The sequence below is a fragment of the Amycolatopsis sp. DSM 110486 genome (assembly GCF_019468465.1).
Taxonomy (GTDB): Bacteria; Actinomycetota; Actinomycetes; order Mycobacteriales; family Pseudonocardiaceae; genus Amycolatopsis.
Window position 1 is genome coordinate 4509370 of sequence record NZ_CP080519.1, and the last position, 57143, is coordinate 4566512.

Sequence of the window (57143 nt, forward strand, 5' to 3'; positions counted from 1 at the left end):
GTCATCCCGGTCATCTTCGCGTCGTCGCTGCTGTACCTGCCGCAGCTGCTCAGCCAGCTCATCGGCGACCCGAACAGCAACTCCGGCTGGCAGTCCTTCATCCAGAACTACCTGGTCAACCAGAGCAGCTGGGTGCACATCCTCGCGTACTTCGCGTTGATCATCTTCTTCACTTACTTCTACATCACGATCACGTTCAACGTCGACGAGCGTGCGGACGAGATGAAGAAGTTCGGTGGGTTCATCCCGGGTATCCGCCCGGGCCGCCCCACTGCCGAATACCTGAGCTACGTCCTCGGCCGCATCACGCTGCCGGGCTCGCTGTACCTGGGCATCATCGCGATCCTCCCGAACTTCTTCCTGTCCCTCACCGGCAGCGGGAACAACCAGAACTTCCCGTTCGGTGGCACGGCTGTGCTGATCATGGTGGGTGTCGGTCTCGACACCGTGAAGCAGATCGAAAGCCAGCTGATGCAGCGCAACTACGAAGGGTTCTTGAAGTGACGCGTGTGGTTCTCGTCGGCCCGCCCGGCGCGGGTAAAGGTACGCAGGCGGTGGCCCTGTCGGAGCAGCTGCGGGTTCCGCACATCTCGACGGGTGACCTGTTCCGCGCACACGTCGGTCAGGAGACGCCGCTCGGCCAGGAGGCCAAGCGCTACCTCGACTCGGGTGAGCTCGTCCCCGACTCGGTGACCAACGAGATGGTCCGCGAGCGGCTCGCCGAGCCCGACGCGAAGGCCGGCTTCCTGCTCGACGGTTTCCCCCGCAACACGAAGCAGGCCGAGGTCCTCGGCGAGATGCTGAAGGAATCCGACTGCGCGCTCGAGTCCGTGATCCAGCTGCAGGTGCCTGAAGACGTCGTCGTGTCCCGGCTGATGGCCCGCGGCCGCGCCGACGACACCGAAGAGGTCATCCGCCGCCGTCAGCAGATCTACTGGTCAGAGACCGCTCCGCTGCTGGAGTACTACGCCGACATCCTGGTGGCTGTCGACGGCGTGGGCGACGTGCAGGAGATCTCGGACCGCGTGCTGAAAGCGCTGCGCGACCGCACGTGAATCTCGGAGGGTTGCGTGTTCTGCAAGTGCTCCGCCGTGGGCGCATGATCGAGGTCAAGACGCCGGGCGAGCTGCAGGCGATGCGGGCGGCCGGGCTGGTCGTCGCGAGGACGCTGTCCGCCGTGCGCGAGCGTGCGCAGGTCGGTGTCAGCACTGCCGAGCTCGACGAGCTGGCCGAGCAGACGATCCGCGACGCGGGGGCCGTGCCGTCCTTCAAGGGTTACCACGGTTTCCCCGCGTCGATCTGCGCGTCGGTGAACGAGCAGATCGTCCACGGCATCCCGTCGAGCCGGCAGGTGCTGGGCGACGGTGACCTGATCTCGGTCGACTGCGGCGCCATCCTCGACGGCTGGCACGGCGACTCCGCCGTGACGCTCGCGATCGGCGCCGTCAGCGAGAAGGACCTCGCGCTGTCCGCCGCCACGGAGAAGTCCATGTGGGCCGGCATCGAGGCCGTGCGCGCGGGCGGGCGGCTCACCGACATCTCGTTCGCCGTGCAGACCGCGGCCGAGAAGGCCGGCCGCGACAACGGCGTCGAGTACGGGATGATCCTCGAGTACGGCGGCCACGGCATTGGCCGCCAGATGCACATGGACCCGTTCCTGCCCAACGTCGGCAAGCCCGGCAAGGGCCCGCGGCTCAAGGTCGGCATGGCGCTCGCGATCGAGCCCATGCTCACCGGGGGCGGCGGCGAGACCGTGGAGCTCGAGGACGGCTGGACCGTGGTCACGGCCGACGGCTCCCGCGCGTCGCACTGGGAGCACACCGTCGCCATCACCGAGGACGGTCCCTGGGTGCTCACCGCGCCCGAAGAGGACTGACGAGGGCTGGCACTGCCGCTCACCCGGCTGGAAAAGTTCACCTGACCAGGCGATTCTCGCAGGTCGGCTCGTTTTCAGGCATACTGGAACCCTGGCGCCCGACCGCCGGCTTGTAGCACAGTTACCCCCCGTTTGGGGGTCGCGACACGAGTCGCGTACTCTGTCAAGTCGGCGTACTCATCGCGCCGGTTCCTGCGCGCTCGTGAACTCTCGCGAACACTCGGAGTCGGGGTGGAGTGTGCCGGAGCAGCACCCCAGTAAGCAAGGGACTCGAGCTCAAACCGATCACGCTGTGTGCATCAAGCGTGCATTCAGGGATTGCGGAGGACATGGCTAAGAAAGACGGGGCCATCGAGGTCGAAGGCCGCGTGGTCGAGCCGCTCCCCAACGCGATGTTCCGCGTCGAGTTGGAGAACGGCCACAAAGTTCTTGCCCACATCAGCGGCAAGATGCGGCAGCACTACATCCGCATCCTGCCCGAGGACAGGGTCGTCGTGGAGCTTTCGCCCTACGACTTGTCTCGTGGTCGCATCGTCTACCGCTACAAGTGATCACGAAGAGCTGAGAAGAAGCAGGAGAGTCGGAGACGTGAAGGTCCAGCCGAGCGTCAAGAAGATCTGCGACAAGTGCAAGGTGATCCGCCGCCACGGACGGATCATGGTGATCTGCGAGAACCTGCGTCACAAGCAGCGTCAGGGCTGAGCACTGCACTTCAGCAGAGCGGATTGACGGCTACACACCCTCCCCGCACCTGCCGGGCCGCGTGAGCGGTCCGGTTCACCCCCGGACTTCAGGCCGGGGCCGGGACACCCGCAGCGCAAGCGGCGGGCACGACAGGCGAGTCGGTTCCGGAACCGGACGGGGAGAAGACCTGAAGACGAAATCGAAGAAGGAGCTATAGCGCCCATGGCACGACTCGCTGGCGTAGACCTCCCCCGCGAAAAGCGGTTGGAGATCGCGCTGACCTACATCTACGGCATCGGCCGTACACGCTCGAAGCAGATGATCGCCGCCGCCGAGCTGAACGCGGACACCCGCGTGAAGGACCTCAGCGACGACGACCTCATCAAGCTGCGCGAGTACATCGACGAGAACTTCAAGGTCGAGGGTGACCTTCGCCGTGAGGTGAACGCCGACATCCGTCGCAAGATCGAGATCGGCACCTACCAGGGCCTGCGCTGGCGTCGTGGTCTGCCCGTCCGCGGTCAGCGGACCAAGACCAACGCCCGCACCCGCAAGGGTCCGAAGAAGACGGTCGCCGGCAAGAAGAAGGCTGGCAAGAAGTGAGCGTCAAGGGCAAGAAGGTCGTGCAGATGGGCGGCGGGAACCGTCGCGGCACGGCTTGTGTCTCGCCCAAGGCGCTCTACGCCCGCCCGATGGCGCTGCGCAACCTGTACACCGACGCCGGGTCGATCATCCGGCGCGGACAGGCCGAAGCGGCCGCCGCTCACCAAGAGAACGCGCGCTAACAGGAGAACCCTCAGAACATGCCACCGAAGTCTCGTACTGCGGCGGGGGCCAAGAAGGTCCGCCGCAAGGAAAAGAAGAACGTTGCGCACGGTCACGCGCACATCAAGAGCACGTTCAACAACACCATCGTCTCGATCACGGACCCCACGGGCGCTGTGATCGCGTGGGCGTCGAGTGGTCACGTGGGCTTCAAGGGCTCGCGCAAGTCCACCCCGTTCGCCGCGCAGATGGCCGCCGAGAACGCCGCCCGCAAGGCTGCCGAGCACGGCATGAAGAAGGTCGACGTCTTCGTGAAGGGCCCGGGTTCGGGCCGCGAGACGGCGATCCGCTCGCTGCAGGCCGCCGGTCTCGAGGTCGGCACCATCCAGGACGTGACCCCGCAGCCTCACAACGGCTGCCGCCCGCCCAAGCGGCGCCGGGTCTGAGGAACGGGGAGGAGTAAGAAGAAATGGCTCGTTACACCGGCCCCGCGACGCGTATTTCGCGTCGCCTCAAGGTTGACCTCATCGGCGGCGACCAGGCTTTCGAGCGTCGCCCCTACCCGCCGGGCCAGCACGGCCGCGGGCGCATCAAGGAGTCCGAGTACCTCCTGCAGTCGCAGGAGAAGCAGAAGGCTCGCTACACCTACGGCGTTCTCGAGCGCCAGTTCGTCCGGTACTACAAGGAAGCCGTCCGGCGTCCCGGTAAGACCGGTGAGAACCTGCTGCAGATCCTCGAGTCCCGGCTGGACAACGTGATCTACCGCGCCGGCATCGCCCGCACGCGCCGCCAGGCGCGCCAGCTGGTGAGCCACGGCCACTTCCTGGTCAACGGCGTGAAGGTCAACGTCCCGTCCTTCCAGGTCTCCAAGTGGGACATCATCGACGTGCGGCCGAAGTCGTTCACGATGCTGCCCCTCGTGGTGGCGAAGGAGTCCTTCGGCGAGCGCCCCATTCCGGCGTGGCTGCAGGTCGTCCAGTCCAACCTCCGCGTGCTGGTCCACCAGCTGCCGGAGCGTGCGCAGATCGACGTTCCGGTTCAGGAACAGCTGATCGTCGAGCTCTACTCCAAGTAACCCGGCTTCCGGGCCGAGTTACGGGCGGCGGCGCCCGAAGTGCGCCGCCGCCGCGCCATCCCTTCGACGTCATATGGCGGGCGTCGTCTGGAAAGGAATTAGGAAAAATGCTGATTTCCCAGCGGCCGGCTCTCGGCGAAGAGACGGTCAACGAGACCCGCTCCCGGTTCACCATCGAACCGCTGGAGCCCGGCTTCGGCTACACGCTCGGCAACTCGCTGCGGCGCACGCTGCTGTCGTCCATTCCGGGCGCGGCCGTGACGAGCATCCGCATCGACGGCGTGCTGCACGAATTCACCACCGTTCCCGGGGTGAAGGAAGACGTCACCGACATCATCCTGAACCTCAAGGAGCTCGTGGTGTCCTCGGAAGAGGACGAGCCGGTCACCATGTACCTGCGCAAGCAGGGCCCCGGTGAGGTCACGGCTGCCGACATCGTGCCCCCGGCCGGCGTCACCGTGCACAACCCGGACCTTCACATCGCGGCGCTGAACGGCAAGGGCAAGCTCGAGATCGAGCTCGTCGTCGAGCGCGGCCGCGGTTACGTTCCGGCCCTGCAGAACAAGCAGGCCGGCGCCGAGATCGGCCGTATCCCGGTCGACTCGATCTACTCGCCGGTGCTGAAGGTGACGTACAAGGTCGAGGCCACTCGTGTCGAGCAGCGCACCGACTTCGACAAGCTGATCCTGGACGTCGAGACCAAGCCGTCGATCACGCCGCGCGACGCGGTCGCGTCGGCGGGCAAGACGCTGGTGGAGCTGTTCGGTCTCGCTCGCGAGCTGAACGTCGACGCCGAAGGCATCGAGATCGGCCCGTCGCCGCAGGAAGCGGACACCATCGCCGCCTACGCGATGCCGATCGAGGACCTGGACCTCACCGTCCGGTCGTACAACTGCCTCAAGCGCGAAGGCATCCACACGGTGGGCGAGCTCGTCTCGCGCAGCGAGGCGGACCTGCTCGACATCCGCAACTTCGGTGCGAAGTCGATCGACGAGGTCAAGCTGAAGCTGGTCGGTCTCGGCCTGGCGCTCAAGGACAGCCCGCCCGGGTTCGACCCGACCGCGGCTGCCGCCAGCTACGACGGTGAGGGCTGGTCGGGAAGCGTCGCCGGCATCGGCGGCGGGATTTCGGACGAGGGCCACGACGATGGCCAGGACTACGCAGAGACGGAGCAGCTGTAAGGCCGCGTAGGCCTGGAGCTGTGCAGCTGAACTAGGAGAACCAATGCCCACCCCTACCAAGGGAGCCCGGCTCGGCGGCTCGTCCGCGCACGAGCGGCTGATCCTGGCCAACCTGGCCTCGCAGCTGTTCGAGCACGGCAAGATCACCACGACCGAGGCGAAGGCCCGCCGGGTGCGCCCGCTGGCCGAGAAGCTGATCACCAAGGCGAAGCGGGGCGACCTGCACAACCGTCGCCAGGTGCAGAAGGTCGTGCGTGACAAGGACGTCGTGCACAAGCTCTTCGCCGAGATCGGTCCGCACTTCGCGGAGCGCGCCGGCGGTTACACCCGCATCACCAAGACGATGCCGCGCAAGGGCGACAACGCCGCCATGGCCGTCATCGAACTGGTCGCGGAGAAGACCGTGACGTCGGAAGCCGAGCGGGCTCGCAACACGAAGTTCGCGAAGGACGAGAAGCCGGCCGAGGCTGCCGTGGTCGAAGAGACCACGTCGGAAGAAGCCGTCGCCGAGGCTCCGGCCGAGGAGACCACCGAGGCCGCGGCTTCGGAAGAGGCTTCGGCCGAGTCGGACTCGGACGAGGCCGCTGACGACGCGGACGCCAAGAAGGACTGAAGTCCTGACGGCACAGTCGACACCGGACGAGCCCGCCACTCCCTCCGGGGAGGGCGGGCTCGTTCGTCTGCGCTTGGACGTGTCCTACGACGGCACGGACTTTTCCGGCTGGGCCCGCCAGCCCGGCCGGCGCACCGTGCAGGCCGAGTTGGAAGCGGCCCTGCAGCGCCAGCCTCCGGGCGCGTCCGTGCCCAAGTCCGTGGTCGTCGCGGGCCGCACGGACGCCGGGGTGCACGCGACGGGTCAGGTCGTGCACGTGGACGTCGTCCCGCTGGAGCCCGGTGCTCCCGGCCGCGTGCCGGTTGACGCGCACGGCATCCCGGACCTCACGCGCATGACGGGCCGCTGGAACAAGCTGATGCCCGCAGACGTGCGCGTGCTCCGCGCCCGCGTCGCCCCTGCGGGCTTCGACGCCCGCTTCTCGGCCATCCGCCGCCACTACCGCTATCGCGTCTCAGACGCGCCGTGGGGCGTCGATCCGCTGCGTCGCAACGATACCCTCGCCTGGGGCCGTCCACTGTCGACGGACGCGATGAACGAGGCCGCCGCGGACCTGCTCGGCCTGCAGGACTTCGCCGCCTACTGCAAGCAGCGCGAGGGCGGCACCACGATCCGTGAGCTGCAGCAGCTGGAGTGGACCCGGCTCGACGAGCACCTGCTGGAAGTCCGCGTCTCCGCCGACGCCTTCTGTCACTCGATGGTCCGCAGCCTCGTCGGTGTGCTGCTGATGGTCGGCGACGGCCGCCGCGCCCGCTCCTGGCCCGCCGAGGTCCTCTCCAGCGGCAAGCGGGACAGCGCCGTCGCGCCGGCCCACGGCCTCACGCTCACCGCCGTGGACTACCCGCCGGACGCAGAACTCGCCGCGCGCGCCGAGCAGACGCGCAACGTCCGCTCCGCCGACGACCTGTAGCTTCTCTCCGCATGGGGGAGCACCAGGACGAGACCAGGGCGGCCTACGACGGCGTCGTCGAGCTGTACGCGTCGCTCTTCGCCGACCGGCAGCTGGAGACGATGCCGTTCACGCGGACCATGGTCCGCACCTTCGCCGAGCTGGTCGCCGCGACGGGCAACTCGCGCGTGGCCGACATCGGCTGCGGTCCTGGGCACATCACCGCGTTTCTGGCCGACCAGGGGCTGGCCGCCCGGGGCCTCGACCTGTCTCCTGGCATGGTCGAGCACGCCCGGAAGTCGTTCCCGGTGCTGCGCTTCGACGAGGCCCGGACGGAAGCCCTGCCGCTCGAGGACGGCTCCCTCGGCGGCGTGGTGGCCCACTACTCGCTGATCCACACCCCGCCGGCGGAAGTGCCCGCGCTGCTCGCCGAGCTGACGCGCGTCCTGGCCCCGGGCGGTCTGTCGCTGGTCTCGTTCTTCGCGACCGACGCACCGGAGCCGGTCCGCTTCGACCACAAGGTCGCACCCGCCTACAGCTGGCCGGTCGACCGCTTCGCCGAGCTGCTCGCAGACGCCGGCCTCGCCGAGTCCGCCCGCCTCGTCCACGACCCGCGGTCCGAGCGGGGTTTCCTCGACGCGCACCTGCTGGCCCGCCGCTAGCGGACCCGTGGCGGCGTACGGGCATCAAGGGGCGGCCTATCGGTGGTGCGCCACGCCCTGGGGGTGATGACCTGGGGTGGTCCTCCCTCGCGAGCCAAGAAGGAGATTTGCCATGGCGACGTTCGTCCTCGTGCCCGGTGCGTGGCACGGTTCCTGGACGTTCGAGTCGGTCACCCCGCTGCTGGAGCGTGCCGGTCACACCGTCCACGCGCTGACCCTGACGGGATTGCGGCCCGACGATGACGACACGACGGTCGCGAGCGCCAACCTCGACACCCACGCCGACGACGTCGTGAGCCTCCTGGATCGCGCCCGGATCACCGACGCGACCCTGGTCGGGCACAGCTACGGCGGGATGGTGATCTCCGCCGCTGCCGACCGCGCGGGTGGCCGGGTCTCGCGTCTGGTTCACCTCGACGCCTACGTTCCGCGTGACGGCGAGTCGTGCTGGTCGTTGACCACCGAGGCCTACCGGCAGTCCTTCGTGGCCGGTGCGGCCGACACGGGCCACACCGTCCGCCCGCCCTTCCGCGCCCCGCACGGCGGCGATCCCCGCCGCCGGCCCCACCCGCTGGCCTCCCTCGTGCAAACGATCCGGCTCACCGGCGTCGTCGATCGCGTGCCCCGGCGCGACTTCGTCTACTGCTCCGGCTGGGAAGACGGCACCCCCTTCGCCGGACTCCGCGCCCGGCTCCAAGCCGATCCGGGCTGGCGCGTCCGTGACCTCCCGACCGCCCACAACGCGATGCGGGAGGCCCCGGGTGTCGTCGCCGAACTGCTGATCTGAACACAGCGAAGGCCTCCTCGAACGTGTCGAGGAGGCCTTCACCACAAGCGAAACCGGCTCAGTCGCCCCGGCGCACCGGGCCGAGCAGCTGCTGTTCCTTCTGCGTCGTCACCAGGCGCAGCGGACGCCACAGGTTGCGGCCCAGCGCCACGACCTGGTCGTCCTTCAGCGTGGTCAGCTGGCGCATCATCTGCGGCGGCAGGCGCCAGATGCGGGCCGCCAGCTCGGCCTGGCCGGCGGGCAGGCGCTGCATCAGCACGAGGTCCGCAGCATTGGCCGTCGCGCCGGCCTGCGGGTGCAGGTACGGCAGGACGTAGACGGTCGTCTGCCACGGCGAACGCGGCGGGAAGAGGTCCTGCGGGGTCGGGCCGCCGTCGGTGACCACGAGCAGCGGCGCGTCCTCCGACGGGCGCGGCAGCTCGACCGGCGACAGGCGCCGGATCTGCACCAGGGGCGAGGGCCGGCCGTCGCGGTTGCCGGCGGCCTGGGAGAGCACCTGCCAGGCCGCGGGACGCCCGGTGGCCACAACCACCCACGCACCGACCGCCATCGCGCGCAGCGCCACCTGACGGGCCAGGTACAGCCCGCCCACGAGCACGATGCGCGTCGGCGTGGAGCGCAGGGCGGAGATGGTGAGCGGTTCGCCCTTCAGGCCCGAGCCTAGGACGATGCCGCCGCGGTCGCCCGAGGGGCTGATCGCGTCGAGCATCGCGGGGTCGACGGTGAACTCCGGGGCCACGCCAGGGTTCTGCCCGGCGTCGCGAAGGCGGGTGCTCATGCCGTACCTCCGATCGGCAGGGTCGCGGCGAACGCGGAGATCTGCAGGCCCCGCAACGGCGTCAGGTCGACGTCGAGCCGCTCCGAAATGGACTTGAGCCGCTGGTCGGCGGCCTCGAGCTCACGCGGGTTGCGGGCGCTCACGCGCACCACGCCGCGCAGGCCGATACGGCCCTCGTCCGCGGCAGGGGAAATCGACATGGCGACCGTGGCCGACAGCGCGCGCACACTCGTGAGCGCGTCGAGGCTGCCGGTGATCTTGCCCTTCGGCCAGCTCGTGATCGCGTAGCTGGAGTGCCCGATGCCGGCCGCCGTGACGCCCGTCCAGCTCTCCTGCAGCGTGACCTTCGTCGACGAACCCGCCACGGCCGTGAGCTCCGCGGCGGAGATGCTGGCACGCAGCAGCTCGTCCGGGTCCAGGGGCCGCGTCGGCACGCCCTGCGACTCCAGCGCGTTGCGCACGCGCGACAGCGCACCGATCAGCGCGCGGTGGGCGCCGACAACGCCGCCACCGCGTTCCCGGATCGCCTCCGCGCAGCGGCGCGGGTCGAGGCGGATCGCGATCCACGTGGTGCGCCGGGCCGCCGCGGGCAGCGGGCCGAGCACCTCCATGTACGAACTGAGCGCCGGCGAGTCCGACGGCAGCGCCGCGGAACCCGGGTAGCTGTGCCAGATCATCTGGATCGAGTCGAGCACCACACCGCGGTCCTCGAGGCACGGCGCCAGCGCCGACAGCGGCAGGCTCGGCGCACCGCCGGCCTGGGTGATCAGCGCGGGCGTCGGCTCCACGAGGAGCACCGCCGTCCACGTGCCGTCGTTCCAGGCGAGGCCGACCTGCTGGCGCTCGTGGTCGACGCCGTGCGCCACCACGAGGTCCGGCACGGCCAGGCGCAGCAGGTTCACGCGCGCGTCGTCCGGGCCCGTCACCGTGGTGTTCTCCGCGGCCAGCTCTTCGAGGCTGCTGGGCGGCGGCGGGGTCGCGACGCGGTCGTGCGAACGGAAGCGGTAGCGCAGCGTGAGACCGAGCCACTGGGTGAACCAGCGCCCGCCCCAGCGCAGGAACGCGAAGATGAGGAAAACGGCGGCGACGCCGATGGCGATGAACTTCAGCTGCTCCATGTTGATCGCGAGCAGCACGAGTCCGATCGCGACACCCACCTCGAGGAGCACGAGGTTCGCCACAGGCAGCGGGCCTAGGTTGATGCCGCCGGACCGCTGACGCGAAGGCGGGGCCATGCGGGTCGCGGTCGCAGTGCCACCACCCTGCGGCGAGCCACCGGAACCGGGGCCGTCAGGACCGGGTCCGCCGGAACCGCCGCCAGGCCCGCCAGGTCCCCCCGGACCTCCAGGGCCACCGGGTCCGCCAGGTCCTCCTGGACCACCCGGGCCGCCGCCGCGGGGGCCGGGCCCGCCGGGTCCTCCGGGACCACCGGGACCACCGGGACCACCGGGACCGCCCGGGCCACCGGGTCCACGCGGGACTCCGCCGGGGCCGCCAGGACCGCCCGGCACGCCACCGGGTCCGCCCGGTCCGCCTGCTCTGCCCGGCCGCTGCGGCGGGCCCGGAGGACGTCCTCCGGGTGGCGGTGGCCCGGGGGGCCCTGGCGGACGTGGAGGCGTGGTGACGGACATCCGCGCGTTCTCTTCCCCTCGTGAGTGCTACGTTCCCGGAAAGCCGGTCCCGAGGTGTCCGACCCTAGCTTGAGTTGGTAGAAACCCCACACCAGACGGTCCCCGTACGGCTATCCTGCGGAACCGTACCGCGACGGGGAGGACTGTAGGTCGAGAATGCCATCAACACCCACGACTAAGAGTCAGGTTCAGGCCTACAAGTTCGTCATGCGCCGGATGCAGTCGGCGCTCGTCCGCCGCGACGCGGTGATGCTCCACGACCCGATGCGCACGCACTCGCGGGCGACCGTCGTCGGGGTGATCCTCGGTGTGCTCGGCGCGGTCGTTTTCGTGTTGATCGCCCTGCTCAGCCCGGCTCCCGCCGTGCCGGCGTCGGGCGGCATCGTGATCGGTGAGCAGTCCGGCACCGTCTACGTGGTCACGGGCAATCCGCAAAAGCTGATTCCGACGTTCAACCTCGCTTCCGCGCGCCTGATCTTGCTCGCGCAGTCGCAGCAGCAGACGCAAGGCGCACAAGGCGGAGCGCAGCCCGCGTCGAATGCCGCGCCGGCCGCGGCGGTGAATCCGACCGTCGTCTCCGATGAACAGCTCAAGAATATTCCGCGCGAGAAGCTGACCGGCATTCCCGATGGGCCACAACTTCTGCCCGGTGAGACCCAGCGCATTTCCCCCAACTGGGCGGTCTGTGACCAAGTGGCGCTCGACACGCGGCTGCCGCAACCCGACAGCGTGAACCGCACCGACACCACCGTGATCGGCGGCGTCGCGAACGTCGGCACCGAACTCGCGAAGGGCCAGGCGCTGCTCGCCCGCGCGGACGACGGCAAGACCTACCTGATCTACCGCCTGCAGGCCACGCAGGCGCGGCCCGACGCCAACACCGTGCGTGCCGAGGTCGACCTCGGCGACAACGACCCGGTGCGCGCGGCGCTACAGCTGCCGGCCAAGGCGCGCAAGGCTTCCCAGGCGTTCCTCAACGCGATCCCCGACGTCGGCAAGCTGGTGCCGCCGGTCGTCGATGGCGCCGGTGAAGCGCCGCAGCAGGACTTCGACGGCCTCACCGTCGGCGACGTGTTCTCCACGACCCCGTCGGGCGCGCAGCCGGACTTCTGGCTGATCACCCGCAACGGCATCCAGAAGGTGTCGTCCGCGGTCGCCGACATCGTCCGCACGGCGAAGAACGGCGGCGGGACCAAGATCACCGACCTCGGCCTGGAGAAGATCAACAACGTCCCACGGCTGCAGCCCACCGACGGCGGGTTCGTGAAGGTCGACAACTACCCCGAGCAGACCCCGACCGTGCTCGACGCCACGCAGGGCTCGCCGGTGGCGTGCCTCGGCTGGTCGCTCGACGCCAACAAGAAGACGGCCCACACCTCGGTGTACGTGAGCAAGGGCCTGCCGGCCGAGACGACGAACGCCGACGGCTCGAGCAAGGTCCAGAGCATCAGCAACACCGGGCCGAACGGCCTGCCGATCACCGGCTTCTACATGCCGCCGGGCTTCGGCGCCGTGGTGCAGTCGGCCACCGAGTCGCCCGCGACGTTCTTCAAGGGCCCGATCCAGCTGATCAGCGACCGCGGCCTCCGGTACGGCGTGCCGGACCAGGCGACGGCCGCCGCGCTCGGCCTGACCGAAGCGCAGCCCGCGCCGGAGTCGATCATCGGTCTGCTGCCCACGGGTTCGTCGCTGAACACGCAGGACGTGATGAAGCAGTTCGACTCGGTGCCGATCGACCCGAACGCGGGTTCGTTCCAGACGCCGGCCAACCAGCAAGCCGGTCAGCCGGCCGGGAACTGAAGCGGGTTCGCGTCCGTCACACTCGAAGACAGTCGGGTGAGCGGAGGGATGTCGTGGCAGCGGGGAACAACGCGCTGAACATCGACGGCGAAATCGTCGGCGGCTACGCGGCCAAGGTCGCGGTGGCCGCCGACGAGCTGGACACGGCCGCGGCCGGCGTCGGTGCGGGAGCGATCACGGTCGAGGCATACGGCGAGCTCGGTGGCCGGCTCGGTCTGGACCAGTCGTACGCGCGGGCGTCCGGGGCGTTGCGGCAGCAGCTGCAGGCAGGCGCGGCCGCGCTGCGTTCGGCCGCGGAAGCGCTGGACCAGCTCACCGCCGGCCACGCGCAGCGTGACGCCGACGCGGCCGAGCAGATCAAGCGCGCCGGGGGGCTGTCGTGACCGAGCCGTCGCTGACGTTCGTGTCGGAGCTCGCGGGTGAGCTCGGCGTGACCGACCCCGTCGAGACGTACTACCGGCCGCTGGTCGGCCGCTGGGCCGAGCTCGACGAAGAAGCGCAGCGCCTGCGCACCGCGGCGAAGACGGCGGGCGGCGTTTCCGCCGACCTGGCCGACGAGCTGGGCCGGCTCGACGCGTCGTGGTCCGGGGAGGACGCCGACGCGTTTGTCACCTACCTGGGTGAAATCCGGTCCGCGAGCGAAGGCGTCGAAGACGCGCTGGACGAGCTGGCGGGCGCGCTGGAGGAACTGGCCGGATCGCTGCGCAAGATCGTCGGCGACGCCGCCGACGTGCTCGTGGACTCGGCCGACCTGCTGTCGGAGTCGGCGATGCTGCCGGTCGGTGGCGTCAGCCGCTCGCGCACGCAGCTGCGTGAGACCGGGCAGTCGGTGAAGTCGCTCTACGACGCGGCGGAGGACGTGCTGCAGCACTTCGCGCAGCTGTGCAACGGCGTGGACGCACCGGCGGGGGAGCAGTCGAGCATCGCCGTGCGGCAGCACTACCCGCAGGAGCAGTTCCGGCTGCACGAAGGCGATTCCGCGCCGGCGCAGCAGCCCTCAGCGGTCACCGCGGGGCCGTCCACATCGGAGCAGCCGACGCACGACGGCGCGGCTCAGCAGGCCGCAACTCACCCCGGCACGGTCCACGCGGAAGCCGCGACCGCAGCGACCCATACCGACGCCACGACACCGTCGGCCGACGACTCCGTTTCGGCGTCCGCGGCCGAGGAACTCCACCAGGGCAAGGAAACCGGCGCCGACCCTCGCCTCACCCAGGGCCAGGCGGGCGTGCCGCCGATCGGGCCCGAAGGGCTCGCCCCGGCGCCCGCGCCGGTCGCCCAGAACGAGTCCGGCGGCATGTCGATGATGCCCATGATGCCGATGGGCGGCATGGGCGGCGGCGGAATGGGCGGTGGCGGTGGCGGCACGCGCCAGGCCAAGAACCGCACGCCCGCCAAGCCTTCCGAGCTCCTCGGTGATCCCGCGCCGGTCACGCCACCCGTGATCGGCGAGGACCCTCAGAAGCCCGCCACGGCCAAGAAACCCCAGAACTGACCGAAGGGGCCGTCCACCGCATTTTCGCGGTGTACGGCCCCTTCAGCGTCTTCGGTCGGGTACTGCTCAGCTCGGCGGGCCGGTCGGGCGGTTGCGCCGGATCGTGTGCATCACGAACAGCGTGATCAGCAGCGCCACGATGCCACCGCCGGTGCCGGCCAGCGCCACGATCATCGGCGTCGAGCTCATCGAGTCGGCCGGCGGCAGCACCGCCGTCTGCACCACGGGTTTCGGCTTCGCGAGCTCGCCGACGTCGTTCGGCAGGTTCGCGGTGAGCGCGGCCACGGGGTCGATCACGCCGTAGCCCACGAAGTCGTCTCGCCCGCCCGGTGCGGCCGGGTGCTGCGCGGTGGCCTCGATGCGCTGGATCACCTGGCGCGCTTTGAGCTGCGGGTACATCTGGCGCACGAGCGCGGCCACCCCGGCCACGTACGGCGAGGCGAAGCTCGTGCCCTGGATCGGCGACTGCTGGGTGCCATCGATGGTCAGGTTGGCCAGACCCGTCGAGCCCTCGGCCGGGTCGAGCGACACGATGTCGGTGCCCGGCGCGGCCACGCCGACCCACGGCCCGTGCACGCTGAACGACGCGACGCCGCCGGTTTCGTCGATCGCGCCGACCGACAGCACGTCGTCGGCGAACCACGGCGGCGTGACGATCGAGCGCGGCTTGTTCGGGTCGGCCTGGTCGTTCTGCGGGCAGTCGTCGGAGACGTTGCCCGCGGCGGCCACGACCACGACGTCGTGGTCGGCCGCGTACTTCACCGCGGCCTGTACCTCCTGCTCGCCCTTCTGGATGCTGTCGGGGCCAGTGGCCGCACGGCAGTGGTCCACCGACATGTTGACGACCTTGATGTCACCCCGGTCGGCGATGCCTCGGAGGATCTGGGCCAGCGTGTCCAGCGTGCCCGCGGTGCCTTCCTTCTGCAGCTGACGGGTGTCACCGTCGCTCTTCTGCTGGGGGCTCGTACCGGCGCCGCTGCCGCTGACCTGGCCGCCACCGCCGCCGTTGCCGGGCAGCTGGTTGCCGTTCTGGCCACCGTTCTGACTGCCGTTCTGCCCGCCGGGCGGGGTGCCGGTTCCACCACCGGGCTGGCCGGTGTCGCCGCCGGTGTTGTTCGTGTCCTCGGCGTAGTTCGAGCTCAGCTGCCGGTAGGACACGATCGTGGCGTCGGGGGCGACGCCGATGAAGCCGACCTTCGGGTCGTCCGGGTTGCCCGCGATGATGCCGGCGACCTCGGTGCCGTGGCCGTCGCAGTCCTGCAGACCGCCGGGCTGGTTGTTGTCCGGCGTCGCGACGTACTCACCGCCGGGTTCGACCCGGCCCTCAAACCACGGGTGCGGCGTGACGCCCGTGTCGACCACCGCGACCTTGATGCCCTTGCCGACATTGCCCTTGGCCGCGCGCACGATCTGCTGCGCCTTGTCCAGCTGCAGGTAGCTCTGACCCCACGGGATCGTGTTGATCTGGACGTTGTCGCCGAGGCTGCGCTGCACGCACTGGGTTTTCTTCTGGTAGTTCTTGTCCGGCTTCCCCGTGTCCGCCGGCAGCGCCGTCAGGTCCACCTGCGGCGGAATGGCCCACGTGCCAGCGGCACCGGTGTCCTGCTGCGCCGACGCGGGCGAGACGAGCGCGAACGGCGACAGCACCCCCAGCCCGGCCGCGAGCAGGACGACACCCGTGCGGCCACCGATCCCGAGCCGCCGGACGAGCGGACGTCGCGCGCGCATCTGCTGCCTCACTTGAGGTTCAGGTGGCGCAGCGTCGTGTAGAGGTCCATCACGCCGAGCGCGAGCGGCAGCACGACCGCGATGCAGATCGCCTCGAGGATCTCCACGGTGCGCCGCAGCGGCGGCGAGAAGCGCTGGTTCGGGAAGATCACGCCGACCACGAGCGAGCCCGCGGCGACCACGATCAGGGCGCCGAACACGTACAGCAGCCGGAACTCCGCCGTGGTGGCGAAGAGCCAGCCGACGAGGATGCCGGCGGCGGACACCATGCCGGTGGTGAGCAGCGCGATGGCCTGCGCGCCGTTGGCGTACGCGCGGGCGCGCAGCAGCAGCACGAGCGTGGCGATCACCCCGAGGATGACCCCGAAGTAGCCCGGCGCGGTCGCGGCGAACACGGCGGAGATCGCCGTGGTGGCGCCGCAGCCGATCATCAGGCCGGTCATGTAGTCGTGGGCGATCGCGGTGCGCTGCTCGATGGCCTCGTAGTCCGGGAAACCGGAGTCTTCCTTCAGCTCCTCCGCAGTGCTGGGCACGTGCGGCAGCGGGAGCTTCGCGAGCCAAATCGTGGCGCGCGGCAGGATCGAGATGCAGGCGAGTGACACGGCGACCGCACCGGCGCCCACGCCCGCGGGGGTCGCGCCGGGCACGAGCGTCGCGACCAGGAACGCGATCGCGCCGAACGTGCCGGCCGTGGCCGCGGCGATGAAGATGCGGATGCCGGCGCCGATGATGAGGATGCACACCGCCGAGACGATGAGCACGAGCACCGCGCCCAGCAGCAGGTTCGCCCGGACCGAAAGGCCGGGCACGATGTAGAAGCCGCTCACGAAGGCCAGCGGCAGGCCGCCCGCGGCGGCGATCAGCACGCCGGTGCCTTCGGCCTGGTAGCCCTTCGCGAGCGTCGCGCCGATTGCCACGCAGGCGATCGCGCCGAGGCCGCCGGCGATGGCCGCGGCGAGCGCGCTGCCGCCGTAGAGCGAGCCGCTCATGAACAGCGCCAGCGCCGAGATGAACAGCGCGAGGCCGCCCGCCACGTGCCCGAAGCGGCGGGCCGTCTCCTTGGTCCACGGGCGGAAGCTGTCGGGAGTCGACTCGGCGATGGCGTCGACCACGTCGTCGTACAGCGGCGGCGGCGGGTTCTCGTTGCGCTTGCGCAGCTGCAGCAGCTCGCCGTCCACGACGCCGAGCGACGCCAGCGTGCGGCTCGGGTCGAGCGGGGCGTCGCCGAGCTTGGCCAGTGCCCAGCCGCCGTGGCGCGCGCCACCGTCGGGCGAGGTCTCCTTGGCCATCTCCAGCAGCATCGGCAGCAGGTCGGCCACCGCGACGTCGGCCGGTAGCGCGACGTCGATCCGGGTGTTCGGTGCGACCACCGTCACCCTGCTGAATACCGTCGTGCCCGTTGCCACTAGATGCCCCCGCTCTGAAGAGTCAACTCCCGGGGCAACTTATACCGAACCCTGGAGCCGGGATCATCGACTGTCCGAAAATCCTTGGCGAAAGTACACCCGCCGGACGACGGACGGGCGGCGCGACCAGGTGGGATCGGCCGATTCGGGTCCTCGCTGTCGGTGGTGGGCCGTACACTCCGGGGATCAGAGGAAACGGGTTCGCGGGCGAGGTGCCGGACGTGCCGGTGTCCGTAAGTATCCGACGAGGGGGCAAGCTCGGTGCACTTCCGGGCGTTGGCCGGAAATCCCCGGCGACGTTCGATAGGTTGTCACGCGCGCCCGAGCGCAGGAGCCGGCCGGCAATCGTCGAGTTGGAATAGAGGGGTCCTTCGATGAGCACGCTTCAGTTCAAGAAGTCGCCGAGGTTGGCGGCGCCGCGCCCGCCGGGCGGCGAGGTGCACCTCGAACCCCCACCCGAAGTACCCCGCACGATCCCGGGCAACATCGTCGCGAAGGCGATTCCGGGCGTGATGATCTTCGCCTCGCTCGGGATGATGGTCTTCATGTTCACGGCGGGTGGCAAGAACCCGACCACGATCATGATGAGCGGCATGATGCTCATGGGCACCGTCGGCATGCTCGCCGGCGGTGGCGGTAAGGGCGGCGGGGCCAAGAAGGCCGAGATGGACGAGGACCGCAAGGACTACCTGCGGTACCTGGGCCAGATGCGCGACCGCGCCCGCGAGGCGATGGTCGACCAGCGCGCCGCGCTCGAGTGGGTGCACCCCGACCCGCAGTCGCTGTGGTCGCTCGCGGCCAGCCGCCGCATGTGGGAACGCCGGCAGAACGACCAGGACTTCCTGCACTTGCGCGTCGGCCGCAGCTCCCACCGCCTCGCCACGCGGCTCGTGCCGCCGCAGACCGGCCCGGTCGACGAGCTGGAGCCGATCGCCACCCTCGCGCTGCGCCGGTTCGTGCGCGCGCACTCGATCGTGCCCGACCTGCCCACGCAGATCACCCTGCGCGGGTTCGCCGCGGTGAGCATGCAGGGCGAGCGCTCGCTCACGCGTGGTCTGACCCGCGCGATGCTCGCGCAGCTGGTCGCCTTCCACAGCCCCGACGACGTGATGATCGCGATCGCCACCGCGGGCCGCGCGAAGGAGGAGTGGGAGTGGGCGAAGTGGCTCCCGCACGTGCAGCACCCCACGATGTCCGACGGCATCGGCCAGCTGCGTTTGATGGCCGGCTCGCTCTCGCAGATCGAGCAGTGGCTCGACGAGGAGCTGCGTGACCGGCAGCGGTTCTCCCGCAATGCCACGCCGGCGCCCGACCAGCCGCACGTCGTGATCATCATCGACGACGCCGAGGTCACGCGCGAAGAGCAGATCATCCTCGAAGAGGGTCTGGTCGGCGTCACGCTGATCGATTTGTCCGACACGCTCGGGAACCTCTCGGCCCGCCGCGGGCTGCGGCTGGTGGCCGAGCCCGACCGCCTCGGCGCGCGCAGCGCGGGCGGTGTCGAGTGGTTCGGCCGGCCGGACACGCTCTCGGTGGTCGAGGCCGAGGCGCTCGCCCGGCTGATCGCGCCGTACCGGGTCGGGGGCGGTGGCGGCACGGAGGCGTCGGACGACGAGCCGTTGCTGTCCAACCCCACGCTGCTGGAGCTGCTCGGCATCCCGGGTGACCCGATGACTTTTGACGTGCAGGGCGCCTGGCGTCCGCGGCCGGTGCGCGACCGCTACCGCGTGCCGTTCGGGGTCGGCGAGTACGGCCAGGCGGTCGAGTTGGACATCAAGGAAGCGGCGATGGAGGGCATGGGCCCGCACGGCCTGTGCATCGGGGCGACCGGTTCGGGTAAGTCGGAGTTCCTGCGCACGCTGGTGCTGGGCCTGCTGGCCACGCACTCGAGCACGTCGCTGAACATGATCCTGGTCGACTTCAAGGGTGGTGCGACGTTCCTCGGCCTGGACAAGGCCCCGCATGTCGCCGCCACGATCACCAACCTCGCGGGCGACCTGACCCTGGTCGACCGCATGAAGGACGCCATCGCGGGCGAGGTGTCCCGGCGCCAGGAAGTGCTGGCGAAGGGCAACTACAAGAACGTGTGGGACTACGAGAAGGCGCGTGAGAACGGCGCCGACCTCGACCCGCTGCCCGCGCTGTTCATCTGCATCGACGAGTTCTCCGAGATGCTCACGGCGAAGCCGGACTTCATCGACATCTTCCTCCAGATCGGCCGCGTCGGCCGGTCGCTGCAGATGCACATGCTGCTCGCGTCGCAGCGGCTGGAGGAGGGCAAGCTGCGCGGTCTGGACACCTACCTGTCCTACCGGATCGGTCTGAAGACCTTCTCGGCCGCGGAGTCGCGCGCCGCGATCGGCGTGCCGGACGCGTTCGAGCTGCCGTCGATCCCGGGTTCGGGCTACCTCAAGTACGACACCTCCACGATGGTGCGGTTCAAGGCGTCGTACGTGTCGGGCCCGTACCGGCCCGCCGGCATCAAGGCCGCCGGGCCGGTGGCCACGGTCGTGCGTGCGGACAAGCGCCCGCAGCTGTTCGTGCCCGACTTCGTCGAGCTGCCGCCCGAGCCGGAGCCGGAGTTCGAGCCGGTCGAAGAGGTGGCGAAGCCGAAGGAGTCGGAGGAGGCCACCGAACCGAGCGAGCTCGAGGTGATGGTCGACCGGTTCATCGGCCAGGGTCCGCCCGCGCACGAGGTGTGGCTGCCGCCGTTGGACGAGTCCAACTCGCTCGACACGATGCTGCCGAACCTCAACCCCACCGACGACCGCGGCCTGTCCCCGGTCGGGTTCTTCGGCAACGGCCGGCTGCAGGTGCCGCTGGGCATCGTCGACCGGCCGTTCGAGCAGCGGCGCGACCTGCTGTGGGCCGACTTCTCCGGTGCCGCCGGTCACGCGGTCATCGCCGGTGGCCCGCAGGCCGGCAAGTCGACCATGCTCCGCACGTTGATCATGTCGATGTCGCTCACGCACACGCCCGACGAAGTCCAGTTCTACTGCCTCGACCTCGGTGGTGGCACGCTCGCGGGTCTCGCCGACCTGCCGCACGTGGGTGGCGTGGCCGTGGCCCGGCGCGAGCCGGACAAGGCCCGCCGGATCGTGGCCGAGCTGACGACGCTCATGACCGAGCGCGAAGGCCGGTTCGGCGCGCTGGGCATCGACTCGATGACCGAGTTCCGCAACCGCAAGCGCCGCGGCGAGATCCCCGCCGAGCAGGACCCGTTCGGCGACGCGTTCCTGATCGTGGACAACTGGCGCGCCATCCGCGACGACTTCGACGAGCTCGAGGCGTCGATCACGCGGCTGGCCACACAGGGTCTGTCGTATGGCATCCACGTGGTCATCTCGGCCAACCGGTGGGCCGACCTGCGCCCGGCGATCAAGGACATGCTGGGCACCCGGTTCGAGCTGCGCCTCGGTGACCCTACCGAGTCGGACATCGATCGCCGCGTGGCGGTGAACGTGCCCGCCGGCCGCCCCGGCCGCGGTCTGACCCGCGAAAAGCTGCAGATGCTCACGGGCCTGCCGCGCATCGACGGCTCCAGCGACGCCGAGTCGCTGGCCGCGGGTGTGGCCGACGCCGTCGCGAAGATCCGCGGCGCCTGGCGTGGTCGCACCGCACCGCAGGTCCGCCTGCTGCCGGAGATGATCACCTACGACGAAGTCCTCAAGATCGACTCCAAGCGCAACACGAAGCTGGTGCCCTTCGGCGTCAACGAGGACGACCTCTCGCCGGTCTACCTCGACTTCGACGCCGAGCCGCACTTCTTCGCGTTCGCCGACGGCGAGTCGGGCAAGACGAACCTGCTGCGCCAGATCGGCCGCGGGATCGCCGAGCGGTACTCGCCGCAGGAGGGCGTGGTCCTCCTGGTCGACTACCGGCGCACGATGCTCGGTTTCCTCGAGGGCGACTCGCTGCTCGGGTACGCCGTGTCGTCGAACCAGCTCGACAGCATGGTCAAGGACGTGCACGGGTCGATGACCCGGCGGCTGCCGGGCCCGGACGTCACGCAGGACCAGCTGAGGAACCGGTCGTGGTGGACCGGGCCGGAGCTGTTCATCCTGGTCGACGACTACGACCTGGTGGCCACGCAGACGTCCAACCCGCTCAAGCCGCTGGCGGACTTCCTCGCCCAGGCGAAGGACGTCGGCCTGCACCTGATCATCGTGCGCCGCACCGGTGGTGCGTCGAGGGCCTCCTACGACCCGGTCATCGGCAAGCTCAAGGAGATCGCGGCGCCGGGCATGGTCATGAACGGCTCGAAGGACGAGGGCGTGCTGATCGGCAACATCCGGCCCGCCGCGATGCCACCGGGCCGGGGCGTGATGCTCAGCCGCAAGAACGGCAGGCAGCTCGTGCAGGTGTCATGGATCCAGCCCGACTGATTTCGGTGGCCGGCCGCGGCGTGCGTGGCCGATGCCCGGGCGACGGCAGGAGTGACGGGTGACGGTGCGGGTCGCGGTGGACTTCGGGACCACCAGCACCTGCGTCGTCGCCTCCGTCAACGGCCGCGAGCCGCAGGTCGTGGTGATCGACGGCCAGCCGTTGATGTCGTCGGCGGTCTTCGCGGCCGCCGACGGCACGCTGTTCGTCGGCCAGGAGGCCGAGCGGCAGGCGGCCGTCGACCCATCGCGCTACGAACCGAACCCGAAGCGGCGCATCGACGAGGGTGACCTGCTGCTCGGCGACTCCGTGCTGCGGGTCACCGACGTCGTCCACGCCGTGCTGGGCCGGGCGGTGGCCGAGGCGCGCCGCATCGCGGGCGACGCCGAGGTCGACCTGCTCGTGCTCACGCACCCCGCCGACTGGGGTGCGATCCGCACCCGTCTGCTGCGGCAGGCCGCGGGCCGGCTGGCGCGCGAGGTCGCGCTGGTGCCCGAACCGGTGGCCGCGGCCGTGTACCACGCGGCCACCTTCACACCCGTCGCGCAGCCGGACGGGCGGACCGTGGAGTTCAGCGGCCGGCCCGGAGACGCGCTCGCGGTGCTCGATCTCGGGGGCGGCACGGTCGACGTCAGCGTCGTGCGGCGGCTGCCCGAGGCCGGGCGTGGACCGAGTGCTCGTGGTGGCTTCCAGGTGCTCGCCACCCGCGGCGACCCGAGCTTCGGCGGGGCGGACATCGACCAGGCCCTGCTGGAGCACATCGGCTCGCTGGTGTCAGGGGCCGATCCGGACGCGTGGCAGCAGCTGGTCACGGGTCGCGAGCTCGCCGACCGGCGCCGCCGCCGCGTGCTGCGCCAGGACGTGCGCGGCGCGAAGGAGACGCTGTCGCGCCACACGTACACCGACGTGCCGATGCCGCCGCCGTTCGCCGACGCGCACGTGACCCGCGAGGACCTCGAGAAGCTCATCGCGGCGCCGCTCGGGCGCACGGTGGAGCTGACCAGCGCGGCGATCGCCGACGCCGGGCTGCGGCCCAAGCAGCTCACCGCGATCTTCCTCGTCGGCGGCTCGAGCCGGATCCCGATGATCTCCCGCCTGGTCCACGAGCGCACCGGCGTGGTGCCCACGAGCCTCGACCAGCCGGAGACGGTGGTGGCGCGCGGTGCGCTGCGGGCGGTGCTCGTGGACCCCGACCGCACGGGCGCGCTGCCCGGCGCCTCGGTGGGGCGCCGGGCCGGTGCTCTCGGTGGCGTTCCGCCGGTCGAGCAGCGCACCGACGTCGTGCGGCCCGGCGAGCTGCCCGAGGGCGACGGCCGTACCGAGCTGTTGTCGCGGCCCGCTGCACCACGGGTTCAGCCGAGGCCGCAATCAGCGCCCCAGGCGGCGCCCCAGCCATTGTCAGGGCCGATTCCAGCGGTGCGGCCGACGCCGGGCCGAGGCTTCGCGGGACCTGCTCCGAGCTCGGCGCGTCCCCCTCAGCCGGGTGGTCCAGGCCGCCCGCCGGGACAGCCGTGGCCGTCGGAGACCAGCGCCACCGGCAAGAGCGCCGGCCGGAAGCGGCTGTGGGGGATCGGCGCGGTCGTGGCGGTGGTCGTGGTCGTCGCCGCGGTGGTGCTGTTCGTGGTCAACCGGGGCGGCGACGACCCGGCGGGGCTGCCGGGCAAGACGTTCGTCCAATACGACTTCAGCGTCAGCGCGCCCCAGGACTGGGTCCAGACCTCCGACCAGGTCGCCGAGCGCCAGGTGATCCTGCACCCGCAGGACGCGTCGGCCGGCAACGACCTCGTGGTCGCCCAGGAGTTCGTGATGGACTACGACGCGACCGTCGACCGCGCGCAACTCGTGAAATCTTTGCAAGCGCAGGCGGCCAGGGACCCGAACTACAGCGCCTTCGATCCGGACCTGACGTACGGTGGCCGCACCGTGATCGGGTACCACCAGCGCAAGAGCGACCAGCTCACCGTGAACTGGTACGTGGTGGTGCAAGGGAAGATCCGGGTGCACGTGGGGTGCCAGTACGAAGCCCCCGCGTTGCGGCAACGCGTCGACACGGCCTGCGAGCAGATCGTGCGGACGCTGAAGATCACCAGCTGAAGGAGTGCCCGTGCCGTCGGAACCCGAGTCCGCCGCGGCGGCTTTCACGCGAGCGGGGCAGGACGCGGTCACGCACGCGCGCCGGGTCGCCGGCACCGCGCTCGCCCGCAACGTCCGCCACCGCGAGGACAACCGGGAACTGATGAAGGCCTACGCCCGCCACCGGCTCGCGGGCGGCGGCGCGGTCGAACCGACTCCGCGGGTGCTGCGCGGTGCCGCCGCCCGGTTCCGCGCGGCGTGCGGGCTGCCGATGCCGCACCTGCCGACGGAGGCCGAATTGGTCCGGTCCGAGCCCGAAGTTCCCTCGCCGGCCGCACGAACGAGTGATGACGAAGAGGACTTTTCGCAGTTGCGAATCATGAGCCGGGAACCGTGAAACTGGTTCATTCCGGCTGTGCGTGTGCTAATTGCCCAGTAGGCCAAGGGTTTTGTGACTTCTCCCGGCGGCGTCGCGCTCGGCTCGGCGGCGCCGGTTCCCTCGGGTGGCGTTCACGCAAGCAACTACTTGGGAAATCTCGCACCAAGGGTGAACCGAACCTGGCACTGTCTTCGTCGTAGGGGTGTACGGCGGAAACAGGACGCCGGTACGCACGACAATCAGATGAAGGGGGTAGTTCCCATGGCGGCTGGCGGCTTTGAAGGAACTCCGGAAGAGTTCACCAACGCTGAGAACCAGGTCACCGACGTTCGCGTCGCGATGGACCAGCGGCTCTCCACGCTGCAGGGCGAGATCGAAGCCACTCGCGCGGGCTGGGACGGCGAAGCGGCTCAGGCGTTCAACAACGTCATGCAGCGCTTCGACGAGTCGGGCAAGAAGCTGAACCAGTCCCTCCAGCGCATTGCGGACCTGCTGCAGGAAGCCGGCTCCAAGTACCAGCGCACTGAAGCCGAGCAGAACGAAATCGTGAGCAGCTTCAACAAGGGCTTCGGCGTCCTCGGCTGAGCCGAGCGGCAACGTTCAGTTCATCCATTCCACACCCCGACTTTGACAGGAGTACGACATGGCACGCATCCTCGTTGACCCGGCCACGATCCACCGGGCGGCTGACGACTGCAACGCGACCACCAAGGACCTGAAGTCCTCGTTCGACCGGCTCAAGGAAGACCTGAGCAAGCTCACGAACACCTGGACCGGTGCGGCCAAGGACAACTACCTGAAGGCCCAGGCCGACTGGGACAACAGCTTCAACGACCTCACCCAGCTGCTGGCGCAGATCGCCATCGCGCTGCCGGAGATCGCCGACGGTTACACCAAGACCGACAAGGACGTCGAGAACCTCTTCTGATTCTCGGGTTCTGACGAAACCACGGCGGGCTCCGCACTTCGGTGCGGGCCCGCCGTTTTCGTTGTGACGCAGTCGTGTGCGGGGCAAGGGGCTTCGCCGCGTCCGTTGTGGACTGGCGCGTCCCTGCCGCTCAGTGCGGCGCGCCGACCTCGTACTCGGGCTTGTCGTTGAGCACCCGCACCGTGACCTTTCGCGGCTGCCCGCCGAGCTGCAGCGTGCAGTCGAAGGTGGTGCCGTTCTGCGTGGACTCACCCGAAGGGCAGGTCACGTTCTTCACGTCGGGCTCGCCGTAGTTCTCGGCGAGCACGCGGGAAACGCCGTCCTGCAACGACTTCTGGTCGAGCGTGTCCCCTTGGAACGCGCCGAGCAGCCACGCCGCGCCGCCGCCGATGATCACCACGGCCACGGCCGCGCCGGTGATCACCCACGGCCGCTTCGAACGCGGGGCCTTCTTCACGGCTTCGGCGGAGAACGCGCCGAGCCCGCCGTACGTCGTCGGCTGGAACCCGCCGCCGAACGCCGCGCCCTGCTGTTGCGGCGGCACGCCCGGCACCTGCTGCGCCTGCTGTCCGGTGGCGTAGGGCTGCTGTTGCGGCGCGCTCGCCGGGTTCGCGTACTGCTGCGGACCACTCGCCGGATACTGCTGCGGGGCGACGCCGGGCTGCGGCTGCGCTCCGGGGTTCGCGTACTGCTGGGGGTTGGCGTACGGCTGTCCGCCGGTGTTCGGGTACTGCGCCGGTGTTCCCTGCGACCACGGGTTTTGCTGCTGCGGGTTTTGCGGCTGCTGCCACGCACCCTGCTGCGCTGCACCCTGCTGCATCGGGCCCTGCTGCCACTGGCCGGGGTACTGGGCTTCCTGCCCACCAAGACCGCCGGACGCGGGCGCCGTGGGCGGCTGCCACCACCGCTGTGGTTGCCGGTGCTGCTCGGGCGGCTGGGTCATCGGAGGTCACCTCGGGTGCTCATCAGTTGCCCTGCAGCTGGGCGAGCCGGTTGTAGAAGTCCTGCTTCGCGGCGTCGTCGGGCAGTGCGGTGATCTGGCTCGCGTCCGGCAGCTTCGGCAGGTCCTGCGCGGTCGCCTTGCCGGTGAAGCGGAAGTCGTAGTTGAGCTCGATGTCGTGGCCGTTGCCGGAGAACTTGGCGGCCATCACGAACTCGGCGAGCGAACCGTCCGGCTTGAGCTTGATCGTGGTGGGGATCACGGACTTGTTCAGCTGCGGCCCCACCTCGTTGAGCAGCGAGTCGGGCAGCAGTTCCACGCGCTTGTCGAGGAACTGCGAGAAGGGGACGTTCACGGTCAGCTCCGCCGAGCCGTCGGCCGAGCTCTTCGCGCCGCGCACGGCCTTCTTGTCGGCGTTGTACGAGTCGTCCACGGCGTTGGCCATCTTGCAGGCCGTGAGCACACCGCCCCATGCGCACGGCTGGATCAGCCCGGCCTCGGGCTTCGGCATCGACACCCACGCCGTCGGCTCGAGCGACTTGTACGTGGGGCCGAGGTAGACGTACTCGAGCGTCCCGTCGGCGGGGGTGAACGTGTCGATGATCTCGTCGGGGTTCTTCTGCGACCGGTTGTGGACCACGCGGCTCTCGGGGCTGCCGGTGCGGGCCGAGGTGATCACGCTGTGGATCCACTTGTCGTCGAACTTGAAGTACGCGTCGGCGGAGTTGGTGACGTCGCGCGCGTCGAGGATGGAGTTCTCCAGCTTCGACATCGCCTTCTCGAACTTGGCGCCGACGTAGGCCGAGGCCTGGTCGCCGTTGGGCAGCGCGGTGCCGGCGCGGGCCTGCCCGCACGCGGTCGCGAGCACCAGCACGGCGCCCAGGGCGAGCGCCGCCCGGCTTGCCCGTTTCGTCATCGCTTTCCCCCGGGTGTTCGGCTGTCCGCGCGGATCGTCTCATCTTGACGGGTCGCGCGGACCCGCGTGGGTGGTTCGGTGACGTCGGCCAGTACAATCATCGATGCGGTCCGAGGTGCCCGGTTTCGGGGGTCTCGACCGGCGGGCACCCCCCGCTGCACGGGTCACGTAAGCAGAGGCGTATCTTTATATGTCGTTGTGCGTTGCGGCGCGTCAGCGCTAGGCCCGCACAGAACCCACACGCAATGTTGACGACGAGGTAGACCCTTGCCCACGTACAGCCCCAAGCCCGGCGACGTCACTCGTGCCTGGCACGTGATCGACGCCGAGGATGTCGTGCTCGGCCGGCTCGCGACCGAGGTCGCCACGCTGCTGCGCGGCAAGCACAAGCCGACTTATGCCCCGCACGTGGACACCGGCGACTTCGTCGTCATCGTCAACGCCGAGAAGGTCGCGCTCACCGGTAACAAGCGCGACCAGAAGTTCGCGTACCGCCACAGTGGCTACCCCGGCGGTCTGCGCAAGCGTTCCTTCGGCGAGCTGCTCGACACCAAGCCCGAGCACCTTGTCGAAAAGGTCGTGAAGGGCATGCTGCCGAAGAACAAGCTCGGCCGCGCCATGGCCAAGAAGCTGAAGGTGTACGCCGGCCCGCAGCACCCGCACGCCGCGCAGCAGCCGCAGGCGCGCGAGATCACCAAGATCGCGCAGGTCGCGCAGTGAGTGAGGAACAGTCTGTGACCAGCACCGAGACCGAGGCTCCTGTGGCCGACGAGGCCGTTGTCGCCACGTCGGAGACCCCCGCGGTCGAGACCCCCGCTCCCGAGACCCCCGCGGTCGACGGCGCTGTCGCCACGAGCGAGTCGCCGGCCGCCCCGCGTCCGTCGCGCGCCGCGGGTGGCAACGCCCAGACCGTCGGCCGTCGCAAGGAAGCCGTGGTCCGCGTCCGCGTCGTCCCCGGTACCGGTGAGTTCAAGCTCAACGGCCGCACCCTCGCGGAGTACTTCCCGAACAAGGTGCACCAGCAGCTCATCCGTGAGCCCCTGGTCACGGTCGACAAGCCGGACTCGTTCGACATCTTCGCCAACCTCCACGGCGGCGGCATCTCGGGCCAGGCCGGCGCTCTGCGCCTCGCCATCGCCCGCGCCCTGGTCGAGGTCGACGCCGACGACCGCCCGGCCCTCAAGAAGGCCGGCTTCCTGACCCGTGACGCGCGCGCCACGGAGCGGAAGAAGTACGGCCTCAAGAAGGCCCGTAAGGCTCCGCAGTACAGCAAGCGCTGATGTTGCGGTCGTGGGGCGAGTCCTGCTCGGCGCCTTGAGGCGCTTCGCCGGACTCCCTCCACGATCACTGCGTTCGTGGGTGGTCCTGCTCGCGCCTGACGGCGCTTCGCTGGGCTCACTTCGCGGACCATTTTGGGGGTCGAACCCCCAAACCCCCGCCAGGGGCGAGCCCCTGGACCCCCGCGGCTCACGCAGTCGTGGGCTGGAACGGGCGACGTACGTCATTCGTGGGGTGGGCCCTGGTGCTTCGCGGGCTTACCTCGCGGTCGTGCGGGGGTTGAAGTGCTTGGCCTCGTGAGAGGCAACCTCGGGAGCGCCCATCCGTCCATCGGATGGGCGCTCTCGTGCTTTCCGAGTGCTGTCTGAACGTGTTCTCAGGGACCTCATGCGTCCCATCCGCCCCACAGTGATGCATTTCGCGCGCGGTCCGCGACATTCCTGGGGTGGGGGCAGGGGCCCGGCCGGGTCGCAGCCGCCGCTAGGTTGTCGTGGTCTATTGGACCTAGGAGGTCGTGGAGATGGCCCGACTGTTCGGCACCGACGGGGTACGAGGCCTGGCCAACGCCGAGCTGACCCCCGAGCTGGCGCTTTCGCTCGCGGCCAGCGCCGCGCGTGTGCTCGCCGCGCACGACCGTTCGCACCGCCCGGTGGCCGTGGTCGGCCGCGACCCGCGCGCCAGTGGCGAGATGCTGGAGGCCGCCGTGGTGGCGGGCCTCGCGTCCGCCGGCGCCGACGTGCTGCGCCTGGGCGTGCTGCCGACGCCCGCCGTCGCGTACCTCGTGGGTGCGCTGGAGGCCGATCTGGGCGTGATGATCTCGGCTTCGCACAACCCCATGCCGGACAACGGCATCAAGCTCTTCGCCGCGGGCGGGCACAAGCTCCCCGACAGCATCGAGGACGAGATCGAAGCCGGCCTCGGCGGCGCCGACGTCGTCCGCCCGACGGGCTCGGGCGTCGGCCGCGTGTCCGACGCCTCCGACGCGCTCGACCTGTACCTTGCCCACCTGGTCTCGGCCACGCCGCACCGCCTCGACGGCCTGAAGGTCGTGGTGGACTGCGCCAACGGCGCGTCCGCCGTCGCCGCCCCCGAGGCCTACCGCCGCGCCGGCGCCGAGGTCGTCGCCCTCCACGCGGAGCCCGACGGCATCAACATCAACGAGCACTGCGGTTCGAACCACCCCGACCTGCTCCGCGCCGCCGTCGTCGAGCACGGCGCCGACCTGGGCATCGCCCACGACGGCGACGCCGACCGCTGCGTCGCCGTCGACGCCTCGGGCGAGCTCGTGGACGGCGACCAGATCATGGCCGTGCTGGCCCTCGCGCTGGCCGAGGACGGCGAGCTGGTGAAGGACACGCTCGTCGCCACCGTGATGAGCAACCTGGGCCTGCACCTCGCGATGAAGGCCCACGGCATCACGGTCGTCACCACGTCCGTCGGCGACCGCTACGTGCTCGAAGAGCTGCGCGCCTCCGGCCTCGCCCTCGGCGGCGAACAGTCGGGCCACGTGGTCCTCCCCGCCCACGCCACCACCGGCGACGGCCTGCTGACCGCCCTGCGCCTCATGTCCCGCATGGCCTCCACCGGCAAGAAGCTCGCCGAGCTGGCGTCCGTGATGAACCGCCTGCCCCAGGTCCTCGTCAACGTCCCCGTCGCGGACAAGGCGGCCGTCGCGGGCTCCTCCGAAGTCCGCGACGCCGTCGGCGAGGTCGAAGCCGAACTCGGCGAAGAGGGCCGCGTCCTCCTGCGCCCCTCGGGCACCGAACAGCTCGTCCGCGTCATGGTCGAGGCCCCGGCCCACTCCACGGCCCAGGCTGCGGCGGACCGGCTGGCCGGCGTGGTGTCCGCGGTCTCCTGATCGTCCCGGATTTGGTGAACGCCCTGCGCCCTCGGTGACCCCGGAGGTACATTCCGCATGCAGTGCGGACCGACGGGGGAGTGGGATGGACGGGCAGGAGGGGCTGAGTCCTCAGTTCACCAGGAGCCTGGTGGCGATGGAGGAGGCCAGGGCCCAGTACCGGGCCGATCACGAGCGCGCACTGGCCGACGACGAGACGCGTCAGGCGGAGTTCGCCAAGCTCGTCGAGGAGAACCGCGCCCGCAGCGAGCAGCTGCGCGCGGAGCGTGAGGCCGCTGGAACCGAGAGCGATCCCGTCGCGTCGAAGGAAGCGGAACTGGCCGCCAAACGGGCGGCGGAGGCGGCCGAAGACGGCGCGATCTTCCAGTTCGAGGACGAGGCCGTGGTGGAAGCGCCGCCGCAGCCCGTGGTACCCGCGTTCCGGCCACCCGCGGCTCCGGTGGCTCCAGAGGCTCCGGCCCGCCCGGCCGCACGGCACCGCGCGTCGGAGGTCGACGACGACTTCTCGGCCACGAACTGGGTCGACGACCACTGAGGCAGCTGTTCCGCACGAGGGGAGAAGTGCGTTGGCCGGATTCAACATCGAACCGGATCAGGTTAAGAACGTCGCGAACGAGGTGTCCTCGATGGCGACGTCGTTCGACGAGATGAAGACCTACACCGCGCAGTCGCAGCTGACACCCGCGCACTTCGGCAAGATCCCCGGCCTCTCCGAAGCGGCCGGCGCGTACGTCGCCAAGGCCCAGGCACTCGGCGACTCCGCCACGAAGGGCGGCGCGTTCCTCAAGGATTACGCGACGCGACTCAACCAATCGGCCACCCTGCACTCGGAGAACGAGCAGGAGAGCACCTGGGGCATCACCGACGCGGGCAGGGAGGCCTGACCGTGACTCCGCCTCCTGCCACTGGCCGTCTCGGCGACACCATCATCGCCCCGCTGCAGCCCCCGGCTGACGTCCACCTGGACGACACGTCCGACAACATGCTGAAGTCGCTCACCGGCTTCCACGACAAGATGACCGGCAAGCTCGGCGGTCTCTACGCGCGGTGGATCGGGCACCCGTCGCGGAATCTCGCGATCCAGTTCGCGGCGCCGTATGGCCAGGGCGACGAGGAGAACCGGCTGCTCGGCGAGCTGGGCGGCTTCGGCTTCGGCTATTTCTGGGGAGCGCAGGGCCGAGCGGCAAACCTCGGCAAGGCGGCGAAGTCGGCGCAGGACGCGAGCGGCCAGGTCAAGCAGGATCTGTCCGCGGCCTGGCAAGGCAAGGCCGCGGACTCCGCCGGCGAGAAGACGGACGACCTGAACAAGGTGCTGGGCGACTACAGCGGCACGGTCAACGGGTTCAGTCAGTTGCTGCAAAACCTGTGGCACACGGTCCGGCCGCCGATCGCCGACTTGGCGAAGCTGCCGGATGCGCCCGGCCAGGCGCCGAAGATCTTTGTGGATGCGCACAACCCCGATGACTGCGATGGCTTGTCGATGTTCATCGACCGGCTCGACGACGCCATCAAATGGGGCCGACAGAACACCAATGTGCAGTGGGACATCGCGACGGTCTGGGGCGATAACCGCAGCACCTCCGAGGTTGCGAAGAGTCAAGAGGACGGCACCGGGCCGATCGCGCCCCAAGACCTGCGCAACATGTCCGTCGACCTGGATGTTCATTTCGACTCGAAGTGGTCGAACGACCTCATCAGGCAGATGGACGAGTACAGCGCGCAGTACTCCGATGCCATGACCACCTTCCGCCAGGCGATCCGCAATGCACACACCGCCGCGACTAACGCACTGCGGGCGTTTTCGGATGGTCTGAACGTGCCGACCGACCCATTCGGCTCGCTCCACCTCGGTGCATCGCCGGACACCGGCGGCGGTACCAAGACCAGCAGCTCGGGTGGGCCCAGGAGCGGCTCGGGTGGGCCGTCTTCGGGCGGTGGGGGCGGGATGACCGCACCGTCCGCCGCGGCGCCGCAGCCGACCCCGGCCGTCACACCGCCGGCGGCGACGGATCCGAACCTCAACCCCGTCACCCACCAGTCGCTCGAGGTGGATCCGGCGACGGGGCAGCCGTACCCGATCGACCCGAAGACCGGCGAAGCGATCAAGTCCGACGCGACGGAACCCGAGACGGTGACCGTCGAGCAGGGCGGCAACAAGATCTCCATGTCCGAGCCGGACGACAACGGGAAGATGGGCATCACCGTCGACGAGGGGACCGGGCAGGAGAAGCAGTACCAGCTCGACTTCGGCGACGACCCCGCGCCAAGCCAGGCCAGCGACCCCGACTTCGGCCCGCAGGGGCACGACGGTGCGCAGGACGCGTCGGGCCAGTCTGACGCTGGTCGTCACCAGGCTCCGCAGCCCGACGGCGCGCCCACCGCGGCCGACGGCACCGCGACGTCCGGCCAGGTCTACCAGCCGGGTCCCGACGGCAAGATCCACATCGACGACGGCAACCTCAAGATCACCGCCGAACGGCCGGACGGTGCGGACGGTCCCACGGTGGTGACCGTCGACGACGGGTCCGGTCAGCCGACGAAGTACACCCTCGACGACGACGGCGACCTCCACCCCGCTGCTGCGGACGGGCAGCCTGTCGGAAACCTCGCGCAGCCCGCGGCGGCTCAGCACGCCGACGTGCCGGACCAGACCAGTCCGATCGACCACGCCACCCCGGTCGGTCACGGTGCATCGGACCAGACCGGCCCCGTCGATCACTCCGGTGCCGTCGATCAATCCGCCGCCCACGACCCGACGGACGCCGGGGCGCCGACCGGTCGTCACCACGCGTCGCCGGACGTCGGGATGCCGGCCGATACGATGGATGCGACGGCGGCGTCGGCCGATCAGCCGAGCGTGGACGACTCGACGACCGCCCAGTCGCTCACCGATCCCACCGACAGCCACAGCGGCCTCGGCCCCGGGTTCGACGACGGTCTCGGCCAGACCTCCGAACCGGCCGACTGGCAGGGCGGCGGTGGCGCCACTGCTCCGGCCTCCGGCGACCTCGGCACGGCCCCGACCACGACCGACCAGCAAGGACAGCCCATGGCCATGATGGGCGGCGGCATGATGGGCGGCGGTGGGCTCGGCAACACCGGCGGTGACCAGGAGCGCGGGGCGAACCCGTACCGGTCCGGCCTGTTCGAGTCGACGCCGAGCGGCCGCCGGATCAGTGGCTCGCTGCTAGACGACGAGGACTGAGCTCTTTGTCGACTCGGGCCTTCTGACTCGCTAGATTTCCGGTGCACGCAAAGTGGCACCGGGCGCCGGCGGCGTGCGTCGGAGTGGGTGCGGGTCGGCGGAGTGAGGGGGTGGCCATGCCGGAGGGCAGCCACCGGGCGGACGCGGAGGCGATGCGCGCCGCGAAGGGCGCGCTCGAGGCCGCGGCCGGGCGGGTGTCCGGGGTGGCGTCGCAGGTCGTCGAGGCGGATTTCGGGCGCGGGCACGGCGGGGCGTTTGCCGCGTACCGCAACGGGTTCGCCGCGCTGGGCGATGCCGTCCGGGCTTACGCCGGTGAGCTCGCGTCGTTCGGCAGCAGCGTCGACGTGGCGGCGGGGCGGTACGCGTCCATCGAGGGCGAGCACGTCGACACCGCGCGGAACACGGCGAAGCGATGACCGGCGCGCTGCGTGGCCCCGAGCCCGGCGGCGTCGGGGTGGCGACCTCCGACGAGGTGCTCGCGCTCGCCACGCCGGCGCTGGATTTCTTCGGGCAGTGGGCCTCGGTCTGGAACGCGTTCGCGGCCACGAAGATCGACGTGGACAAGGACATCCGGGACAAGTTCCAGGACAGCGCCGGCCTCGACTTCCGCAAGTTCCTCGCTGACGCCGACGCGCTGGCCCACACGCGCGAGACCCTCGACTCCACCCACACCGACGCGACCACCGCCGCCACCACCCTCTTCCGCGACTGGCAAAGCCCCGCCGCGACGGCCGCTCAGAGTGCCTATCGTCGCCTCCACCCCGACGCTTTGCTCGACCACCTCGCCGGAGCCGCCCAGCTCATCCCCGAGACGATGACCCACGTCTTCACCGCCCTGAAGACCAAAGTGGACGAAGCGCTGAAACTCCGCACCGACTCGATCGCGGGCGCTCCTTTGTCGGTGGCGCAACGGGTTGCCGCGGTGGCCCGAGGCGGCGCCGTCTCGAAGGACGAGCTGCTCGACCTCGCCCAGTGGCTCGACTCCGCCAGCCCCGGCCACGACCTCCACAACCGCCTACGTGACTGCGAGCCTGGCGACAACGACTACGCCACCCGCGCCGCCCGCCAATGGCTCAACGGTCCTTTCGCGACCGAGTTCAGCAGCCGCTACGCCGCGTTCCAGGGTCTGTGCGCGACGGCCACCTCCACCATCGACGGCCATTTCCGCATCCTGGCGGGATTCCTGGCTGTTCCGGTTGAGACGTCCACAGTGGACTCTTGGGTGGATTCCCCCACTCCGACCCTGGGTCTCCCCGCTGACTCACCGACTCCCGCCCTCGGCCTCCCCGCGGGCTCACCGACTCCTGTCCTCGGCCCTTCCGTGGACTCGTCAACCCCCGCCCATGGCATTCCAGTGGACTCGCCAACCCCGGCCCATGGCCTCCCCGTAGGCTCACTGACTCCCGAACTTGGCCATTCCGTGGACTCGCCAACCCCCGCCCTTGGCCTCCCCGTGATCCCGGCCCACTTCGACCCGTCGTCAGGCTCGACCTCGGGCGACCTGAACGTCCCGGACGACAGCACCACAGCCTCGGCCTCCCTGTCCGACCTCGGCGCCCACATCGTCGACCCGCCCCAGGACCAGCACCCCTCCGCGGAACTCGGCACGGCCCCCGGCGGCGACGTCACCTTCGACCCCCTCGGCCCCAGCCCCGACTCCCTCCCCGACGGCATGAACGGCTTCGGCGCCCTGCCCCTCCTCGGCCCGAGCGGCCTCGGCACCGCCCCCAGCGACCAAACACGCACGGCCGCCCGCCTCGGCACGGACGTCTTCGACACTCGCGCCTCGGCCGGCCGCATCAGCGGCTCCCTCGACGAGGGGCCCGGCGTTGCCCGCCGCTGACCCGCCCGCCCCACGCAGCTTGACCACCGCCGACCGACTCACTGCCGCCCGCGCGGCCCAGGACGCCGCCACCCGCGAACACCAGGAACAACGCGCCCTCCGTGACCGCCACGTCACCTCGGCCACGTCCGCCGCCACCGAGTCCCTCCACCGCGACGCCGCCACCCACGGCCGCTACCTCACCCGCGCCCAGGACCTCCAGCGCCGCCACCGCGAAGCCGGCGGCTGGCTCACCGAAAAGACCATGACCGACCGGACGCACACCATCGACCTCACCCCACCCGCCGACCCGCAGCCCGACGAGCCCACCCCGCCAACCCCGGGCCAACTCACCCGTCCCGGCCGCTTCGACGACCACGACTTCTCGAACAACACCTGGATGGTCGACTGACCCCATTCGGTCGCCGCGTGAAGGCGTGACGGGTCCCTTCAGACCTTCTCAGAGCAACGCGCCGCAGCCCGCCGCCTCCGCGAGACCCCGGCGCTCCTGGTTGGCGTGATGAATGTCCCCTTCACGCGGCCACAGGTTCGCGACCGGCCCCTTCGCGACGGGAGAGAGGCAGCGCGATCCAGCTTGGCCCGCACCGGCCCGCTCAACGACAGCCAACCCTCGACCCGGCGCCGGTCCACTCAATACCGCGGCAAGTGCGCGGCGGGTCCCTTCGCCCAGCGGCGGGGCGCCGAGCGGTCCCTTCGCGCGCGGCCAACATCGGCGACCCAGCCCAGGGGCAGCCCGGCAGAAGCGGTGAAGGTCCCCTTCACCCAACCCCGGTCACCGACCGTCAGGCAGCCGGCTCTTCCGTCAGCTCGATCGGCGCCCGCTTCACGTCCGCGTCCAGCAGCGGCAGGTACCGCTCCGTACCCGTCAGGTGTGTCAGGAAAAACGCCGTGAACAACGCCCGAGTCAGCTGCTGCGTACGCCGGTGCGGCTTGCCGTGGAGCAGGAGCTGGCTCCAGTGCCGCCCTTCGGTCACGCCGAGGTGCGAGGACTTCCCCAACGTGCGCAGCTGAACAGGCCCAGCCCACGCTGTGGCAATCGCTTCCGCATGGCCCACGGCCGGCGCGACCAGGTCATCCTCCGCCGCGAGGTGCAGGCCGGGGGCGGTGATGAGCTGGGCGGCGGCCGAGGCGGAGGGGAGGGTCTGGGCGGCGGTGATCGTCGCGACGGCGCGGATGCGCGGGCGCACCGAGTCGTCGGCCGCGGCGGCTTGGGCGGCGGCGAGGACGGCGGACCCGCCGCCGGTGGAGTGGCCGGCGAGGCCGAGTTTGGCAGGGTCGACGCTGATTCCGTCGGGGCCGAGGCGGACGGTGGTCACCACGTCGAGCGTCGTCAGCAGGTCGCTGGCCAGCAGGCGGTACGACGGCAGCGGCCCGCCCTGCGTCGCGGGCGCAGCGGCGACCACGCCCCAGCTCGCGAGGTGGTGCAGCAGGTGCCGGTACCGCGACGCGGGCTGCAGCCACCCGTGCCCGAACGCGATGGCCGGCAGCCCCAGCCCTTGGCGGGGCGTGAACACGACCCCCGGCAGCCCGACCAGGGCCAGGTTGCCGCGCAGGACCTCGTGGGGCCCCGGGTGTGACAGCTCCGCGAGCAGTTGCTTGGGCTTGCTGGCCATGCGCGTGACCTTACTGCCCGCGCCCGGCCCCGGCCCGCCCGCCGCTCCGGGCCAGGTCACGCGCGCTCGTAGTACGCGATGAGCACGCCCTTCGTGGTCGCGACGCTGCGAGTGAGCGTGAACTCGGTCAGCGGCGCCGGGCCCTCGAACAGCCGCGCGCCGACGCCGAGGGTGAGCGGGTGGATGACCAGCGTGTAGCGGTCGACCAGCCCGGCCGCGTGCAGGCTCCGCACGAGCGCCGCGCTGCCGACGATCGCCAGATCGTTCCCCGGCGCGGCCTTCAGTTCGGCGACGGTCTTCGTCGCGTCGCCGGGCAGGAGGATCGAGTTCTGCCACGCGCCGGCGCTGCCGAGGGTGGTCGAGGCCACGTACTTGGTGGCGGCGTCGAGGTGCGCGGTGAACGGGTTGCCGTCGTCGCGCCCCGCCCAGGCGCCGATGAAGTCCTCCCACGTCCGGCGCCCGAACAGCATGTCGCCGGGTTGGCTCATACCCCTGGCCATCTCGCGGCCGAGGACCTCGTCCTGGAACTTCGTGCCCCAGCCCCCGTGCGGGAACCCGCCGCGCGTGTCCTCGTCGGGCCGCCCGAGGCCCTGCACGACCCCGTCGAGGGTGACGTTCATGGTGACGCTGAGGGAACGCATGTTTTCTCCTCTCGTTTGCCCTCTACACGAGCGGGAATCGGCTGATTCGACATCCGCCGGGCGCGGAGTTGTCCACAACTCGCCCCGCCTGTGGACAACTCGGCTCGCGCGCCGGTTTCGTCGGTGGTGGCCAGTAGCACACCGAGACCCTCGCCGAGGCCCCGGCGCGACGTCTGAGCAATCCCCGCGCCAAGACAGCTGATCGCGAAAGCCGCCACGACGACCGCCGCCGGAGCACCTCAGTCCGAGCCGCTCGAAGGCCCCGCAACTCACCCGCCAGCCCACCCTTCACCCCCGCCTGTAGCCCCCACCTGAAGCCCCACAACTCACCCCCACCCCAGCCCCGAAAAGCCCCAGAACCCCACCGATCAGGGGTCCAAACCAACCCACCCCACTCTTCACCGTCACCACTCGATCTCCCCTGGTCAGGTGGGTTGAAAAGCCTCGGGAAGGTACCGGAGTAGGGGACTGGACATCCCTCGTTAGGCTTGTTCGCGTGTGTGGAATCGTGGGATATGTCGGACACCGGCCGGCGCTGGATGTGGTCCTCGGTGGCCTGCGGCGGATGGAGTACCGCGGCTACGACTCGGCCGGGGTGGCGGTGCTCGACGGCGCCGGCGCGCTGAGGGTCGAGCGCAAGGCAGGGCGGCTCGCCAACCTGGAGGCGCAGCTCGACACCGTGGGCAGGGACGGCTTCACCGGCACCGCCGGCATGGGCCACACCCGCTGGGCGACGCACGGCGCGCCCGTGGATCGGAACTCGCACCCGCACCAGGACGCCTCGAAAAAGGTCGCCGTGGTGCACAACGGCATCATCGAGAACTTCGCCGCCCTGCGTGCGGAGCTCGAGGCCGAGGGCGTCGAGATGGCGAGTGACACCGACACCGAAACCGCCGCGCACCTGGTGGCCCGGGCGTACAACAGCGGCGAAACAAAACAAAACTTCGCCGCCAGCGTCGCGGCCGTGTGCCGGCGGCTGGAGGGCGCGTTCACGCTGGTCGTGACGCACGCCGACCAGCCGGACACCATCGTGGCCGCGCGCCGATCCTCGCCGCTGGTGGTCGGGGTCGGGGAGGGCGAGCACTTCGTCGCGTCCGACGTCGCTGCGTTCATCGAGCACACGCGCGAGGCCGTGGAGCTGGGGCAGGACCAGCTGGTCGTCATCACCCGCGACGGCTACGAGGTCACCGACTTCCACGGCGACGCCGCGCAGGCCAAGCCGTTCACCGTCGACTGGGACCTCAGCGCCGCCGAGAAGGGCGGCCACGAGTACTTCATGCTCAAGGAGATCGAAGAGCAGCCCGAAGCCCTCGCCAACACGCTGCGCGGCCACTTCGAGGCCGGCCGGATCATCCTCGACGAGCAGCGCATCTCCGACCAGGACCTGCGTGACGTCGACAAGGTCTTCGTCGTCGCCTGTGGTTCCGCCTACCACTCGGGCCTGGTCGCCAAGTACGCCATCGAGCACTGGACGCGCCTGCCGGTCGAGGTCGAGCTCGCCAGCGAGTTCCGCTACCGCGACCCGGTGCTCGACCGCGACACGCTCGTCGTCGCGGTCTCGCAGTCCGGGGAGACGGCCGACACGCTGGAAGCCGTCCGCCACGCCCGCGAGCAGAAGGCCCGCGTGCTCGCCGTCTGCAACACCAACGGCGCCCAGATCCCCCGCGAGTCCGACGCCGTGCTCTACACGCACGCCGGCCCCGAGATCGGGGTCGCGTCGACGAAGGCGTTCCTCGCGCAGATCGCCGCCAACTACCTCGTGGGCCTGGCGCTCGCGCAGGCGCGCGGCACGAAGTACCCCGACGAGGTCGCCCGCGAGTTCGCCGAACTGGAGGCCATGCCGGCCGCCGTGCAGAAGGTGCTGTCCACTGTGGACCAGGTCCGGGACCTCGGTCGCCGGATCTCCGACTCCAAGGCGGTGCTGTTCCTCGGCCGCCACGTCGGGTTCCCGGTCGCCCTCGAAGGCGCGCTGAAGCTCAAGGAACTGGCCTACATGCACGCCGAGGGCTTCGCCGCCGGCGAGCTCAAGCACGGCCCGATCGCGCTGGTCGAGGAAGGCCTGCCGATCGTCGTGGTCATGCCCTCGCCCAAGGGCCGCGCGGTGCTGCACTCGAAGCTGGTGTCCAACATCAGCGAGATCCAGGCCCGCGGCGCCCGCACCATCGTGATCGCCGAGGAGGGCGACGAGGCGGTGCGGCCGTTCGCCGACGAGCTGATCGAGATCCCCGCCGTGCCGACGCTGCTGCAGCCGCTGGTGTCCACCGTGCCGCTGCAGGTGCTGGCCGCGGAGATCGCCCGCGCCCGCGGGTACGACGTCGACAAGCCGCGTAACCTGGCGAAGTCCGTGACCGTCGAGTAATGCGGAGGGCCCGCCGTGCAGGGAATCTGGACCACGGAACGGATTCGCGAGGCGGAGGGCAAGCTGTTCGCCGTCACGCCCGAAGGCGAGCTGATGCGCCGGGCGTCGTTCGGCCTGGCCACGCACCTCGCGGGGTTCCTGGCCGAACGCACCGGCGGCGTCGCCGGACGACGGGTCGTGCTGCTCGTCGGCTCCGGCGACAACGGCGGTGACGCCCTGTGGGCCGGCGCGTTCCTGCGTCGCCGCAGCGTGGCCGTCACGGCGGTGCTGCTGAAGCCGGAGAAGGCGCACGCCAAGGGATTGGCCGCGCTACGCAAAGCCGGCGGCCGCGTGGTGTCCGTCGAGGACAGTCCACAGTGGATCGACAAGGCCGACGTGGTCGTCGACGGCATCGTCGGCATCTCCGGTAAAGGCCCGCTGCGCCCCGACGCGGCCGAACTCGTCGACAAAATCCAAGCGCCCATCGTCGCCGTCGACCTCCCCAGCGGCGTCGACCCGGACACCGGCGCCGTCGACGGCCCCCACGTCACCGCCACCCTCACCGTCACCTTCGGCGCCCCCAAACCCGTCCACGCGCTCGCGCCCCAGCAGTGCGGCGACGTCGTGCTCGTCGACATCGGCCTGGGCCCCGAGCTCGGCGACCCCGACCTGCAGCGCCTCGAGCTCACCGACCTCGCCGACCTCTGGCCCATCCCCGGCGCGGGCGACGACAAGTACACCCAGGGCGTCGTCGGCATCGCCGCCGGCTCCGCGACGTACCCAGGCGCGGCCGTGCTCGCGTCGGGTTCCGCCGTGCGCGCCACCGCCGGCATGGTCCGCTACGCCGGCCCCGCGGCCGACGTAGTCCGGAGCCGCTGGCCCGAGATCGTCGCGACGGGCTCCGTCACCGACGCCGGCCGCGTGCAGGCCTGGGTCGTCGGCCCGGGCATCGGCACCGGCTCCGAAGGCCACGACGTGCTGCGCCACATCCTCGGCCAGGGCGTGCCCGTCTGCGCCGACGCCGACGCCACCACGATCATCGCCCGGCACCCCGACGTCCTCGACGCCCGCGACCCCGACACCCCGCTCGTGCTCACGCCCCACGCCGGCGAGTACGAACGCCTCATGGGCACCCGCCCCGGCGCCGACCGGGTCAAGGCCGCTCGCGACGCCGCCAGGAAGTACAACGCCGTCGTCCTCCTCAAGGGCCACTGCACCGTGATCGCCGCGCCGGACGGCCGCGTCGCCGTCAACACCCCGCGCGGCTCCTGGCTCGCGACGGCCGGCTCCGGCGACGTCCTCACCGGCCTCATCGGGTCGCTGCTCGCCGCCGGCCTCGACCCGTGGCTGGCGGCCGCCGCGGGCGCGCAGGTGCACTCGCTCGCCGGTGCCCTCGCCGCGGACGGCGTGCCGACCTCCGCGTCCGGTCTGGTCGACGCCATCCCGGGGGCTGTCAAGCTCGTTCGAGGTACTAGCGACGTAGAAGTTATCGAGTTACCCGTTAACTAAGGCGATAAAATCTGGTAAGAACGAGGTGTGAGCACTGGCGCCCCCGTTCAGGTGACCCTCAACCGGGTCGACGGTGAGGTGCGCCGTGCCTAGGACCCGACCGTCCGACGCGGCCGTCGAGCAGCGCCGGCAGGACATCCTCGACCACGTCATCGAGCACGGCGAGGCGCGCATCGACGACCTCACCACCCGCTTCGGCGTGAGCCTCATGACGATGCACCGCGATCTCGACGACCTGGCCGACCGCCGCCTCCTGCGCAAGCTGCGCGGCAAGGTCGAGGCCTACCCGGCGCTCACGATGGAGACCGCCAGCCGGTTCACGCTGCACTCCGCCGAGAAGGAAGCACTCGCCGAGGCGGCCGTCAAACACGTCGAACCCGGCCAGACCGTGTTCGTCGACGACTCCACCACGCTGTTTCCCCTGGTCGAGCGCCTCGCCGACATCGACGGCCTCACCGTGATCACCAACTCCCTGCGCGCCGCCAAGCTGCTGGGCGACGGCGTGAACGTCGTCGTCGCCGGAGGCCGCTACCACCCGGAATACGACTCCTGCTCTGGTCCCGACGTGCTGGCGCTGCTGGAGCGCACCCGCGCCGACATCGCGTTCGTGTCCGTGAGCGCCGTCGCCGTCGGCCGGCTTTTCCACCCGGTGCAGGACTACGCAGAGCTCAAGAAGGCCGTGCTGCGCGCCGCGAACCGCAACGTGCTCGTGCTCGACCACTCGAAGTTCGGCCGCACCGCGACCTTCGCTCACGGCGACGTCGGCGACTACGACCTCCTGATCACCAGTGAGATCACCCCGACCGAGGAGATCGAGGCCGCGCTCAACGCCGGCACGGCCGTGGAGACCGTCGAGCACGTCGAGGAGGGGCAGCCCTATGACAGCTGAGCTGGTGGCCGGGATCGATTCGTCGACCCAGTCGACGAAGGTCGTGGTCTGCGACGCGCGCACGGGCGCCGTCGTGCGCACCGGTCGCGCGCCGCACCCCGACGGCACCGAGGTCGACCCGGCGGCCTGGTGGCAGGCCTTCGGCGAGGCCACCGACGGTGTGCTCGACGGCGTGAAAGCCCTCGGCATCGGCGGGCAGCAGCACGGCATGGTCACCGTCGACGAGGCCGGCGAGGTGGTTCGCCCCGCTTTGCTCTGGAACGACACGCGCTCCGCGCAGGCCGCCCAGGACCTCATCGAGGAACTGGGCGGCGCCGGTGTCTGGGCCAAGTCCGTGGGCTCCGTGCCGGTCGCGAGCTTCACCGTCACCAAGCTGCGCTGGCTCGCCGAGCACGAGCCCGCCAACGCCGACCGCGTCGCGCGCGTGCTGCTGCCGCACGACTGGCTCACCTGGCGCCTGCTCGGCAAGCCCGAGCAGGCCGTGACCGACCGCGGCGACGCGTCCGGCACCGGCTACTTCTCGCCGACGGAGAACGCCTACCGTGTGGACGTCCTGGCCCACGCGTTCGGCGGCCGCACGCCCGAGCTGCCGACCGTGCTCGGCCCGGCCGATACCGCCGGTCACACCGAAAACGGCCTGCTCGTCTCAGCCGGCACCGGCGACAACATGGCCGCCGCGCTGGCGCTGGAGCTCGCGCCGGGCGACGCCGTGATCTCCCTGGGCACCAGCGGCACCGTCTTCGGGGTGACCGAGACGGGTTCGGCCGACGCGAGCGGCCTGGTCGCCGGGTTCGCCGACGCCACCGGCCGCTTCCTGCCGCTCACCGCCGCCCTCAACGCCGCCCGCGTGCTCACCGCGGGCGCGACCATGCTCGGCGTCGACCTCGCCGAGTTCGACCGCCTCGCGCTCGCCGCCGAAGCGGGCGCCGGCGGGCTCACGCTCCTGCCGTACCTCGACGGCGAGCGCACCCCGAACCTGCCGGATGCCACGGGCTCGCTCCACGGCCTGACCAGGGCGAACATGACGCCGGAGAACCTGGCCCGCGCCACCGTCGAGGGCATGCTGTGCGGGCTGGCCGCGGGCCTCGACGCCGTGCGCGCGCAGGGCATGGACGTCCGCCGCGTGCTGCTCATCGGCGGCGGCGCGCAGTCGGCGGCCGTGCGGGCCGTGGCGCCAATCGTGCTCGGCGTGCCCGTGGTGATCCCCGAGACGGGCGAGTACGTCGCCCTCGGTGCCGCGCGCCAGGCCGCCTGGGCGCTGGCCGGCACCGCCGAACCACCCGCGTGGGTGGCCGAAGGACCTGGAAACCGGCTCGTGCTGGACGAGCCGGCCGAGGCGCAACGCGCCGCGGGCAAGGAGATCCAGCGACGCCACCTCGAAGCGCGCGAAGCCGCGCACGGGGTTCCCGCGAAATTCGGAGAGGACTGACCGATGGCCACCATCACCTACGACAAGGCTTCCCGGCGCTACGCCGGCACCGAGCGGCCTGCCGTCGACGCACTCGAGCTGGAGATCGCCGACGGCGAGTTCCTCGTGCTGGTCGGCCCGTCGGGTTCGGGCAAGTCGACCGCGCTGCGCATGCTCGCGGGCCTGGAGGACGTCGACGAGGGCTCGATCTGGATCGGCGACCGCGACGTGACGCAGCTGCCGCCGCGTTCGCGCGACATCGCGATGGTGTTCCAGAACTACGCGCTGTACCCGCACATGACCGTCGCGCAGAACATGGGCTTCGCGCTGAAGATCGCGGGCCGTCCGGCGTCGGAGATCAAGCAGAAGGTGCTCGAGGCCGCGAAGCTGCTCGACATCGAGGATTACCTCGACCGCAAGCCGAAGGCCCTCTCCGGTGGCCAGCGCCAGCGCGTCGCCATGGGCCGCGCGATCGTGCGTGAGCCGCAGGTGTTCCTCATGGACGAGCCGCTGTCCAACCTGGACGCGAAGCTGCGTGTCTCTACGCGTACGCAGATCGCCGCGCTGCAGCGCCGCCTGGGCGTCACCACCGTGTACGTCACGCACGACCAGGTCGAGGCCATGACGATGGGCGACCGCGTGGCCGTGCTGTCCGACGGTCTGCTGCAGCAGTGCGACACCCCGCGCGCGCTCTACGACCACCCGGCCAACGTGTTCGTCGCCGGCTTCATCGGCTCGCCCGCCATGAACCTCGTCTCGGCGAAGCTCACGGCCGACGGCGCCGAGATCGGTGGCGCGAGCGTCCCCCTCACGCCCGCCGTTCGTTCGGCTGCCGACGGTGACACCGTGACGCTGGGCTTCCGCCCCGAGTCGCTCGAGGTCACCACCGACGCCGCGGGCGCGCTGCCCATCAAGGTCGACCTGGTGGAGGAGCTGGGCTCCGACGCGTACGTCTACGGAAAGCTCTCCGGCGCGCACCCCGAGATCACCGCCGAGGGCGCGTCGAAGAACGTCGTGGTCCGCGTCGACCCGCGCGCGACCCCGTCGATGGGCGACACGCTGCACCTGCGGATCCGGCCCGACGAGCTGCACGTGTTCTCGGGTACCAGCGGGCTCCGCCTGCCCTGACGCACAGCACTCTCGGACCCGCGTGGGAAACTGGCGGGCGTTACCGATCCGACCAGAAGTAGGCGGGTACGCAACTGGACGTTATCGTCTTCGGTAACCGTTCCCGCCGTGACTGAAGTCGGATTGGTAACTATCAGCACAGTATGACTGCCAGTTTCCCGCGGGCGGAGGTCGTGATCGACCTCGACGCCGTGCGCCACAACGTCGCTCTGCTGACCGGCCGCGCCGCCGGTTCGGCCGTGATGGCCGTGGTCAAGGCCGACGCGTACGGCCACGGCGCGGTCCCCGTCGCGCAGGCCGCGGTGGAGGCCGGCGCCACCTGGCTGGGCACCTGCTCGCTCGGTGAGGCGCTGGACCTGCGCCGGGCCGGGCTGTCGGTGCGGCTGTTCAGCTGGCTCGACGTGCCGGAGGTCGACTTCGGGCCCGGCATTCTCGCCGACATCGACCTGGGTGTGAGCTCGGTCGACGAACTTCAGCGCATTGCTTTGGCGGCGCGGCAGGTGGGTCGCCGCGCTCGGGTGCACCTCAAGATCGACACGGGCTTGTCGCGCAACGGTTGCCAGCCCGCCGACTGGCCCGAGCTGGTCGCGGCCGCCGCGGCTTCATCCGACGTGGACGTGGTCGCCGTCTGGTCGCACCTCGCGTGCGCCGATGAGCCGGGCCACCCGTCGATCGACATCCAGGCGAAGCGCTTCGCCGACGCGTACGACGCCGCGCGCGCGGCCGGTCTGGACCCGCTGCGGCACCTGGCGAACTCCGCGGCCGTGCTCACGCGGCCCGACCTGCACTTCGACCTCGTGCGGCCCGGTATCGCGATGTACGGGCTGAACCCCGTGCCGCAGCACGAAGACCTGCGGCCGGCGATGACGTTCCGCGCAGCCGTGGCGCTCACGAAACGCCTGCCCGCCGGCGAGTCCGTCTCCTATGGACACACGTGGACGGCCGAGCGCGACACCACCGTGGCGCTGGTGCCCGCCGGGTACGCGGACGGTGTGCCGCGGTCGCTGTCGGGCCGCATGGACGTGTGGCTGGGCGGGCGGCGCCGGGCGGTCGTCGGGCGCGTGTGCATGGACCAGCTCGTGGTCGACTGCGGTGACGACACCCCGGCTGTCGGCGAAGAAGTGGTGCTGTTCGCCGACGGTCGCTCAGGTGAGCCGACCGCGCGCGAATGGGCCGACAAGCTGGGCACGATCGACTACGAGATCGTCACGTCGATGTACCGCCCGCGCGTGCAGCGGCGGTACCTGGGGGAGAGGCCGTGAGCCCTTCGGCTCGGTTGTGGGCGATCGTCGGCGGTCTCGGCGCGGTGGCCACGGGTACGGCCGCCGCGGCCCTCGTCGCGGCGCAACAGCGCAGGCAGAGTGAGGACCAGTACGTGGACGAGCAGCTGGGCGAGCTGAAGCCCGACCGCACGTCCACGGTCGCGGCCGAGGACGGCACGCCGCTTTCGGTGGAGGAGATCGACCCCGAGGACGGCGGCGAGCCCGAGCTGACGCTGGTCGGCGTGCACGGGTTCGCGTTGTCACGCAAGTCTTGGCACTTCCAGCGCCGCGCGATCGCTTCGCTGCGGCTGCCGCGCGTGCGGCAGGTGTATTACGACCACCGCAGCCACGGCCTGTCCGGCGCGGCGACGGCCGAGACCAGCACCATCGAGCAGCTGGCGCACGACCTCGACAGCGTGCTGCGCGCGATGGTGCCCGAAGGGCCGATCGTCCTCGTGGGACATTCCATGGGCGGCATGGTGATCATGGAGCTGGCCGCGGAGAACCCTTCGCTGTTCGAGGATCGCGTGTGTGGCGTCGCGTTCATCGCGACGGCCGCGGGCGAGGTGGGCGCGCGCGGGCTGCCGCGTTCGCTGCTGTCGAAGTACAACCCGTTGACGCGCGGCGTCGGCAACCTCGCGGGCTGGCAGCCCGGCCTGGTGGAGTTCGTGCGGGCGGCCGGTGGGCAGCTGGAACGGCAAGCCGTGCGGCGCCTCGCGTTCGGCAGCCGCGACGTCTCGCCGCGGCTGGTGGACTTCATGATCGAGATGCTGGCCGTGACGCCCGTGCGGGGCCTGGTGAACTTCGTCGACACGCTCGGCAGCCACAACCGTTACGCCGCCCTGGCGGGCCTCAAGCACACCCAGGTCGTCGTGATCGGTGGTGACTCCGACCGGTTCACGCCGTTCTCGCATGCCGAGCGCATCGCGGCCGAGCTGCCCGAGGCGGAGCTCGTGCGCGTGCGCGGCGCGGGCCACATGGTGCAGCTCGAACAGCCCGACCTCGTCACGGGCCGGCTCATCGATCTTCTGCAGCGCTGTTCCGGAAGCGCCGCACCCGACCGGCGGAACTGGTGGTGGACACGGTGACGTTCCTTCTCGCGACCCCCGACGACACGATGGCGTTCGGCAGGTCCCTGGGCGCGTCCCTGCGCGCGGGCGACCTTGTGCTGCTCGCCGGCCCCCTGGGCGCCGGCAAGACCACGCTCACGCGCGGCATCGCCGACGGCCTCGGCGTCGGCGGCCGCGTGAGCTCCCCGACATTCGTCCTGGCCCGCGTCCACGCCGCGGGTTCCCTCGGCGTGCCCTTGATCCACGTCGACGCCTACCGCCTCGGCGGCGACCTCGCCCAGCTCGACGACCTGGACCTCGACACGGACCTGGAACGCTCCGCCGTCGTGGTGGAGTGGGGCGAGGGCTCGGCGGAACGGCTGTCGTCCGACTACCTGGTGGTGCGGATGTCCCGTCGGGACGACGACGTGCGCGAGGTTTCGCTTGAGCCACACGGATCTTGGGTGGCACGGATGTCGGCGTTGCCGTCGGCTTAGACCTGGCCCGGCCCCAGCCCCGGCCCCGCCGCCGCACGCCCGGCAAGGTGACAGGTCAGCGGTGGGTGCCTTCGCCGTTGGCAAGATGCCCAGCTCTGTGGCAACGCCGCGAACCGTGCGGCAAGGCCTCGCCTCGAATGGCAAGCCCCAGCGGTGATCGGCAAGTTTCGCCAGTGAATGGCATCCCGCCGCGTCCATCGCAAGCCGGCGCGAGCTGGCAACCAGCTCGCGCCCGTCGCGCGTCACCCGGTGATCGTCTGCCCGGACTCGGTTCCGGAAACGCACCCCACATACCAGCGGGCGACCTCGGCAGCGGACGTACCGACGGCGTCGGTGATACCCAACGCAGCCAGGGTTTCCGCCACCCAACCCGGGCTGACGACGTTGATCCGCAACCCCCTCGGCAACTCGGCGGCGGCGTTGCGCGCGAAGCCCTCCAGACCGGCGTTGACCAGCGCACCGAGAGAACCACCGGCCAACGGCGCGGCAAACGTTCCCCCGGTGAGCGTGATCGACCCGTTGTCCCGCAAGTGGTGCAGCGCGTGCCGGGCCAGCGCCACCTGTCCCAGCAGCTTGCCACGCAACCCCTGCTCGAACTCCTCGTCACCGGCAGAAGCCAAGTCCAGCAGCGGCCCACTCGCCGCACAACACACCACGGCGTCTACTTCCGGCACGGCGCGGAACAGGCCCTCGATCGACGAGGTGTCCTCCAGATCCACCCGCACCGGCCCCCGCCGCGACGCTCGTACGACCACGTGCCCGGCCGCCTCCAGCGCCGCGGCGACCGCGCTGCCGACGGTCCCGCTCGCCCCCACCACGATGATCTTCACGCCTTCATTCTCGCCGGGGGCGCAACACCGTTTCAGGCTTCCACGATCCCCCGCGCCAAGCCGAGTTCGACGAGGTCCTGAGGCCGTAACCGCAGCTGGTCGGCCGTGGCCGGAATCTCGGTCATCGGGCGTTTGAGGATCGCGGCGGCAGCCTCGGGCGAGGTGACAGAGAAGTAGGCGTCCGGCGCGATCCACGTGTTGTCCGGCGCGGCGAAGGCCAGCGCGCCGCCGGAGCCGCCCTCGCCGATGACCAGGGTGGTGATCGGGACGGCCGCGGTGGCGATCGCCTCGAACAGCGACGCGATGGCGGGGCCGGCGCCGCCCTCTTCGGCGTCGGCGTCGTTGGCGGCGCCCGGGGTGTCGACGAGCGTCAGCACGGGAATGCCGAGCCGCGAAGCCAGCCGGACGAGGCGGGCGGCCGTGCGGAAGCCCGCCGGACGAGTGGCGGTGCCGCATTGCGCGGCGAAGGCCACCGCACGGCCCTCGCGCAGGCCGAAGCCGCAGAGGACGCCGTCGTCGACCGCGCCGGTGCGGTCGCCGCGGAGGGTTTCGTGCCAGTCGAAGTACGCGTCCACGTACGAAGCCGCACGGGGGCGGCGCGAGGATCGGGCGGCGCGGACAGCGTCCCACCCCGTCGAGGGCAGCGGCACCGAACGCAACGCGCCCGGGGGAGGAGCCGCCGTGGAAGAACGGGAAGTCAGCAACACCAGCCACCGCTCCAGCACCGACGCCAGCGAAGACGGCGACACCAGCTGGTCGACCTGCCCCCACTCGTACTTCGCCTCGACCGTGTAAGCCTCCGAAGGCGACGTCGCCGGCCGCACGCGCGAGCCCGCGAACCCCACCTGCGCCAGCGGCAGCCCCAAGACCACGTCGGCGCTCGCACCCAGCGTCGCCCAGCCGCCGCCGGTCGTCGGGTCGCGCAGCACGGAGATCTGGGCGACGCCGTCCGCCCGCGCCGCCGCCGAAGCGCGCGCGATCCGCTGCAGCTGGGACAACGCGCGCATGCCGTGCTGCATTCGCGAGCCACCGGTCGCGATCAACGCCACCACTGGCAGACGACGCGACCGCGCGCAGGAAAACGCGGCCTCCACGCGGTCACCGGTCCGTCGCCCGATCGACCCGCCGAGGAACCCGAACTCCCACACCACCAGCACCGCGGGCGTCGCACCCACCAGCGCCTCGCCGACGACCACGGACTCCGTCTCGCCCGTCCGCGCCGCGGCCGCCGCGTAGGCCTCGCGGTAGCCGGGCCAGCCGAGAGGGTCGTCCACACTACTGTCCACATCGGACAGCTCGGTGAACCCCGTCGACACCTGCGCGATGACCTCACGGGCCGAGGGCCTCACCCCAGAGCTCGCTTAAGGATCTTGCCCATGTCGTTGCGCGGCAACGCGTCCAGGTAGCGCACGACCCGTGGCCGCTTGTGCGGCGCCAGCAGTTTCGCCACGTGATCAGCCAGCTCCGAAGCCGACGGCCGCTCACCCGCGGGCACCACCCACGCCACGATGCGCTCACCGAGATCGTCGTCCGGCTCACCTGTCACGGCCGCCTCGGCGACGCCCGGGTGCTCCAGCAGCGCGTTCTCGATCTCGCCGGCGCCGATCTTGTACCCACCGCTCTTGATCAGGTCGGTGGCCTTGCGCCCGACGATCTTCACGTACCCGTCGGCGTCGCGCGTCGCCATGTCGCCGGTGCGGAACCAGCCGTCCGCAAAAGCGGCAGCCGTCGCGTCCGGCCGGTTGAGATACTCGGTGAACAGGTTCGAGCCGCGCACCTGGATCTCGCCGACGGTCTCTGCCGGATCAAGACCGGTGATCGCTGTGCCTATTTCCCTGCCCGCCTCGTCGACCAGCCGCAGCTCCACGCCCGCCAGCGGCACGCCGACCGTGCCCGGCTTGCGCTCGCCGTCGGCGCGGACGCTGGTGTTCATCAGCGTCTCGGTCATCCCGTAGCGCTCCACGACCTGCTGCCCGGTCGCCGCCGTGATGCGCTGGTGGTCGTGCACGGGCAGCGCCGCCGACCCCGACACCAGCAGCCGCGCGCCGCGCAGGGCCGAGGCCAGCTCGGCGTCGTTCGCCACCGTCTCCGCGATCCGGTGGTACATCGTCGGGACGCCGAACATCATCGTCGCGCCGCTGGTCAGCTCACGGGCGACGCCCTCGGTCGAGAACCGCCCGAGGTGGCGCACCGAGCCGCCCCGGCGCAGCGGGCCGAGGATGCCGAGGATCAACCCGTGCACGTGGAACAGCGGCAGCCCGTGCACCAGCACGTCGTCGCTGGTCCATTCCCACGCGTCCTCCAGCGCGTCCAGTGTGGCCGAGATCGCGCGGCGGGGGAGCACCACGCCCTTGGGCGGGCCGGTGGTGCCGGAGGTGTAGACGATGAACGCGGGCGCCTCGGCGTCCGGCTCGTCAGCGGGCACGGACCCCGACCCGGTGAGCGGGATGTCGCGCCGCTCGAGCCCCGCCAACCCCTCAGGCAGCTCGCCGCCGGCCTCGGCCAGCACGAGCGCCGGCGTGCTGTCGGACAAGATGTGGGTCAGCTCGCGTTCACCGATTTTCGGGTTCAGCGGCACCACGGGCACCCCCGCGAGCAGCGCGGCGACCACGGCGACGCTGGTGTGCAGCGTCGGCGTCGCCCACACCGCGACCCGGCCGGTGGGCAGCTCGTTCGCCAGGGAACCGGCGACCGCGCCCAGCTCGGCGTAGGTGAGCGCCTGGTCACCGAAGCGCACCGCCTCCTTGCCAGAGCCGTCGGTGATCGCGGGGAACAGCGGATCGGGCACGGTGAGGACCTCCTGCGGCGCGGCGTCGGCGGGCGTCTCACCGGCACCGTACCGCGCCGTGACCTCGGCCACCTGCGACGCGATTCACACGGTTGCGGGGTTGCCCCTTCGGCCCGCCAGCCTGGCACTTCGAGACTGGACGTAAGCTGGGAAACCGTGCTGGTACTGGCGATCGACACCTCGACCCCGGCCGTGACCGCGGGCATCGTCGCCGTGGACGAGTCGGAACTGACCACCCGGGCCGACCGCGTCACGGTCGACCCGCGAGCCCACGGCGAGCTCATCACGCCCCACGCCCTCGCGGCGGCCGAGGCAGCGGGGGTGACCCTGCGCGACCTCGACGCGATCGTGTGCGGCGTCGGCCCCGGCCCGTTCACGGGCCTGCGCGCCGGCATGGCCACGGCCGCGGCGTACGGCCACGCGCTCGGCATCCCCGTCTACCCGGTCGGCAGCCTCGACGCGATCGCCGCCGAGGTGGTGCGCACGGACAAGCCGTTCCTCGTGCTCACCGACGCCCGCCGGCGCGAGGTGTACTGGGCCGAGTACGACGCGGCCGGCACGCGCGTGAGCGGTCCCCACGTGCAGCGGCCCGCCGAGGTCGAGACCACTTCGCGCGTCGCCGCGGGCGACGGTGCGCTGCAGTACGCCGACGCGATCGGCGTCGTGCCCATCGAGCCGCGGTTCCCGTCGCCGTCCGGGCTGGTCCGCGTCGCCCGCGAAGCCCTGCTCGCCGGCGTGACGCCCGAGCCGCTGACGCCGCTGTACCTGCGCCGCCCCGACGCTGTCGAGCCGACGGCCCGCAAGCGGGTGACCTCGCCGTGAAGCTCGACGGCCTGCGCCGCAGCGACCTGAAGCGCTGCGCGGAGATCGAGCAGGTGCTCTTCCCCGGCGACGACCCGTGGAGCGCCCGCGCGTTCCACTCCGAGCTCGACCAGGGCCACTTCTACTTGGCCGCGCGCACCGACGACGGCACCGAGCTGCTCGGCTACGGTGGCCTCGCCGTGGTCGGCCGCCGCGGCGAGTACGAGGCGGAGATCCACACCATCGGTGTGGTGCCCGAGGCGCAGGGCCAGGGCATCGGCAAGGCCCTGCTGCGCGCCCTGCTGGACCGCGCCGACGAGGCGTCGGCGCCCGTGTTCCTCGAGGTGCGCACCGACAACGACACGGCCGTCGGCCTCTACGAACGGCACGGTTTCGAGAAGCTCGGCATCCGGAAGCGCTATTACCAGCCCTCCGGCGCCGACGCGTTCACCATGGCCCGCCCGGCGCGGACCCCGGCACGAGATGAGGTGGCCGGCTGATGTCGCGCGTCATCATGGGTATCGAGAGCTCCTGCGACGAGACCGGCGTCGGCCTCGTCCGCCTGCACGACGACGGCGCGGTGGAACTGCTCGCCGACGAGGTCGCTTCCAGCGTCGAGCAGCACGCGCGCTTCGGCGGCGTGGTACCCGAGGTCGCCAGCCGAGCGCACCTCGAAGCGATGGTGCCCACGGCCGAGCGGGCGTTCGCGACGGCCGGGCTGAAGCTGTCCGATGTGGACGCCATCGCCGTGACTGCCGGACCCGGGCTCGCCGGTGCGTTGCTGGTCGGGGTGTCGGCGGCGAAGGCCTACGCGTCGGCGCTCGACGTGCCGCTCTACGGCGTGAACCACCTGGCCGGGCACATCGCCGTGGACACGCTGCAGCACGGTCCGTTGCCCACGCCGGTGCTCGCGCTGCTGGTGTCCGGCGGGCACACGCAGCTGCTGCGCGTGGACGACATCGCGTCGAAGATCACCGAGATCGGGTCCACTGTGGACGACGCCGCCGGCGAGGCCTACGACAAGGTCGCCCGCGTGCTGGACCTGCCTTATCCGGGTGGGCCGCCGATCGACAAGGCGGCTCGGCTCGGCAACGGCTCCGCCATCGCGTTCCCGCGCGGGATGACCGGTCCGCGCGACGCGAAGTTCGACTTCTCGTTCTCCGGCTTGAAAACCGCGGTGGCGCGGTGGGTGGAGAACGTCGAACGCGACGGTGGCGAGGTACCGGTGAACGACGTTGCGGCTTCGTTCCAGGAGGCCGTGGCGGACGTGTTGACCGCGAAGGCCGTGAAGGCGGCGAGGGAACAGGGGATCGGGACCATCGTGATCTCCGGCGGCGTCGCGGCGAACTCGCGGCTGTCGGAGCTGGCGGCCGAACGCTGCGCCGCGGCGGGCATCGAGCTGCGCGTGCCGCGGCCCCGGTTGTGCACGGACAACGGCGCGATGATCGCGGCGCTGGGCGCCCACGTCGTCGCAGCCGGGCGCCCGACGGCGCCGTGGGAGTTCTCGGCCAACCCCGGGCTTTCGGTGGAGATCGTGTCACTTTAGTAATCCGGCCAAAAGCAGGCCGACCCCCACGCGGCAGGTAACTGTTGCTGCGAAGCCATTCGGCCGTGACTGTGGTCGGATTACCAACGATCGGCACAGTAGGAGCGGGGCCGCTCCAGCGCGGTCTTGACGCCCAGCAGGCGCTCGATCGCGATCGTGGCTTTTTCGGCGGCATGGCCGTCGCCGTAGGGGTTCGACGTCTGCGCGGGGCACAGGTGCCCGGCCAGCAGCCGGGTCGCGGTGCCGGTGATCTTCTCGGGATCCGTGCCCACCAGCCACGCGCACCCGGCGTCGACGGCCTCGGCGCGTTCGGTGACCTCGCGCAGCACCAGCACGGGCGTCCCGAACGTCGGCGCCTCCTCCTGGATGCCGCCTGAATCCGTGAGCACGAGCGACGCCAGCCGCAGCGCGCGCACGAGGTCGGGGTACTCGAGCGGCTCGGTGATCGTCACGCGCTCGACGCCGCCGAGCGTCGCGGTGACCTGCGCCCGCACCGCCGGATTGGGGTGGACGGGGAACAACACCTGCACGTCCGGATGGGTTTCGACGATCCGCCGCACGGCGCTCAGCGTCTGGTTCAGCGGCTCACCCCAGGACTCCCGGCGATGCGACGTCACCAGCACCAGCCGTTCCCCGGCCTCCGCGATCTCCATCTCCAGCAACGCCAGCGCCGGATCGTGCGCGGGCAGGTCGCGCGCCGTGATCGCCAGCACCGCGTCGACGACCGTGTTCCCGGTCAGCACGATCTTCTCCTCGGCGACGCCCTCCACGCGCAACGCCTTCGCCGCGGCCTCGGTCGGCGCCAGGTGCAACGCCGCGATGCGCGCCACCATCTGCCGCGTGCCTTCTTCGGGGAACGGCGCGGCGAGATCGTTCGTCCGCAGCCCGGCCTCCAGGTGCACCACCGGGATCCCCAGCCAGAACGCCGCGAGCGCCCCCGCCAGCCCCGTCGTCGTGTCCCCCTGGACGACCACCGCCGCCGGCATGAGGCTCCGCAACTGCGCGTCCAACGCCGGCAGCAGCCCGCTCACCAGCTCCGCCTGCGTCCCGCTCACCCGCACCGGCACGTCCAGCCACGCGTCCACGCCCAGCCCGAACGGCACCAGCGCCTGCTCCACCATCCCCTGGTGCTGGCCGCTGTGCACCAACACGGGCCGCACCCCGTCGCGCCCCTCGAGCGCCACAACCAGCGGCGCCAGCTTCACCGCCTCCGGCCGCGTGCCGGCCAGCAACATCACGTCCACGTGTTCCACACTTTCGAGTGTCCCGGAAACCCCGGCCCACCGACGTTCGAGCGAACCGCCGGGTCTTTCACCGCGCGACACGTGCGAGGTGCCGGCTGACGGGGTCTTGTGCTGTTCGGTTGTGTGTCCTGCTTCCGCGCGCCCGGAGGCTCCGCGGTTCGTGCCGTTGCCTGGCGACCGGCGCGTGCCGGTCGCCTGCGCCGGTGCTCCGCGCGCGGCGCCGGTTCTGCACGCAGCCGGCGGTGGCGCCGCGGTTGCTGTCGCTTGTCGCCGGTCGCCCTCTCCTTGTTGTTCGGTCTGTGGAGTGGCGCCGGGCTGCCCGCGGGAGGCGAGCAGCCCGGCGCACGTGTCGCGCAACCGTGGGCCACCGGCTGGATCCGGTGGCCCACGGTGCTGCTAACCGCGGGCGAGCCGCCGGTTGCGGCGGTAGGCGGCGATCACCGCGACGATCCCGAGGACCACGAGGAGCGCGCCGACCGTGATCCACCAGCCGACGTCGGCGCCGGTGGCGGCGAGGGTGCCCACGCCGCCACCGGCGACGCCGACGCCCGCACCTGGCATCTTGTACATCAGTCGATCACCCCGGACCGGTCAGGCGACCGAGCGGCGACGGGTGAACCGCAGGCCGACCGGCACGGCGATGGCCGCGAGCACGCCGAGGCCCGCCCACAGGCCGGCGCCCGACGCGAGCGGCATCGGCGGAGCGGCCGGGCCGCAGGTCGCCGACGACACGATGACGTCGCCGCTGCCGAGGGCGCCGACGACGCCGCCCAGCAGCTTCAGGTGCAGCGCGTTGACGGTGAGGCTGCCGTCCTTGTTCTTGATCTGCTCGTTGAGGATCAGTGTCGCCACGTTGACCGGACCGAGGCCGACCTTGATCTGCGTGTTCGGCGCCGGGTTCGAGTCGATGTCGCCGACGCTGCCCAGATCGGCTCCGACCAGCGTGGAGCTGCCCTTGACGCCTTCCTGGGTCGCGGTGCAGACGGCCTCCACGGCCTTGATCCCGACGTTGCCCAGTGCCGCCTTCAGCAGCGGCAGCCCGACGTCGGCGGTGCTCGCCTTCGCCGTGACCGCGCCCGAGTTGTCGTCGCGGACGGCCGAGGTGTTGATGACCCCGGCGGTGAGGATCCCGGCGGCGTTGGCACTGACCGTGCTGTTGCTCGTCGGTCCGTCGGTGTTCGCCGCCGCCAGCGGGCCGAGCTTGACCGCGGACGCGCCGAGCAGCTTCACGTCGACGTTCACGCCGTAGGCGGAGCCGTCACCGGGCGCCGCCGAGGCCGGAACTGCTCCGGCGAGGGCGATGCTCGCCACCACAGCGGCGAGCATCCCGCCTCGTCGCAAGAGGTGTTTCTTCACTGGTCCTCCGATTTTTGTCAGGGCGAGCCGGTGCACGGACGAATCCCGCTGAACAAGAGTCGGCACGCTGACCGAATATCGGTGGCGTTGCCGGAAATGGCACACAATTCCGGGGAGACCACCGTATCGGGTGGTTTCACCGGACCGTTCCCCACGTCGGTGCGGGCATCACCTGAACGGCCTAGCAAGGTTCTCGCCATTCGTGCCGAAAGGCGCTGGGAGATCCCTGAGAAGGGAGATACCTGTCGAAAGTTCCGGCACCTGTGTCCTACGCTGGCGCCGGGGTCCGCCGTTCTTCCGAACGTTTCCGGCTGAGAGGGTCGTCGTGGCAGTAGCGAACACACCTGTGTCCCCCGTCTCCCGGTTTCCGCTGCGTATGGCGGTTCTCGGGGTGGTCGCGGTCGGCGTGGTCCTGGTGCTCGTGGAGCGGTCGTACCGCGAGTTGGAAGTGCAGCTCGCGGGGGCGATACTGAGGGTCATCACCTCATCGGGTGTTTATGTGGCCGGTAGCCGCGAATCTGTGTACTTCGGGTTGACCGGCGCTACTCCGTTCGGGTTGAGAATGACCCCGGAATGCTCTTCTGTATTCCTCTTGCTGCCACTTCTGCTCGTGACCGCGGTGCTCCTCTACTTCCGTCCGCAGAATGCGCGCCGACTGTTTCTCTCGCTGGTAATTGCCGCGATCGCCGTCATTCTCGTGAATCAGTTGCGCATTCTCACCATCGTCGGTCTGGTCCACGCACTGGGCACCGACGAGGGCTACTACTGGGGCCACACGCTGCTCGGCTCGATGGTCAGCGTCCTCGGCGGCGCGGTGTCGCTCGTGCTGTTCGTCTGGCTCGCGACCCGCAAGACGAAGGCGGAGAAGAACCAGGGCACGGCCGCGTGAACGACACCGGCTTCAAGGTCCTGCTCTCGATCACTCAGGCGTTCGCGCTGACGATGAGCGTCGCGTTCATCGTCTACGTCGCGATGATCGTGGTGCCCTACCTGCGCCGCAAACCCGCCCCGGTGGGCGACCCCGGCGCGTTCGCCTGGCACTTCTTCGTGCCGTGCCGCGACGAGGAAGCC

At 70.7% G+C, this 57143-nt stretch carries 58 protein-coding genes (2 of these 58 only partly in view); 44 read left to right on the forward strand and 14 right to left on the reverse strand.

Annotated features, from left to right (window positions below):
* The 14 genes from secY to K1T34_RS22060 all read left to right on the forward strand — a co-directional run.
* Positions 1 to 504, forward strand: partial view of a preprotein translocase subunit SecY gene (secY, locus tag K1T34_RS21995; RefSeq protein WP_220247338.1) — the end only. Its footprint begins 804 nt before the window's first position; the window shows 504 of its 1308 coding nt (coding positions 805-1308); the start codon falls outside the window, past its left edge; the stop codon is at positions 502 to 504.
* Entirely contained in the window at positions 501 to 1055 is a 555-nt protein-coding gene (locus K1T34_RS22000) for an adenylate kinase (protein WP_220246093.1), read from the forward strand. The genes secY and K1T34_RS22000 overlap by 4 nt, the downstream gene beginning before the upstream one ends.
* A gap of 44 nt (positions 1056 to 1099) precedes the next feature.
* Entirely contained in the window at positions 1100 to 1876 is a 777-nt protein-coding gene (gene map / locus K1T34_RS22005; RefSeq protein WP_220246094.1) for a type I methionyl aminopeptidase, read from the forward strand.
* Positions 1877 to 2205: 329 nt separating this feature from the next.
* Positions 2206 to 2427, forward strand: a complete 222-nt coding sequence (gene infA, locus K1T34_RS22010) for a translation initiation factor IF-1 (RefSeq protein ID WP_004558881.1) — start codon at positions 2206 to 2208, stop codon at positions 2425 to 2427.
* A 37-nt stretch (positions 2428 to 2464) separates the two neighbouring features.
* Entirely contained in the window at positions 2465 to 2578 is a 114-nt protein-coding gene (gene rpmJ / locus K1T34_RS22015) for a 50S ribosomal protein L36 (RefSeq protein ID WP_004558882.1), read from the forward strand.
* A gap of 204 nt (positions 2579 to 2782) precedes the next feature.
* Positions 2783 to 3163, forward strand: coding sequence for a 30S ribosomal protein S13 (rpsM, locus tag K1T34_RS22020; RefSeq protein ID WP_220246095.1), 381 nt, complete (start codon positions 2783 to 2785; stop codon positions 3161 to 3163).
* A complete protein-coding gene (locus K1T34_RS22025; RefSeq protein WP_220246096.1) occupies positions 3160 to 3345 on the forward strand; it encodes a hypothetical protein in 186 nt (61 codons plus the stop codon). Before rpsM ends, K1T34_RS22025 begins: the two co-directional genes overlap by 4 nt.
* A gap of 18 nt (positions 3346 to 3363) precedes the next feature.
* On the forward strand, positions 3364 to 3771 hold the full coding sequence (gene rpsK, locus K1T34_RS22030) for a 30S ribosomal protein S11 (RefSeq protein WP_004558885.1): 408 nt from the start codon (positions 3364 to 3366) through the stop codon (positions 3769 to 3771).
* 23 nt (positions 3772 to 3794) lie between these two features.
* Positions 3795 to 4400, forward strand: coding sequence for a 30S ribosomal protein S4 (rpsD, locus tag K1T34_RS22035; protein WP_220246097.1), 606 nt, complete (start codon positions 3795 to 3797; stop codon positions 4398 to 4400).
* Positions 4401 to 4507: 107 nt separating this feature from the next.
* Positions 4508 to 5581: a DNA-directed RNA polymerase subunit alpha gene (locus K1T34_RS22040; protein WP_220246098.1), complete on the forward strand. Its 1074-nt coding sequence runs from the start codon at positions 4508 to 4510 to the stop codon at positions 5579 to 5581.
* Between the two features lie 43 nt (positions 5582 to 5624).
* Positions 5625 to 6194 carry a 50S ribosomal protein L17 gene (gene rplQ, locus K1T34_RS22045; protein ID WP_220246099.1) on the forward strand — a complete coding sequence of 190 codons (570 nt, stop codon included), beginning with the start codon at positions 5625 to 5627 and terminating at the stop codon, positions 6192 to 6194.
* Between the two features lie 73 nt (positions 6195 to 6267).
* Positions 6268 to 7104: a tRNA pseudouridine(38-40) synthase TruA gene (gene truA / locus K1T34_RS22050; RefSeq protein WP_255638638.1), complete on the forward strand. Its 837-nt coding sequence runs from the start codon at positions 6268 to 6270 to the stop codon at positions 7102 to 7104.
* An 11-nt stretch (positions 7105 to 7115) separates the two neighbouring features.
* Positions 7116 to 7745: a class I SAM-dependent methyltransferase gene (locus K1T34_RS22055; RefSeq protein ID WP_220246100.1), complete on the forward strand. Its 630-nt coding sequence runs from the start codon at positions 7116 to 7118 to the stop codon at positions 7743 to 7745.
* 112 nt (positions 7746 to 7857) lie between these two features.
* Positions 7858 to 8532: an alpha/beta fold hydrolase gene (locus K1T34_RS22060; protein ID WP_220246101.1), complete on the forward strand. Its 675-nt coding sequence runs from the start codon at positions 7858 to 7860 to the stop codon at positions 8530 to 8532.
* Positions 8533 to 8590: 58 nt separating this feature from the next.
* On the opposite strand, the gene K1T34_RS22065 is transcribed toward K1T34_RS22060, so the two are convergent.
* Positions 8591 to 9310, reverse strand: coding sequence for a hypothetical protein (locus K1T34_RS22065; RefSeq protein WP_220246102.1), 720 nt, complete (start codon positions 9308 to 9310; stop codon positions 8591 to 8593).
* On the reverse strand, positions 9307 to 10545 hold the full coding sequence (eccE, locus tag K1T34_RS22070) for a type VII secretion protein EccE (protein ID WP_220246103.1): 1239 nt from the start codon (positions 10543 to 10545) through the stop codon (positions 9307 to 9309). The genes K1T34_RS22065 and eccE overlap by 4 nt, the downstream gene beginning before the upstream one ends.
* Positions 10546 to 11097: 552 nt before the next feature.
* On the opposite strand from eccE, the gene eccB reads away from it, so the two are divergent.
* From eccB to K1T34_RS22085, 3 genes are read left to right on the forward strand one after another with little or no spacing between them, the layout of a single operon-like run.
* Positions 11098 to 12741, forward strand: a complete 1644-nt coding sequence (gene eccB / locus K1T34_RS22075; protein ID WP_220246104.1) for a type VII secretion protein EccB — start codon at positions 11098 to 11100, stop codon at positions 12739 to 12741.
* 53 nt (positions 12742 to 12794) lie between these two features.
* Positions 12795 to 13124, forward strand: a complete 330-nt coding sequence (locus tag K1T34_RS22080; RefSeq protein ID WP_255638639.1) for a hypothetical protein — start codon at positions 12795 to 12797, stop codon at positions 13122 to 13124.
* Positions 13121 to 14236: a WXG100 family type VII secretion target gene (locus tag K1T34_RS22085; protein WP_220246105.1), complete on the forward strand. Its 1116-nt coding sequence runs from the start codon at positions 13121 to 13123 to the stop codon at positions 14234 to 14236. Before K1T34_RS22080 ends, K1T34_RS22085 begins: the two co-directional genes overlap by 4 nt.
* 66 nt (positions 14237 to 14302) lie before the next feature.
* On the opposite strand, the gene K1T34_RS22090 is transcribed toward K1T34_RS22085, so the two are convergent.
* A complete protein-coding gene (locus K1T34_RS22090; protein WP_220246106.1) occupies positions 14303 to 15964 on the reverse strand; it encodes a S8 family serine peptidase in 1662 nt (553 codons plus the stop codon).
* A gap of 8 nt (positions 15965 to 15972) precedes the next feature.
* On the reverse strand, positions 15973 to 17340 hold the full coding sequence (gene eccD, locus K1T34_RS22095) for a type VII secretion integral membrane protein EccD (protein WP_220246107.1): 1368 nt from the start codon (positions 17338 to 17340) through the stop codon (positions 15973 to 15975).
* Between the two features lie 404 nt (positions 17341 to 17744).
* On the opposite strand from eccD, the gene eccCa reads away from it, so the two are divergent.
* The 5 genes from eccCa to K1T34_RS22120 all read left to right on the forward strand — a co-directional run bounded on the left by eccCa (position 17745) and on the right by K1T34_RS22120 (position 25133).
* The gene (eccCa, locus tag K1T34_RS22100) at positions 17745 to 21755 is read left to right on the forward strand and encodes a type VII secretion protein EccCa (protein WP_220246108.1); all 4011 of its coding nucleotides are present in this window, start codon (positions 17745 to 17747) and stop codon (positions 21753 to 21755) included.
* A 58-nt stretch (positions 21756 to 21813) separates the two neighbouring features.
* Positions 21814 to 23847: a type VII secretion-associated protein gene (locus tag K1T34_RS22105; RefSeq protein ID WP_255638640.1), complete on the forward strand. Its 2034-nt coding sequence runs from the start codon at positions 21814 to 21816 to the stop codon at positions 23845 to 23847.
* 10 nt (positions 23848 to 23857) lie between these two features.
* Complete coding sequence (locus K1T34_RS22110) at positions 23858 to 24223, forward strand: hypothetical protein (protein ID WP_220246109.1); 366 nt, start codon at positions 23858 to 23860, stop codon at positions 24221 to 24223.
* Positions 24224 to 24466: 243 nt separating this feature from the next.
* Positions 24467 to 24790 (forward strand): WXG100 family type VII secretion target, encoded by a 324-nt coding sequence (locus K1T34_RS22115; protein WP_220246110.1) that lies wholly within the window; start codon positions 24467 to 24469, stop codon positions 24788 to 24790.
* 58 nt (positions 24791 to 24848) lie between these two features.
* Positions 24849 to 25133: a WXG100 family type VII secretion target gene (locus tag K1T34_RS22120; protein WP_220246111.1), complete on the forward strand. Its 285-nt coding sequence runs from the start codon at positions 24849 to 24851 to the stop codon at positions 25131 to 25133.
* A 130-nt stretch (positions 25134 to 25263) separates the two neighbouring features.
* Here the strand turns inward: K1T34_RS22120 and K1T34_RS22125 are convergent, their stop codons facing one another.
* Positions 25264 to 26076 (reverse strand): DUF4333 domain-containing protein, encoded by an 813-nt coding sequence (locus K1T34_RS22125; protein WP_220246112.1) that lies wholly within the window; start codon positions 26074 to 26076, stop codon positions 25264 to 25266.
* 22 nt (positions 26077 to 26098) lie between these two features.
* Positions 26099 to 26989 (reverse strand): hypothetical protein, encoded by an 891-nt coding sequence (locus K1T34_RS22130; RefSeq protein WP_220246113.1) that lies wholly within the window; start codon positions 26987 to 26989, stop codon positions 26099 to 26101.
* A 267-nt stretch (positions 26990 to 27256) separates the two neighbouring features.
* Here K1T34_RS22130 and rplM point away from each other — a divergent pair, with 267 nt between their 5' ends.
* From rplM to K1T34_RS22175, 9 genes are all read left to right on the forward strand, one after another.
* A complete protein-coding gene (gene rplM / locus K1T34_RS22135) occupies positions 27257 to 27709 on the forward strand; it encodes a 50S ribosomal protein L13 (protein WP_220246114.1) in 453 nt (150 codons plus the stop codon).
* A 14-nt stretch (positions 27710 to 27723) separates the two neighbouring features.
* Complete coding sequence (gene rpsI / locus K1T34_RS22140; protein ID WP_220246115.1) at positions 27724 to 28269, forward strand: 30S ribosomal protein S9; 546 nt, start codon at positions 27724 to 27726, stop codon at positions 28267 to 28269.
* Positions 28270 to 28787: 518 nt separating this feature from the next.
* On the forward strand, positions 28788 to 30125 hold the full coding sequence (gene glmM, locus K1T34_RS22145) for a phosphoglucosamine mutase (protein WP_220246116.1): 1338 nt from the start codon (positions 28788 to 28790) through the stop codon (positions 30123 to 30125).
* An 85-nt stretch (positions 30126 to 30210) separates the two neighbouring features.
* Positions 30211 to 30660, forward strand: coding sequence for a hypothetical protein (locus tag K1T34_RS22150; RefSeq protein WP_220246117.1), 450 nt, complete (start codon positions 30211 to 30213; stop codon positions 30658 to 30660).
* Positions 30661 to 30751: 91 nt separating this feature from the next.
* Positions 30752 to 31009 (forward strand): hypothetical protein, encoded by a 258-nt coding sequence (locus tag K1T34_RS22155; RefSeq protein WP_220246118.1) that lies wholly within the window; start codon positions 30752 to 30754, stop codon positions 31007 to 31009.
* Between the two features lie 2 nt (positions 31010 to 31011).
* A complete protein-coding gene (locus K1T34_RS22160; RefSeq protein ID WP_220246119.1) occupies positions 31012 to 33330 on the forward strand; it encodes a hypothetical protein in 2319 nt (772 codons plus the stop codon).
* A 116-nt stretch (positions 33331 to 33446) separates the two neighbouring features.
* Complete coding sequence (locus K1T34_RS22165) at positions 33447 to 33746, forward strand: hypothetical protein (RefSeq protein ID WP_220246120.1); 300 nt, start codon at positions 33447 to 33449, stop codon at positions 33744 to 33746.
* Complete coding sequence (locus K1T34_RS22170; RefSeq protein WP_220246121.1) at positions 33743 to 35173, forward strand: hypothetical protein; 1431 nt, start codon at positions 33743 to 33745, stop codon at positions 35171 to 35173. Before K1T34_RS22165 ends, K1T34_RS22170 begins: the two co-directional genes overlap by 4 nt.
* 19 nt (positions 35174 to 35192) lie before the next feature.
* Positions 35193 to 35564: a hypothetical protein gene (locus K1T34_RS22175; RefSeq protein ID WP_220246122.1), complete on the forward strand. Its 372-nt coding sequence runs from the start codon at positions 35193 to 35195 to the stop codon at positions 35562 to 35564.
* Between the two features lie 391 nt (positions 35565 to 35955).
* Here the strand turns inward: K1T34_RS22175 and K1T34_RS22180 are convergent, their stop codons facing one another.
* A complete protein-coding gene (locus K1T34_RS22180; RefSeq protein WP_220246123.1) occupies positions 35956 to 36786 on the reverse strand; it encodes a dienelactone hydrolase family protein in 831 nt (276 codons plus the stop codon).
* 56 nt (positions 36787 to 36842) lie between these two features.
* A complete protein-coding gene (locus K1T34_RS22185; protein WP_220246124.1) occupies positions 36843 to 37427 on the reverse strand; it encodes a dihydrofolate reductase family protein in 585 nt (194 codons plus the stop codon).
* A 496-nt stretch (positions 37428 to 37923) separates the two neighbouring features.
* On the opposite strand from K1T34_RS22185, the gene glmS reads away from it, so the two are divergent.
* The 8 genes from glmS to tsaE all read left to right on the forward strand — a co-directional run bounded on the left by glmS (position 37924) and on the right by tsaE (position 47507).
* Positions 37924 to 39786 carry a glutamine--fructose-6-phosphate transaminase (isomerizing) gene (gene glmS / locus K1T34_RS22190; RefSeq protein ID WP_220246125.1) on the forward strand — a complete coding sequence of 621 codons (1863 nt, stop codon included), beginning with the start codon at positions 37924 to 37926 and terminating at the stop codon, positions 39784 to 39786.
* Between the two features lie 15 nt (positions 39787 to 39801).
* Entirely contained in the window at positions 39802 to 41274 is a 1473-nt protein-coding gene (locus K1T34_RS22195; RefSeq protein ID WP_220246126.1) for an NAD(P)H-hydrate dehydratase, read from the forward strand.
* 85 nt (positions 41275 to 41359) lie between these two features.
* A complete protein-coding gene (locus K1T34_RS22200) occupies positions 41360 to 42163 on the forward strand; it encodes a DeoR/GlpR family DNA-binding transcription regulator (RefSeq protein WP_220246127.1) in 804 nt (267 codons plus the stop codon).
* Positions 42153 to 43592 carry a xylulokinase gene (xylB, locus tag K1T34_RS22205; protein ID WP_220246128.1) on the forward strand — a complete coding sequence of 480 codons (1440 nt, stop codon included), beginning with the start codon at positions 42153 to 42155 and terminating at the stop codon, positions 43590 to 43592. Before K1T34_RS22200 ends, xylB begins: the two co-directional genes overlap by 11 nt.
* 3 nt (positions 43593 to 43595) lie before the next feature.
* On the forward strand, positions 43596 to 44699 hold the full coding sequence (locus K1T34_RS22210; protein ID WP_220246129.1) for an ABC transporter ATP-binding protein: 1104 nt from the start codon (positions 43596 to 43598) through the stop codon (positions 44697 to 44699).
* A gap of 143 nt (positions 44700 to 44842) precedes the next feature.
* Entirely contained in the window at positions 44843 to 45961 is a 1119-nt protein-coding gene (alr, locus tag K1T34_RS22215) for an alanine racemase (protein ID WP_220246130.1), read from the forward strand.
* Positions 45958 to 47049 (forward strand): alpha/beta fold hydrolase, encoded by a 1092-nt coding sequence (locus K1T34_RS22220; RefSeq protein ID WP_220246131.1) that lies wholly within the window; start codon positions 45958 to 45960, stop codon positions 47047 to 47049. Before alr ends, K1T34_RS22220 begins: the two co-directional genes overlap by 4 nt.
* Positions 47046 to 47507 carry a tRNA (adenosine(37)-N6)-threonylcarbamoyltransferase complex ATPase subunit type 1 TsaE gene (tsaE, locus tag K1T34_RS22225; protein ID WP_370643761.1) on the forward strand — a complete coding sequence of 154 codons (462 nt, stop codon included), beginning with the start codon at positions 47046 to 47048 and terminating at the stop codon, positions 47505 to 47507. The genes K1T34_RS22220 and tsaE overlap by 4 nt, the downstream gene beginning before the upstream one ends.
* A 242-nt stretch (positions 47508 to 47749) precedes the next feature.
* Here tsaE and K1T34_RS22230 read toward each other — a convergent pair whose 3' ends face one another.
* The 3 genes from K1T34_RS22230 to K1T34_RS22240 are packed head-to-tail and all read right to left on the reverse strand — an operon-like array spanning position 47750 to position 51125.
* Positions 47750 to 48337 (reverse strand): short chain dehydrogenase, encoded by a 588-nt coding sequence (locus K1T34_RS22230; RefSeq protein ID WP_220246132.1) that lies wholly within the window; start codon positions 48335 to 48337, stop codon positions 47750 to 47752.
* Between the two features lie 32 nt (positions 48338 to 48369).
* Positions 48370 to 49686: a carboxyl transferase domain-containing protein gene (locus K1T34_RS22235; protein WP_220246133.1), complete on the reverse strand. Its 1317-nt coding sequence runs from the start codon at positions 49684 to 49686 to the stop codon at positions 48370 to 48372.
* Positions 49683 to 51125 (reverse strand): acyl-CoA synthetase, encoded by a 1443-nt coding sequence (locus K1T34_RS22240; protein ID WP_220247343.1) that lies wholly within the window; start codon positions 51123 to 51125, stop codon positions 49683 to 49685. The genes K1T34_RS22235 and K1T34_RS22240 overlap by 4 nt, the downstream gene beginning before the upstream one ends.
* Positions 51126 to 51281: 156 nt before the next feature.
* Here K1T34_RS22240 and tsaB point away from each other — a divergent pair, with 156 nt between their 5' ends.
* From tsaB to tsaD, 3 genes are read left to right on the forward strand one after another with little or no spacing between them, the layout of a single operon-like run.
* Positions 51282 to 51947: a tRNA (adenosine(37)-N6)-threonylcarbamoyltransferase complex dimerization subunit type 1 TsaB gene (gene tsaB, locus K1T34_RS22245; protein ID WP_220246134.1), complete on the forward strand. Its 666-nt coding sequence runs from the start codon at positions 51282 to 51284 to the stop codon at positions 51945 to 51947.
* On the forward strand, positions 51944 to 52426 hold the full coding sequence (gene rimI / locus K1T34_RS22250) for a ribosomal protein S18-alanine N-acetyltransferase (protein ID WP_220246135.1): 483 nt from the start codon (positions 51944 to 51946) through the stop codon (positions 52424 to 52426). The genes tsaB and rimI overlap by 4 nt, the downstream gene beginning before the upstream one ends.
* A complete protein-coding gene (gene tsaD, locus K1T34_RS22255; RefSeq protein ID WP_220246136.1) occupies positions 52426 to 53472 on the forward strand; it encodes a tRNA (adenosine(37)-N6)-threonylcarbamoyltransferase complex transferase subunit TsaD in 1047 nt (348 codons plus the stop codon). The genes rimI and tsaD overlap by 1 nt, the downstream gene beginning before the upstream one ends.
* Before the next feature lie 80 nt (positions 53473 to 53552).
* Here tsaD and wecB read toward each other — a convergent pair whose 3' ends face one another.
* The 3 genes from wecB to K1T34_RS22270 all read right to left on the reverse strand — a co-directional run bounded on the left by wecB (position 53553) and on the right by K1T34_RS22270 (position 56072).
* Complete coding sequence (gene wecB / locus K1T34_RS22260) at positions 53553 to 54716, reverse strand: non-hydrolyzing UDP-N-acetylglucosamine 2-epimerase (RefSeq protein ID WP_220247344.1); 1164 nt, start codon at positions 54714 to 54716, stop codon at positions 53553 to 53555.
* A 396-nt stretch (positions 54717 to 55112) separates the two neighbouring features.
* A complete protein-coding gene (locus tag K1T34_RS22265; RefSeq protein ID WP_220246137.1) occupies positions 55113 to 55286 on the reverse strand; it encodes an LPXTG cell wall anchor domain-containing protein in 174 nt (57 codons plus the stop codon).
* Positions 55287 to 55307: 21 nt separating this feature from the next.
* Complete coding sequence (locus K1T34_RS22270; protein ID WP_255638641.1) at positions 55308 to 56072, reverse strand: choice-of-anchor P family protein; 765 nt, start codon at positions 56070 to 56072, stop codon at positions 55308 to 55310.
* 346 nt (positions 56073 to 56418) lie between these two features.
* Here K1T34_RS22270 and xrtP point away from each other — a divergent pair, with 346 nt between their 5' ends.
* Positions 56419 to 56961, forward strand: a complete 543-nt coding sequence (gene xrtP / locus K1T34_RS22275) for an exosortase P (protein ID WP_360584640.1) — start codon at positions 56419 to 56421, stop codon at positions 56959 to 56961.
* Between the two features lie 53 nt (positions 56962 to 57014).
* Positions 57015 to 57143, forward strand: the 5' portion of a protein-coding gene (locus K1T34_RS22280; protein ID WP_220247346.1) for a glycosyltransferase family 2 protein. Its footprint extends 1200 nt past the window's final position; the window shows 129 of its 1329 coding nt (coding positions 1-129); its start codon is at positions 57015 to 57017; the stop codon falls past the right edge of the window.

Coding starts and splice junctions, on each gene's coding strand:
- map (WP_220246094.1), top strand. CDS start 1,100: ATGATCGAGGTCAAGACGCCGGGCGAGCTGCAGGCGATGCGGGCGGCC.
- infA (WP_004558881.1), top strand. CDS start 2,206: ATGGCTAAGAAAGACGGGGCCATCGAGGTCGAAGGCCGCGTGGTCGAG.
- rpsM (WP_220246095.1), top strand. CDS start 2,783: ATGGCACGACTCGCTGGCGTAGACCTCCCCCGCGAAAAGCGGTTGGAG.
- rpsK (WP_004558885.1), top strand. CDS start 3,364: ATGCCACCGAAGTCTCGTACTGCGGCGGGGGCCAAGAAGGTCCGCCGC.
- rpsD (WP_220246097.1), top strand. CDS start 3,795: ATGGCTCGTTACACCGGCCCCGCGACGCGTATTTCGCGTCGCCTCAAG.
- K1T34_RS22040 (WP_220246098.1), top strand. CDS start 4,508: ATGCTGATTTCCCAGCGGCCGGCTCTCGGCGAAGAGACGGTCAACGAG.
- rplQ (WP_220246099.1), top strand. CDS start 5,625: ATGCCCACCCCTACCAAGGGAGCCCGGCTCGGCGGCTCGTCCGCGCAC.
- K1T34_RS22055 (WP_220246100.1), top strand. CDS start 7,116: ATGGGGGAGCACCAGGACGAGACCAGGGCGGCCTACGACGGCGTCGTC.
- K1T34_RS22060 (WP_220246101.1), top strand. CDS start 7,858: ATGGCGACGTTCGTCCTCGTGCCCGGTGCGTGGCACGGTTCCTGGACG.
- K1T34_RS22065 (WP_220246102.1), bottom strand. CDS start 9,310: ATGAGCACCCGCCTTCGCGACGCCGGGCAGAACCCTGGCGTGGCCCCG.
- eccE (WP_220246103.1), bottom strand. CDS start 10,545: ATGGCCCCGCCTTCGCGTCAGCGGTCCGGCGGCATCAACCTAGGCCCG.
- eccB (WP_220246104.1), top strand. CDS start 11,098: ATGCCATCAACACCCACGACTAAGAGTCAGGTTCAGGCCTACAAGTTC.
- K1T34_RS22090 (WP_220246106.1), bottom strand. CDS start 15,964: ATGCGCGCGCGACGTCCGCTCGTCCGGCGGCTCGGGATCGGTGGCCGC.
- eccCa (WP_220246108.1), top strand. CDS start 17,745: ATGAGCACGCTTCAGTTCAAGAAGTCGCCGAGGTTGGCGGCGCCGCGC.
- K1T34_RS22115 (WP_220246110.1), top strand. CDS start 24,467: ATGGCGGCTGGCGGCTTTGAAGGAACTCCGGAAGAGTTCACCAACGCT.
- K1T34_RS22120 (WP_220246111.1), top strand. CDS start 24,849: ATGGCACGCATCCTCGTTGACCCGGCCACGATCCACCGGGCGGCTGAC.
- K1T34_RS22125 (WP_220246112.1), bottom strand. CDS start 26,076: ATGACCCAGCCGCCCGAGCAGCACCGGCAACCACAGCGGTGGTGGCAG.
- K1T34_RS22130 (WP_220246113.1), bottom strand. CDS start 26,989: ATGACGAAACGGGCAAGCCGGGCGGCGCTCGCCCTGGGCGCCGTGCTG.
- glmM (WP_220246116.1), top strand. CDS start 28,788: ATGGCCCGACTGTTCGGCACCGACGGGGTACGAGGCCTGGCCAACGCC.
- K1T34_RS22150 (WP_220246117.1), top strand. CDS start 30,211: ATGGACGGGCAGGAGGGGCTGAGTCCTCAGTTCACCAGGAGCCTGGTG.
- K1T34_RS22155 (WP_220246118.1), top strand. CDS start 30,752: ATGGCGACGTCGTTCGACGAGATGAAGACCTACACCGCGCAGTCGCAG.
- K1T34_RS22165 (WP_220246120.1), top strand. CDS start 33,447: ATGCCGGAGGGCAGCCACCGGGCGGACGCGGAGGCGATGCGCGCCGCG.
- K1T34_RS22170 (WP_220246121.1), top strand. CDS start 33,743: ATGACCGGCGCGCTGCGTGGCCCCGAGCCCGGCGGCGTCGGGGTGGCG.
- K1T34_RS22180 (WP_220246123.1), bottom strand. CDS start 36,786: ATGGCCAGCAAGCCCAAGCAACTGCTCGCGGAGCTGTCACACCCGGGG.
- K1T34_RS22185 (WP_220246124.1), bottom strand. CDS start 37,427: ATGCGTTCCCTCAGCGTCACCATGAACGTCACCCTCGACGGGGTCGTG.
- xylB (WP_220246128.1), top strand. CDS start 42,153: ATGACAGCTGAGCTGGTGGCCGGGATCGATTCGTCGACCCAGTCGACG.
- K1T34_RS22210 (WP_220246129.1), top strand. CDS start 43,596: ATGGCCACCATCACCTACGACAAGGCTTCCCGGCGCTACGCCGGCACC.
- alr (WP_220246130.1), top strand. CDS start 44,843: ATGACTGCCAGTTTCCCGCGGGCGGAGGTCGTGATCGACCTCGACGCC.
- tsaD (WP_220246136.1), top strand. CDS start 52,426: ATGTCGCGCGTCATCATGGGTATCGAGAGCTCCTGCGACGAGACCGGC.
- K1T34_RS22265 (WP_220246137.1), bottom strand. CDS start 55,286: ATGTACAAGATGCCAGGTGCGGGCGTCGGCGTCGCCGGTGGCGGCGTG.